The organism is Sinorhizobium sp. M4_45, from assembly GCF_002885915.1.
GTDB lineage: Bacteria > Pseudomonadota > Alphaproteobacteria > Rhizobiales > Rhizobiaceae > Sinorhizobium > Sinorhizobium meliloti_A.
The window spans coordinates 284,597-342,267 of record NZ_NWVE01000005.1; the positions used below are offsets into that span (position 1 = coordinate 284,597).

At 63.2% G+C, this 57,671-nt stretch carries 43 protein-coding genes (2 of these 43 running past the window's edge); 13 read left to right on the top strand and 30 right to left on the bottom strand.

Going from position 1 to position 57,671, the window contains the following annotated elements; translation table 11 throughout:
- The 12 genes from CN933_RS16535 to CN933_RS16595 form a co-directional block, all read right to left on the bottom strand.
- On the bottom strand, positions 1-1,101 hold the 5' portion of the coding sequence (locus CN933_RS16535) for a GMC family oxidoreductase (RefSeq protein ID WP_026169016.1). The gene continues 555 nt to the left of window position 1, outside the view; 1,101 of the gene's 1,656 nt are visible here — the first part of the coding sequence; it begins with the start codon at positions 1,099-1,101; the stop codon falls past the left edge of the window.
- 236 nt (positions 1,102-1,337) lie between these two features.
- Positions 1,338-2,111, bottom strand: coding sequence for a 3-ketoacyl-ACP reductase (locus tag CN933_RS16545; protein ID WP_018098734.1), 774 nt, complete (start codon positions 2,109-2,111; stop codon positions 1,338-1,340).
- A complete protein-coding gene (locus CN933_RS16550; protein ID WP_018098733.1) occupies positions 2,108-3,628 on the bottom strand; it encodes a GMC oxidoreductase in 1,521 nt (506 codons plus the stop codon). The genes CN933_RS16545 and CN933_RS16550 overlap by 4 nt, the downstream gene beginning before the upstream one ends.
- Complete coding sequence (locus CN933_RS16555) at positions 3,625-4,737, bottom strand: ABC transporter ATP-binding protein (RefSeq protein WP_018098732.1); 1,113 nt, start codon at positions 4,735-4,737, stop codon at positions 3,625-3,627. Before CN933_RS16555 ends, CN933_RS16550 begins: the two co-directional genes overlap by 4 nt.
- A 3-nt stretch (positions 4,738-4,740) precedes the next feature.
- The gene (locus tag CN933_RS16560) at positions 4,741-5,622 is read right to left on the bottom strand and encodes a carbohydrate ABC transporter permease (RefSeq protein WP_018098731.1); all 882 of its coding nucleotides are present in this window, start codon (positions 5,620-5,622) and stop codon (positions 4,741-4,743) included.
- Complete coding sequence (locus CN933_RS16565) at positions 5,622-6,500, bottom strand: carbohydrate ABC transporter permease (protein ID WP_018098730.1); 879 nt, start codon at positions 6,498-6,500, stop codon at positions 5,622-5,624. Before CN933_RS16565 ends, CN933_RS16560 begins: the two co-directional genes overlap by 1 nt.
- 162 nt (positions 6,501-6,662) lie before the next feature.
- Positions 6,663-7,907, bottom strand: a complete 1,245-nt coding sequence (locus CN933_RS16570; protein ID WP_018098729.1) for an ABC transporter substrate-binding protein — start codon at positions 7,905-7,907, stop codon at positions 6,663-6,665.
- 158 nt (positions 7,908-8,065) lie between these two features.
- Positions 8,066-9,574, bottom strand: coding sequence for an aldehyde dehydrogenase family protein (locus tag CN933_RS16575; protein ID WP_018098728.1), 1,509 nt, complete (start codon positions 9,572-9,574; stop codon positions 8,066-8,068).
- Positions 9,574-10,353 (bottom strand): enoyl-CoA hydratase/isomerase family protein, encoded by a 780-nt coding sequence (locus CN933_RS16580; RefSeq protein WP_102761828.1) that lies wholly within the window; start codon positions 10,351-10,353, stop codon positions 9,574-9,576. Before CN933_RS16580 ends, CN933_RS16575 begins: the two co-directional genes overlap by 1 nt.
- A complete protein-coding gene (locus tag CN933_RS16585) occupies positions 10,346-11,968 on the bottom strand; it encodes an acyl CoA:acetate/3-ketoacid CoA transferase (RefSeq protein WP_018098726.1) in 1,623 nt (540 codons plus the stop codon). Before CN933_RS16585 ends, CN933_RS16580 begins: the two co-directional genes overlap by 8 nt.
- On the bottom strand, positions 11,968-12,969 hold the full coding sequence (locus tag CN933_RS16590) for a 1,5-anhydro-D-fructose reductase (protein ID WP_018098725.1): 1,002 nt from the start codon (positions 12,967-12,969) through the stop codon (positions 11,968-11,970). Before CN933_RS16590 ends, CN933_RS16585 begins: the two co-directional genes overlap by 1 nt.
- Positions 12,966-14,009, bottom strand: a complete 1,044-nt coding sequence (locus CN933_RS16595; protein WP_018098724.1) for a LacI family DNA-binding transcriptional regulator — start codon at positions 14,007-14,009, stop codon at positions 12,966-12,968. Before CN933_RS16595 ends, CN933_RS16590 begins: the two co-directional genes overlap by 4 nt.
- A gap of 288 nt (positions 14,010-14,297) precedes the next feature.
- Here CN933_RS16595 and CN933_RS16600 point away from each other — a divergent pair, with 288 nt between their 5' ends.
- On the top strand, positions 14,298-15,467 hold the full coding sequence (locus CN933_RS16600) for a dihydrodipicolinate synthase family protein (RefSeq protein WP_018098723.1): 1,170 nt from the start codon (positions 14,298-14,300) through the stop codon (positions 15,465-15,467).
- 213 nt (positions 15,468-15,680) lie between these two features.
- Here the strand turns inward: CN933_RS16600 and CN933_RS16605 are convergent, their stop codons facing one another.
- The gene (locus CN933_RS16605; RefSeq protein ID WP_026169015.1) at positions 15,681-17,744 is read right to left on the bottom strand and encodes a M3 family metallopeptidase; all 2,064 of its coding nucleotides are present in this window, start codon (positions 17,742-17,744) and stop codon (positions 15,681-15,683) included.
- Between the two features lie 333 nt (positions 17,745-18,077).
- Between CN933_RS16605 and leuB the strand changes: the two genes are divergently transcribed.
- A complete protein-coding gene (gene leuB / locus CN933_RS16610) occupies positions 18,078-19,190 on the top strand; it encodes a 3-isopropylmalate dehydrogenase (protein WP_018098721.1) in 1,113 nt (370 codons plus the stop codon).
- A 130-nt stretch (positions 19,191-19,320) separates the two neighbouring features.
- A complete protein-coding gene (locus CN933_RS16615) occupies positions 19,321-20,028 on the top strand; it encodes a phosphatase PAP2 family protein (protein ID WP_018098720.1) in 708 nt (235 codons plus the stop codon).
- 97 nt (positions 20,029-20,125) lie between these two features.
- On the opposite strand, the gene CN933_RS16620 is transcribed toward CN933_RS16615, so the two are convergent.
- A complete protein-coding gene (locus CN933_RS16620; protein WP_018098719.1) occupies positions 20,126-22,015 on the bottom strand; it encodes an MFS transporter in 1,890 nt (629 codons plus the stop codon).
- 273 nt (positions 22,016-22,288) lie between these two features.
- Between CN933_RS16620 and CN933_RS16625 the strand changes: the two genes are divergently transcribed.
- From CN933_RS16625 to CN933_RS16635, 3 genes are all read left to right on the top strand, one after another.
- Positions 22,289-22,459 (top strand): hypothetical protein, encoded by a 171-nt coding sequence (locus CN933_RS16625; RefSeq protein ID WP_018098718.1) that lies wholly within the window; start codon positions 22,289-22,291, stop codon positions 22,457-22,459.
- A gap of 112 nt (positions 22,460-22,571) precedes the next feature.
- Positions 22,572-23,606, top strand: coding sequence for an aspartate-semialdehyde dehydrogenase (locus tag CN933_RS16630; protein ID WP_003531790.1), 1,035 nt, complete (start codon positions 22,572-22,574; stop codon positions 23,604-23,606).
- Positions 23,607-23,778: 172 nt separating this feature from the next.
- Positions 23,779-24,600 carry a lytic murein transglycosylase gene (locus tag CN933_RS16635; protein ID WP_018098717.1) on the top strand — a complete coding sequence of 274 codons (822 nt, stop codon included), beginning with the start codon at positions 23,779-23,781 and terminating at the stop codon, positions 24,598-24,600.
- A 96-nt stretch (positions 24,601-24,696) separates the two neighbouring features.
- Here CN933_RS16635 and CN933_RS16640 read toward each other — a convergent pair whose 3' ends face one another.
- Positions 24,697-25,380, bottom strand: a complete 684-nt coding sequence (locus CN933_RS16640) for a carbonic anhydrase (RefSeq protein WP_018098716.1) — start codon at positions 25,378-25,380, stop codon at positions 24,697-24,699.
- Between the two features lie 159 nt (positions 25,381-25,539).
- Entirely contained in the window at positions 25,540-26,421 is an 882-nt protein-coding gene (gene pdxY / locus CN933_RS16645) for a pyridoxal kinase PdxY (RefSeq protein ID WP_018098715.1), read from the bottom strand.
- Positions 26,422-26,704: 283 nt separating this feature from the next.
- Here pdxY and CN933_RS16650 point away from each other — a divergent pair, with 283 nt between their 5' ends.
- Complete coding sequence (locus tag CN933_RS16650) at positions 26,705-31,492, top strand: NAD-glutamate dehydrogenase (protein ID WP_018098714.1); 4,788 nt, start codon at positions 26,705-26,707, stop codon at positions 31,490-31,492.
- A gap of 125 nt (positions 31,493-31,617) precedes the next feature.
- Positions 31,618-33,009, top strand: a complete 1,392-nt coding sequence (locus CN933_RS16655; protein WP_080636749.1) for an MFS transporter — start codon at positions 31,618-31,620, stop codon at positions 33,007-33,009.
- Between the two features lie 335 nt (positions 33,010-33,344).
- Here the strand turns inward: CN933_RS16655 and purH are convergent, their stop codons facing one another.
- From purH to htpX, 4 genes are all read right to left on the bottom strand, one after another.
- Positions 33,345-34,955, bottom strand: coding sequence for a bifunctional phosphoribosylaminoimidazolecarboxamide formyltransferase/IMP cyclohydrolase (purH, locus tag CN933_RS16665; RefSeq protein WP_102761829.1), 1,611 nt, complete (start codon positions 34,953-34,955; stop codon positions 33,345-33,347).
- A 141-nt stretch (positions 34,956-35,096) separates the two neighbouring features.
- Positions 35,097-36,782, bottom strand: a complete 1,686-nt coding sequence (locus tag CN933_RS16670; protein ID WP_018098711.1) for a heparinase II/III family protein — start codon at positions 36,780-36,782, stop codon at positions 35,097-35,099.
- Positions 36,783-36,949: 167 nt separating this feature from the next.
- Positions 36,950-38,362 (bottom strand): RsmB/NOP family class I SAM-dependent RNA methyltransferase, encoded by a 1,413-nt coding sequence (locus CN933_RS16675; protein ID WP_026169014.1) that lies wholly within the window; start codon positions 38,360-38,362, stop codon positions 36,950-36,952.
- Complete coding sequence (htpX, locus tag CN933_RS16680) at positions 38,362-39,321, bottom strand: zinc metalloprotease HtpX (RefSeq protein ID WP_100672643.1); 960 nt, start codon at positions 39,319-39,321, stop codon at positions 38,362-38,364. Before htpX ends, CN933_RS16675 begins: the two co-directional genes overlap by 1 nt.
- 130 nt (positions 39,322-39,451) lie before the next feature.
- Between htpX and CN933_RS16685 the strand changes: the two genes are divergently transcribed.
- The gene (locus CN933_RS16685; RefSeq protein WP_018098708.1) at positions 39,452-39,706 is read left to right on the top strand and encodes a DUF1674 domain-containing protein; all 255 of its coding nucleotides are present in this window, start codon (positions 39,452-39,454) and stop codon (positions 39,704-39,706) included.
- A gap of 170 nt (positions 39,707-39,876) precedes the next feature.
- On the opposite strand, the gene acs is transcribed toward CN933_RS16685, so the two are convergent.
- Positions 39,877-41,826 carry an acetate--CoA ligase gene (gene acs, locus CN933_RS16690; protein WP_018098707.1) on the bottom strand — a complete coding sequence of 650 codons (1,950 nt, stop codon included), beginning with the start codon at positions 41,824-41,826 and terminating at the stop codon, positions 39,877-39,879.
- 276 nt (positions 41,827-42,102) lie between these two features.
- Here acs and CN933_RS16695 point away from each other — a divergent pair, with 276 nt between their 5' ends.
- Entirely contained in the window at positions 42,103-42,801 is a 699-nt protein-coding gene (locus CN933_RS16695) for a DUF1013 domain-containing protein (protein WP_018098706.1), read from the top strand.
- Between the two features lie 102 nt (positions 42,802-42,903).
- Here the strand turns inward: CN933_RS16695 and CN933_RS16700 are convergent, their stop codons facing one another.
- Together CN933_RS16700 and CN933_RS16705 are read right to left on the bottom strand one after the other, a co-directional pair.
- A complete protein-coding gene (locus CN933_RS16700; protein ID WP_018098705.1) occupies positions 42,904-44,811 on the bottom strand; it encodes a propionyl-CoA synthetase in 1,908 nt (635 codons plus the stop codon).
- 111 nt (positions 44,812-44,922) lie between these two features.
- Positions 44,923-45,582, bottom strand: coding sequence for a YggS family pyridoxal phosphate-dependent enzyme (locus CN933_RS16705; RefSeq protein WP_018098704.1), 660 nt, complete (start codon positions 45,580-45,582; stop codon positions 44,923-44,925).
- Between the two features lie 266 nt (positions 45,583-45,848).
- On the opposite strand from CN933_RS16705, the gene leuS reads away from it, so the two are divergent.
- The 3 genes from leuS to holA are packed head-to-tail and all read left to right on the top strand — an operon-like array spanning position 45,849 to position 50,055.
- Entirely contained in the window at positions 45,849-48,479 is a 2,631-nt protein-coding gene (gene leuS / locus CN933_RS16710) for a leucine--tRNA ligase (protein ID WP_018098703.1), read from the top strand.
- On the top strand, positions 48,466-49,011 hold the full coding sequence (locus CN933_RS16715; RefSeq protein WP_018098702.1) for an LPS assembly lipoprotein LptE: 546 nt from the start codon (positions 48,466-48,468) through the stop codon (positions 49,009-49,011). The genes leuS and CN933_RS16715 overlap by 14 nt, the downstream gene beginning before the upstream one ends.
- 12 nt (positions 49,012-49,023) lie before the next feature.
- Positions 49,024-50,055 (top strand): DNA polymerase III subunit delta, encoded by a 1,032-nt coding sequence (gene holA / locus CN933_RS16720; RefSeq protein WP_018098701.1) that lies wholly within the window; start codon positions 49,024-49,026, stop codon positions 50,053-50,055.
- A 9-nt stretch (positions 50,056-50,064) separates the two neighbouring features.
- On the opposite strand, the gene CN933_RS16725 is transcribed toward holA, so the two are convergent.
- From CN933_RS16725 to hemJ, 7 genes are all read right to left on the bottom strand, one after another.
- Positions 50,065-50,955 (bottom strand): ParB/RepB/Spo0J family partition protein, encoded by an 891-nt coding sequence (locus CN933_RS16725; protein WP_018098700.1) that lies wholly within the window; start codon positions 50,953-50,955, stop codon positions 50,065-50,067.
- Between the two features lie 32 nt (positions 50,956-50,987).
- Positions 50,988-51,782 (bottom strand): ParA family protein, encoded by a 795-nt coding sequence (locus CN933_RS16730; RefSeq protein ID WP_013844943.1) that lies wholly within the window; start codon positions 51,780-51,782, stop codon positions 50,988-50,990.
- A gap of 14 nt (positions 51,783-51,796) precedes the next feature.
- On the bottom strand, positions 51,797-52,438 hold the full coding sequence (gene rsmG, locus CN933_RS16735; RefSeq protein ID WP_018098699.1) for a 16S rRNA (guanine(527)-N(7))-methyltransferase RsmG: 642 nt from the start codon (positions 52,436-52,438) through the stop codon (positions 51,797-51,799).
- An 8-nt stretch (positions 52,439-52,446) separates the two neighbouring features.
- Positions 52,447-54,324 carry a tRNA uridine-5-carboxymethylaminomethyl(34) synthesis enzyme MnmG gene (gene mnmG, locus CN933_RS16740; protein WP_026169013.1) on the bottom strand — a complete coding sequence of 626 codons (1,878 nt, stop codon included), beginning with the start codon at positions 54,322-54,324 and terminating at the stop codon, positions 52,447-52,449.
- A gap of 112 nt (positions 54,325-54,436) precedes the next feature.
- On the bottom strand, positions 54,437-55,756 hold the full coding sequence (gene mnmE / locus CN933_RS16745; protein ID WP_102761830.1) for a tRNA uridine-5-carboxymethylaminomethyl(34) synthesis GTPase MnmE: 1,320 nt from the start codon (positions 55,754-55,756) through the stop codon (positions 54,437-54,439).
- 339 nt (positions 55,757-56,095) lie between these two features.
- Positions 56,096-57,361, bottom strand: coding sequence for a transcription termination factor Rho (rho, locus tag CN933_RS16750; RefSeq protein ID WP_010970587.1), 1,266 nt, complete (start codon positions 57,359-57,361; stop codon positions 56,096-56,098).
- A gap of 196 nt (positions 57,362-57,557) precedes the next feature.
- Positions 57,558-57,671: the 3' end of a protoporphyrinogen oxidase HemJ gene (hemJ, locus tag CN933_RS16755; RefSeq protein WP_018098696.1), read on the bottom strand. The gene runs 429 nt beyond the window's last position; only the last 114 of its 543 coding nucleotides appear in the window; its start codon lies beyond the right edge, outside the window; the stop codon is at positions 57,558-57,560.

The following is a 57,671-nucleotide window of genomic DNA, read 5'->3' on the forward strand; positions in this document are numbered from 1 at the left end:
GACGCCGGCCTCGATGCCCGAACCGAGGCCGAGATGGAACTGGATGTCCGGCGAGCGGGCATTCGGATCGGCATACCAGAAGCCGCCGGTCTCGAAGAGAGACGAGGCAACCGGGCCGGAGCGGAAGAGCACATATTGCAGTCCGGCCCAGAGCGTGCGGTGCAGCCTGGCGACGCCGTCGTAAGTGTGATCGCCGGTGCATTCGGAGATGACGAAGAGATCCAGATGATCCTGGAGATTGCCGCCCACACCGGCGAGATCGTGCCTGACCTCGACGCCGACGGATCGAAGGTGATCGGCCGGGCCGATGCCGGACTGCAACAGCAGCTTCGGCGATCCGATCGCACCCGACGAGACCAGCACCTCGCGATCGGCGCGGATGATCTCGACGCCCCTCTTCGTCGCGACTTCCACCCCGACGGCGCGCCTGCCCTCGAGCACGATGCGCGCGACGCGGGCACCGGTGCGCACCGTCAGATTCGGGCGATCCCTGATCGGCGAGAGATAGGCGAGCGAGGCGGAGGACCGGCGGCGGTTGCGCTGCGTCAGCTGATAGAAGCCGACGCCCGCCTGCTGTTTGCCATTGAAGTCGTGGTTGTAGGGAATGCCGAGTTCCTGCCCGGCGCGGATATAGGCGTCGCAGATCGGCAGCGCCGAAACCGGCATGGAAACGCCGAGCGGGCCACCATAGGAATGATAGTCGTCGGCGAAGCGCTGATTGTCCTCGGCGCGCTTGAAATAGGGAAGCACGCTGCGATAGTCCCAGCCGGCGCAGCCCTCCTCACTCGCCCAGAGGTCGTAATCGGCCGCATTGCCGCGGGTATAGAGCTGCGCATTGATGGAAGAACCGCCGCCGATCACCTTGGCCTGGGTATAGCGCAGCACCCTGCCCTTCATGTGCTTCTGCGGCACCGTGTGCCAGCCCCAACTGGCGACCCCCTTCGTCATCTTGGCGAAGCCGGCCGGCATGTGGAACAGCGGATTCCAGTCGCCGCCGCCGGCTTCGAGCAGCAGCACCCTGACGTCCGGATCCTCGCTCAGACGATTGGCAAGCACGCAGCCGGCCGGACCGGCCCCGGTGATGATGTAGTCGTAGGTCATTCACATGTCCTCAATGTCACGCGCTTCGGGCGCGGTATCAGCTGTCTCGCCATGCCCCTCATCCGCCTGCCGGCACCTTCTCCCCGCAGGCGGGGAGAAGGGACTCGCGGTGGCCGCATTCGCAACCATGACCGCCGGCGTTTCGGTGGCCACGTCCCCTCTCCCCGCACGCGGGGAGAGGGTTAGGGTGAGGGGCAAATCTCGACGACCGGGTGACGGGAACGCCCGCACACAATTCACAAGCGCCCGATCGACAATCCCCCATCCGCCTGGATCACCGAGCCCGTGGCGAAACCGAACTGCCCGCCGGCAAGCCCGGCGACGATATTGCCGATATCCTCGGGTTCGCCCCAGCGCCGCATCGGCACCAGGCCACTTGCGATCAGCCCGTCGTATTTGCCGGAAACCGCAGCCGTCATGTCCGAGCGGACGATGCCGGGACGGACTTCGAAGACCGCGATGCCGGTCTCGGCGAGCCTCAGCGCCAGGCCCTGGCTGAAGGCCGCAAGGCCTGCCTTGCTCATGCAATAGTCGAGCCGCTCGGGCGACGTCATCGCCGCCGAGACCGAGGTGATGTTGATGATTGAGCGCCGCGCTTGAATCTCGCTCGCGAGCATCGCCTTCAGCACGGCCTGCGTGAAAAACACCGTGCCGCGCAGATTGACGCCGACGATCGTGTCGAAATTCTCCGGCTTCAGATCGAGAAAATCGCCGCGCACGATGGAGGCGATGCCGGCATTGTTGACAAGGCAGTCGATCCGGCCGAATTCCGCGACGGCCGCGTCGACGGTCGTCTGATGGCTCGAAAGGTCGGCCAGATCGGCGCGCAGGAAGATCACCCGGGCGCCGAGCCCGTTGAGTTCGGCGATTACGGGAGCGACACCCTCCGCATCGCCAATGCCGGTGATGGCGATGTCGAAACCGGTCGCCGCGAGCGCCCGGGCGATCCCTAGCCCGATGCCGCGGCGGCCGCCGGTGACGATCGCGACGGGGCGTGCCTTATCGGTCATGGCCGCAGATCCTGTTTCACGATATGATCGGCGACACGCAGCGCCTGGGCGGCGACGGTCAGCGCCGGATTGACGGCGGCGGAGGTCGGCAGGAAGCCGGCATCGACGACGAAGAGATTCGGGTGATCGAAGGCGCGGCAATAAACGTCGAGCGGCGCCTGGCCGGGATCATTGCCGATCCGTACCGTGCCGCACTGATGCGAAGGCGTCCGTTTGTCGAAGGCCCGCGCGAGCACGACCGGGAAGCCGGCTTTCTTCAGCACCGCCTTCAGCTTGGCGACGAGATCGAGATGGGCCTGCCAGTTGGTGCGCACCCATTTCAGCACGACGCGCTCGCCGTCGACCATGACGCGGCTCTCCGGTGACGGCAGGTCCTCGCTCATGGCGTAGAAGTCGATGCCGCGGGCGGACATCCGGTTCAGCAGCCATTCCGGCATGGCCGGCATGTTCGCCTTCAGGATCGCGCCGGAAATGCGGCCGAGAAGCTGGATATTGCCGAGCGGCGGCCCGCCCGCACCGTCGGAGAGATAGAAGTCGTTGAGGCCGAAGGTCTTCTGATAGACCGAATCGTTGCGGTACCAGGGGCTGAGCGCTACGACGGCGCTCGAATTATGGTTCATGAAATTGCGGCCGACCTGATCGGACCGGTTGGCAAGCCCGGTCGGGTTGCTGTCGTCGGCAGAGCGCAGGAGCAGTACGGCCGACTGCACCGCGCCGGCGCAGAGAATGACGAGCTTCGGCGAAAGACGGTGCTCCGCCCCGTCCTTGGCGTAGAGCACGGTTTCGATCGCCTTTCCGCCCGGCCCGGTTGCGAGCCGCGTCACCCGCGAGCCGGTCTGCAGCCGCACATTCGGAAATTTAAGCGCCGCCGCCAGCGCCGCCGTTTCGGCATCCATCTTGCCGTCGGATGAGTTCGGATGCGCGTCCCACGGCGTCTTGCCCTTGGCGAGCCAGCGCTCGATATCGACGCCGAGCGGCAGCGAATAGGGATGGAGGCCGATCTCGGCCAGGCGCTCACGGACCATGGCGATCGCAGGCTCGTCCGGCACCGGGCCATGGGGATAGCCGCTCGAATGAGCGGGTTCCGTCGGGTCCTCGCCCAATTTGCCTCGTACTTGGTAAAGCTGCTCTGCCTTGGAATACCACGGCTCGAGCTCCTCATAGGAAAAGGGCCAGGCGGGGGAGACGCCGTCCCGGTGCTGCATTTCCTCGAAATCCTCACGGCGGTAGCGGGTCAGCACCGCGCCGTAGAACTTCGAATTGCCGCCGACATTGTAGTAGTTGCCGGGATTGAAGCCGGGGCCGCCCGCCTCGTACCAGGTCTCCTTCGGGCGGAAATGGCCGCGCTGGAAGATCGCCCGCTGGTCGCGATTGACCGGCAGGTCCTCGATATGTGAGCCCGCTTCGAGGATCAGGATCTCGGCGCCCGAGGCGGCGAGGCCTGCAGCGACGGTTGCGCCGCCGACCCCCGATCCGATGATGACGATATCCGGCTGGCTCTCCATCGTCTTCCTCATGCAATCCGCTTTTCGCTTTGCGGGTCGAAGAAGACGGCCTTGTCGAGATTGAAGGCCAGCCGTGACGTCTGTCCCGGCGCAATGCGCGCATCGGCCCTGAGCCTTGCGACGATTTCCTTGCCGCCGAGCCTCGTGACGGCAAAGGTATCGGAGCCGGCCGGCTCGACCACCTCGATCAGGCATTCGCCTTCGGCGACGAATTGAGCATTGCGATCCGCCCCGTCCGGATCGGTGAGCGCTTCCGGACGGATGCCGAAGACCACCTCCCTGCCGGCATAGGCGGAGAGCGCGCCGTTTTGCGGCACGGCTAGTCTCAGGGGTTCGGCATTCGGCCGCTCCAGCGTCACCGAGACTTGAGAGCCTGCGGTTTCTATCTGCGCTTTGAGCAGGTTCATCGCAGGCGATCCCATGAAATCGGCGACGAACATATTGGCGGGGTTGTTGTAGATCTCCGCCGGCGATCCGAATTGCTGCAGCACGCCGTCCTTCAGGACGGCGATCTTGGTCGCGAGCGTCATCGCCTCGATCTGGTCGTGCGTCACATAGACGATGGTCGTCTTCATGCGGTGATGCAGCCGCTTGATCTCGGTGCGCATGTCCACGCGCAGCTTCGCGTCGAGGTTCGAGAGCGGCTCGTCGAAGAGGAAGACCTGGGGATTGCGCACCAGCGCCCGGCCCATGGCGACGCGCTGGCGCTGGCCGCCGGAAAGCTGGCTCGGCTTGCGGTCGAGCAGATGGCCGATCTGCAGCATTTCGGCTACCTGCTTGATCGCCTTCTCGCGTTCCTCCTTCGGCACGCCGCGGATCTCCATGCCGAAGGCGATGTTCCCGGCCACCGTCATGTTCGGATAGAGCGCATAGGACTGGAATACCATGGCGATGTCGCGCTTCGACGGGTGCAGCCCCGAAACCGAGCGGCCGTTGATGGCGATGTCGCCCGAGGTGATCGGCTCCAGGCCGGCGATCGTGTTCAGAAGCGTCGACTTGCCGCAACCGGAGGGGCCCACGAGCACGAGGAAGCCGCCTTCTTCGATCTCCAGGTTGATGTCCTTCAAGATCTCGAGAGCGCCGTAGGATTTGCGCAGGTTGGTGATCTTCAGAAACGACATGGCTTATCCTTTCACGGCGCCGGACATCAGTCCGCGGACGAAATAGCGGCCGGACACGATGTAGACGATGAGCGTTGGCAGGGCGGCGAGGATCGCGCCCGCGAAGTGGACATTGTATTCCTTGACCCCCGTGGACGAGCTCACGAGATTGTTGAGAGCCACCGTCATCGGCGTCGAATACGGCCCGGAGAACGAGGCCCCGAACAGGAAGTCGTTCCAGATATTGGTGAACTGCCAGATGACCGAGACGACGATGATCGGCCCTGAGGACGGCAGCAATATCCGCCGGAAGATCTGGAAGAAGCTGGCGCCGTCGATCTGTGCCGCACGCACCAGCTCGGTCGGGAAGGCCTCGTAGTAGTTGCGGAAATAGAGCGTCGTGAAGCCGATACCGTAGACCACATGCACCAGGATCAGACCCCAGATCGAACCGGCGATGCCGAGAATGCCGAGAATGCGCGCCATCGGGATCAGCACGATCTGGAAGGGAATGAAGCACGAGAGAAGCAGCATGCCGAAGAAGATGTTCGCCCCGGGGAAGCGCCATTTCGTCAGCACGTAGCCGTTGAGCGCGCCGATGATCGTCGAAATCGCCACGGCCGGGACGACCATCAGGATCGAATTGATGAAGAAAGGCCGAAGGCCGGTGGGCTGCACGCCGATCTGGGCGGTCGACCAGGCCGAGAGCCACGGTTCGACGGTCCAGGTCCGAGGCAGGTTCAACATGCCGCCCTGCCGGATCTCATCCAGCGGCTTCAGGGAATTCACCAGCATCACATAGAGCGGCAGCAGCGAATAGAGTGCGAAGAGGATCAGCGCCGAATAGATCAGAGCGCGCGTCAGCCGGTTGTGCGAGATGACGTTTTCGGAATTGGGAGCGCCCATCAGCGTTTTCCTCCCCGGACTTCGGAATAGAGATAGGGAACGATGATCGAGAAGATCATCACCAGCATCACGATCGCCGACGAGGCCCCGATCGCCATCTGGTTTCGGGTGAAGGTGTAAGAATACATGAAGGTCGCCGGCAGCTCGGTCGCCTGCCCCGGCCCGCCGCCCGTCAATGCGATGATCAGATCGTAGGCCTTGATGGCAAGGTGGGCGAGTACGACAAAGGCCGAAAGGAAGACCGGCCGCATCAGGGGAATGATGATCCGCCGATAGATGGTTGGGGTCGTCGCCCCGTCGATCTGGGCGGCCTTGATGATCTCGTTGTCGACGCCGCGCAGGCCCGCCAGGAACATCGCCATGATGAAGCCGGTCGACTGCCAGACGGCCGCGATGACGACGCAGTAGATCGCGTAGTTGCGGTCCTTGATCCAGTTGAACGAGAAGCTTTCCCAGCCCCAGAGATGCATGGTGTTCTCAAGCCCGATACCGGGATCGAGGAACCACTTCCACGCGGTGCCGGTGACGATGAAGGAAAGCGCCATCGGATAGAGATAAATCGGACGAAGGAAACCTTCGGCGCGGATCTTCTGGTCGAGCAGGATCGCCAGCCCGAGACCCAGCACCGAGCAGACCACGATATAGAGAGTCGCGAAGATCGCCAGATTGCTGACCGCGCGCCACCAGTGCGGCAGGGCCCATAACCGGCTGTAATTGCTCAAACCCACGAAATTGTAGGACGGCAGCATCTTACTGTCCGTCATCGACAGGAAGCCCGTATAGGCTATGAAGCCGTAGACGAACACCAGAACTATGAGAAAGCTGGGGGCGAGCACGAGCTTTGGCAAAAGCTCCTGCAGCCGGTTGCGGCTATCCATGTTTGCTACCACCGTATGTTTCGTTCGGAGCTGCCCCTCATCCGCCTGCCGGCACCTTCTCCCCGCAGGCGGGGAGAAGGAAGATGCCGCAGCGCCTTCGTCCCCTCTCCCCGCTTGCGGGGAGAGGGGATAGGGTGAGGGGCAAACCTCTCCCCCTATGCGCTACTTCGCAGCCTCGACCGCCGCCACGAGTTCCGTCACCGCCTCTTCCGAGTCGAGTTCGCCGTTGAACTGGCGTGTGACCACGTCGTAGATCGCGTTCTTGACGGCAGCCGGATTGGCATGGCCGTGGGCCATGGAGCCGAAGAGCGTGCCGTTGGTATTTGCTTCCGCGAGGTCCTTGATGCCCTTCTTGCCGCAGGCGTCGAAGTCGGTATCCGGAACGTCGGTGCGGGCGGGAACGGAACCCTTGACGACGTTGAAGGCCGACTGGAAGGCCGGGCTCTCGATTGCCGAGGCCATCTGCAGCTGTGCCGGAACCTTGTCTTCCGAAACCTTGAACATCGCGAACTGGTCGGAATTGAAGGTGACCGAACCTTGCGTTCCGGGGAAGCGCATGCAGACAAAATCGGTGCCGGGCACCTTCTTCGCCTTCAGGAACTCGCCCTTCGCCCAGTCACCCATGAACTGCAGGCCGGCCTTGTTCTCGATGACCATCGCCGAGGCGAGGTTCCAGTCGCGGCCGGAGAAGTTGTCGTCCACATAGGAGCGCAGCTTCGTCATGCGGTCGAAGGCTTCCTTCATCTTGTCGCCGCCGAGCGCCGCCGGATCGAGATCGATGAAAGCCTGCTTGTAGAAGTCGTTGCCCAGCGAAAGAACGACGGCGTCGAAGATCGTCGCGTCCTGCCAGGGCTGGCCGCCATGGGCGACCGGCGTGATGCCCTGCTCTTTAAACTTGTCGAGCAGCGCGATCAGTTCTTCCCAGGTGGTCGGTTCCTTGCCGCCGGCCTTGTCGAGGGCGGCCTTGTTGATCCAGACCCAATTGGTCGAATGGACGTTGACCGGCGCGGCGATCCAGTGTCCGTCATATTTCGAGAACTGCTGCAGTGCCGCCGGAATGACCTTGTCCCAGCCCTCCTTGGAGGCGACCTCGTCCAGATTGCCGAGCGCGCCTTCCTTGGCCCAGTCGAGAATGTCGAAGCCGAGCATCTGCACGGCCGTCGGCGCGTTGCCCGCGGTGACGCGGGCACGAAGCACCGTCATCGCTTCGGTACCGCCGCCGCCGGCGACCGGCATGTCGGTCCAGCTGATGCCCTTGCTCTCCAGGTCCTTCTTGAGGACGTCGAGGGCAGCGGCTTCGCCGCCGGACGTCCACCAGTGCAGTACTTCCACATTCTCGGCTGCACGCGCAGCTGTCGCCGCCAACATCAGTGCTGCAACAGCAGTCGTCGTCATGAACTTGCGCATCGTTATCCTCCCGTTTGCAAGTTTCCTAAGCGGAACCTCCTCCGCTCTTTTCCGGTGCCGCCCGTTCCCGCGGACGGCTGGCCTGCGACTGACGTCACCCGGCCAATTCAAGACGTTACACCCTTTCGGCGATTACGAAACCTCGCCCCTTCCCTTCTTCAGCGCGGCATCCACCAGTTGCTGCGCTGGCCGATATGCATGTTGAGCGTCTTCGTCTCCGTATAGTCCTCGACCGCATGGCGACCGAGCTCGCGGCCGAGCCCGGATTGCCGGTAGCCGCCGAAAGGCAGCTCCGATGCGCCATCCATGAAGGTGTTCATCCACACCGTGCCGGCGCGTACGCGCCGCCCGATCGTCAGGCAGGTGTCGAAGTCGCGGCTCCAGACCCCGGCGGAAAGCCCGTAATCGATCGAATTGGCGATCCGGATCGCCTCTTCCGTCTTCTCGAAAGTCAGAACGGAGAGAACCGGCCCGAAGACTTCCTCCCGGGCCACGGCCATTTCGGGCCGAACGGCCGACAGAATGGTCGGGGCCATGAACTGTCCCATGCCGAGATCGAGCGTGGTGCCGCCATGGGCTATTCTCGCGCCTTCGTTCGACGCCGAAGAAACATAGCCGGCGATCTTTTGCAGATGCTGCGGCGTGATGATTGCGCCGACCTGCGTTTCAGGGTCGAGCGGATCTCCGACCTTGACCTTGGCCGAGAGGCTGGCGATGCGCGTCGTCACCTCCTCGGCGATATCGCGATGCAGGATCAGCCGCGAGCCGGCATTGCAGCATTCGCCGGCATTGAAATAGGCGCCGAAGACGGCCGCATCGATGAATTCGTCCAGGTTTGCGTCCGGAAAGACGATCTGCGGATTCTTGCCGCCGAGTTCCAGCGAGACCTTCTTCAATGTCTGCGCCGCATTGGCCATGGTCAGCCGGCCGATTCCGGTCGAGCCGGTAAAGGAGACCATGTCGACATGCGGGTGAGTGGTGAGCGGCGCGCCGGCCTCCGGCCCCGTGCCGACGATGATGTTCACGACGCCCTGGGGCACGCCGGCCGCTTCCAGAATTTCGCCGAGAACCAGCGTCGAGGCCGAGGTGAGTTCGGAGGGCTTCACCACCGTCGTGCAGCCGGCGGCAAGGGCGAAGGGAAGCTTCTGGCTGACGATCAGGAAAGGGAAGTTCCACGGCGTGATGATCGATACGACGCCGATCGGCTCGCGCAGCACGACGCCGAGCGTACCCTCCCCGAGCGTGTTGTAGCTTTCGCCCGAGAGTTCGCGGGCAAGTGCCGCCGCATAGCGCCAGATGTCGGCGGCGCCCGCCAATTCGCCCTTCGCCTGGCTGATCGGCTTGCCGGATTCGACCGCATCGAGAAAAGCGAGCTCATCCGCGCGCGCGGCAATCATGTCGGCGGCCCTGAGCAGGATCAGCGACCGTTCCGAGGCTGTCATGCGCGGCCACGGACCTTCGTCGAAGGCGCGCCGCGCGGCGGCGATCGCCCGTTCGGCATCCGCTTTCGCCGCCGCCTGATAGCGGCTGACGACGACGCCGTGACCCGGCGCCACGCGCTCGATCGAGCGGCCCTCGGCGCCATCCACCCACTGACCGTCGATCAGCATCCGGAATTCGCGGACCTCGTAATCGCCGAGCGCCTTCGGCCTCACCACCGCCGTCATCACCATTCTCCCTTGAAGCGAGCTTCACGCTTTTCACTGAAGGCGGCTACGCCTTCCTTGAGATCGCCGGTCTTGGCGACGAGGATCGATCCCAACGCTTCCACCGCCGCGCCCTTGTCTTCGCCGCTGGCCGAGGCGATCATCAGCTTCGATATTTCGAGCGCCGCCGGCCCGCGGCCGGCGACCCGCGCGGCGTAGTCGCGCGCCGCCTGCATGACCGCGCCGGTCTCGACCACTGCGTCGATAAGCCCCTCGGCCTTGGCTTCCGCCGCCGAGAACATCTCGCCGCCGAGCACCATGCGGCGAACGATCTGCGCGCCGAAGCGCGCGACCAGGCGCTGCGTACCCGACCAGCCCGGAACCATGCCGAGGCTCGTCTCCGGCAGGCCGATCTTCACCTGTTTTTCGGCCAGACGTATATCCGCCGCCGCCGCAAGCTCCAGACCGCCGCCAAGCGCATGGCCGTTGAGTGCCGCGATCACCGGCATGCGCAGCGTGGCGAGCCGTTCGAAAACGCGGTGGCCGAAACGCACCCAGTCATGGCCGAAGGCGGCTGGCTCCATGCCGCCCCAGGCCTTGATGTCGCCGCCGGCGGAAAAGGCCTTGCCCTCGCCGGTAAGGATCAGGACGCGCACGTCGCGCTTCGCCTCGGCCGTATCGCAGGCCGCGTCTAGCGCCTTCAGCATGCCGATGTCGAAGGCGTTGAGCTTTTCCGGGCGCGCGACCGTCATGATCGCTATGGGACCGTCGAAATCGATGCGGATGCGTTCGTCAGTCATCGTCGCCTCCCGTGAGACGGCGCGGTCCCTTGGCGGGCAGCGTCAGGCCGATCGGCCCCTCGCCGAACAGCGCCGGATCCATCGGCTTCAGCGCGTCGGAGACGATAAGCGGAAACTCCGACTGACCAAGGATATCCGTTTCGAGATCGACGCCCGGGGCGATTTCGGTGAGCACCACGCCTTCCGGGGTCAGTTTCATCACGCAGCGCTCGGTGACATAGGTGATGTCCTGCCCCTGCTCGACGGCCCGGCGGCCGGAGAAAGTGACGTGCTCGACCGTGTTGACGAGCTTCTTGAGCTTGCCTTCCTTCTCGATCACGAGCCGCCCGTCGCCGACCGCCAGCTTCGCACCCGCATTGAACATGCCGGAGAAGACGATCTTCTTCGCCCGCGCGGTTATGTCGACGAATCCGCCCGCCCCCGCCGTTACATGCGGGCGGAAGCTGAGCTTCGAGACGTTGACGGAGCCGGTGCGGTCGATCTCCAGGAAGGAGAGCAGAGAAGCATCGAAGCCTGCGCCCTGGAAATAGGTGAACTGGTATGGCGACGGCATGAAGGCGTCCGCATTCGAGGCGCAGCCGAAGGCGAAATCGAGGAGCGGCACGCCGCCGACGGCGCCCTGTTCTATGACCCAGGTCACTGCGCCGTGCAGACCCTCTTCGATGAGGATGCGCGGGACGTTCGCGGAAATGCCGAAACCGAGATTGACCGCACTGCCCGCTTCGAGCTCCTTGGCGACGCGGCGCGCGATCACTTTCTGGATATTGAATTCCGGCAGTCGGAAGCTGTCGAGCGGACGGAATATCTCGCCGGAAATGGCGGGGTCGTAGAGCGTCTGCGTCGTCTGCTTCTGTTCGGGGTCCACGACGACATAGTCGACCAGAACGCCCGGTACACGCACATCATGGGGCTTCAGCGAGCCTTCTTTGGCAATGCGTTTCACCTGGGCAATGACGATGCCGCCATTGTTGCGGGCGGCAAGCGCCTGGTCGAGGCCGCCTAGATAGGCGCCCTCGTGCTCATAGGTGAGATTGCCGCGTTCGTCGGCGGTCGTCGCGCGGATGATCGCCACCTGAGGCGCGATCGCCTTGAAATAAAGCCAGTCCTCTCCCTCGAAGGAGATCTTCTTCACCACCGGTTCGGCGGCGGCTGACGCATTCATGGCGCAGCCTTCGCGCGAGGGGTCTACGAAGGTGTCGAGCCCCACCTTGGTCATGACGCCCGGGCGCTTGGCCGCCGCCTCGCGATGCATATCGAAGAGAATGCCCGAGGGAATATTATAGGCGGCCACCTCGTTCGCGCCGATCATCTGCCAGATCAGCGGCGGTTCGGCGCTCGACGGGCCTGAGGGATAGGAGCCGCCGATGATCTTTTTCAGGAGGCCCTTCCTGGCGATATGATCCACACCCTTGATGCCGCTCATGTCGCCGGCGGCGATCGGATGCAGCGTCGTCAGATCGCGCGGGTGTCCGGTCGCCTCGAAGCGCTCGCCGATCGCCTTCAGCATCAGGTCCGGGCAGCCAAGCCCGCTGGAGGAGGAGACCGAAACGATTGCGCCGTCCGGAATCAAGCCGGCAGCTTCCGCAAGCGAAATATGTTTGCCCGTCATGCGCATCAAAGTCCCGTTTCGATCTCGACGGCACCGCCGGTAGCCGCCGCCTTTACCACCGCAAGCCCGGTGGCGAGCGACCAGACGCCATCCTCGCCGCTCGCCGACGGACGGCCATTGCCCCCGATCGCGGAATGGAATGCCTCGAGCGCCGTCTCGTAGAGATTGCGGTGGTCGAGCGGCAATTCGCTCTCTCCCTCTTCATTGCGCAGCACGACCGTGCCGACAGGCCGCTGCGTCATCACGTTGCGACCGATCAGCGATCCCGCGGTTCCGTGAACTTCGAGACCCGTCTCGGCAAATTTCGTGGTGAAGGCATCATGAAACTGGGCGATGACGCCGGAGCGGAAGCGGAGCACGCCCATGACTCCGTCCTCGAGTCCTTCCTTGCCCATGCCGGCGCTGTGGCTGATCGCGACGGCCTCGATCGGGTCGTCGTTCAGAACGAAGCGCAGCGTGTCGGCGTCGTGCACGGTGATATCGAGAATGACGCCGCCGCCCGCCTCCGGCCTGTCGAGCCGCCAGCCCTGGAGGTGCGGCGGCAGATAGACGGCATGGAAGACCCGTGCCGCGATCGGGCGGCCGATCCGGCCCGCGGCGATCGCTTCGCGCATGGCCCGATGGGTGGCGGCGTTGCGCAAGTGATGATTGGTGCCGAGCACGACGCCGGCCTCGCAGGCCTTGAGCACCATTTCACAGCCGTCATTGAGATTCATCGCCAGCGGCTTCTCGCAGAGAACGTGCTTGCCGGCGCGGATCGCCGCGAGCGCCTGATCGTGGTGAAGCTCGTTCGTCGTGGAGATGTAGACGGCGTCCACGTCGGGATCGCCGACGAGATCGTCGACGCTCGTGACAGCCTTTACGATCCCGTTCTCGGCGGCATAGGCCTCTCCTCGTTCCGCGCTCGAACTCATCACCGAGACGACGTCGCCGCCTGCGGCGCGGATGGCGCCGATCACCCATTCGCGCGCAATCGTGCTCGCGCCGATCAGTCCCCAGCGAATCATGACGAAATCTCCTTCACTCTGCGTCCGACGGCAGCACCGCAGCTCTGACGAATGGCGAGCCGGACCGGGCTGACGATCGCTTCCGGCTCGACACGGCCGCTATTGATCTGTTTCAAGAGCAATTCCGCCGCACGCTCGCCCATGCCATGCGGATCGACCGAGACCGTGGTCAGCGCCGGCACCGCGGTCTTGGCCTCGATCACGTCATCGAAACCGATCACCGCGAAATCCTCGCCGGGCTCCAGCCGGCGCGCACGCAGCCCGTCGCAGACGCCGAAGGCGACGGCATCGTTAAAGCAGAGGGCCGCGGTCGGCCGCTCCTTCAGCATCATCGCCTGCTCGATCGCCGTCACCCCGCCGGCGCGCGAGGGCGCCGAACCGATGACCAGGTCGTCTGAGACCTGGAGGCCGGCCTCCCGAAGGGCATCGCCATAGCCGCGCATGCGCGCTTCGAAGACCGCGGTATCGGCGAAGCCTCCGAGGAAGGCGACGCGGCGATGGCCACGCTCGACCAGATGGCGCACGGCGGCAACGGCGCCGGCATGATTGTCCGACGTCAACGAGGATACACCGGCGCCGGGAATGTCGCGCACGACGAGCACGACCGGAATGCCGGCGGCAACGAGCGGCGCGAGATCCGCGGCTTCCGTTCCGCGTGCCAGGGATATGATGAGCCCCGACACCCCGTGCTCGCGCATCGAGGCGATGACCTCGCGCTGGCGGTCGAGCTTTTCGCTCGTATTGGCGAGGAACTGCACGAAACCGGCGGCCTGCACGACCTCATCGACGCCGACCGCGAGCTCCGCAAAGAAGCTGTTCGTGAGATCGTTGACGACGATGCCGATGATCTTCGATCTCGCCTGGCGCAGATTGGCGGCGCTGCGATTGTACACGTAGCCGAGCTCACGGATGACTGCATTGACTTTCGCCCTCGTCGATTCGTTGACGAGCGGACTTGCCTGCAGGACGAGCGACACGGTCGACTTCGACACGCCGGCGGCGCGCGCGATGTCGACAACCGTCACCCGCTCCTTCCCCATGAACATCCTCCCCGAAATTTCGTCTCTCTCCTCCTTAATAATTGGAACGTTCCAATTTCGTCAAGAGGCTCCTGTTCACATTTTTGCCGGCGCCCCTGGCAACGCGTGGACCCGCAGTGCCCCCTTAAGTAGCTGTTATAAATAACCCGAGAGGATTACCTCATTTCAAAAAGACAAGGATTCCCCGAGGAAGCGCCGCTGTTGCGATGACGAAGTTTGATTTTCATCTTGAAATTTGGAACGGTCTAAATTATTCGATGCGATGAGTTAGAGGAGGACAAAAAGCCGATGACCAGCGTTTTTCTGCCGCGCCAGGACGGTTCGCTCGAAGAGTACCGGCCTCGGGGCGAACCGATCACCCGACCCGGAGCGGCCCCGACCTTCAACCGCATCGCCTACGCGGCCGCGCATGTCGTTTCCGATCCGCTTCGCGATAGCGATCCCTGGGGCAATCCGGCAATCGACTGGGAAGCGACGATGGCCTTCCGCCATCACCTGTGGGGCCTCGGCTTCCGGATCGCCGAGGCGATGGATACGGCGCAACGCGGCATGGGACTTACATGGGCGGCGGCGCAGGAACTGATCCGTCGCTCGCTCGCTGAAGCGCGAAGCGTCCCGGGCGCCGATCTCGCCTGCGGCGCCGGCACCGACCACCTTTCGCCGGCCGACGCGCGCTCGATTGACGATGTCATCGCGGCCTACGAGGAGCAGGTCGGCTTCGTCGAAGCCGAGGGCGGCCGCGCGATCATGATGGCGAGCCGGGCGCTCGCGCGCGTGGCGCGCTCCCCCGACGCCTACCGGCGTGTCTACGGCCGCATCCTGTCCCAGACCAGGGACAAGGTCGTACTCCACTGGCTGGGCGACATGTTCGACCCGCAGCTCAAAGGCTATTGGGGCTCGGAAAACTTCGGGCAGGCACTCGAAACCGTGCTGGCCATTATCGGCGAGAACAGCGCCAAGGTAGAGGGAATCAAGATTTCGCTGCTCGACAACGCCAAGGAATTGGCGCTGCGCAGCCGGCTACCCGAGGGCGTGCTCTGCTTCACCGGCGACGATTTCAACTATGCGGAACTGATCGAGGGCGACGGCAACACGTACAGCCACGCACTGCTCGGCATCTTCGACGCCGTCGCGCCGTCGGCCTCGAAGGCGCTCGCGGCCCTCGCCGAAGGCGATCTTGCGACCTTTCGCGGCGTCATAGAGCCGACCGTGCCGCTCTCGCGCAAGATCTTCGAGGCGCCGACGCAATATTACAAGGCCGGCGTCGTCTTCCTGGCCTGGCTGAACGGCCACCAACAGCATTTCACCCTGCCGGCCGGCCTGCAATCGGCTCGCGGATTGCTCCACTATGCCGATATCTTCCGCCTGGCGGATCAGGCCAATGTGCTCGACAAGCCGGAGCTGGCTACCGAGCGGATGCGCAATCTGCTGGCTGTGCTGGGGGTGGAGCAGGCATAGATCTCACCTGTCTTCATCGGGCCGGTTGTGCCCCCTCGTCGCCTTCGCGACCTTCTCCCCGCAAGCGGGGCGAAGGGGCGACGGCGCGCGCGGTCCCCCTCCACACCATAGGCGTAGCCGCAATGAGATCGCCCGTGCGGCTCACGTCCCCTCCCGCCGCTTGCGGGGAGAGGGTCGGGGGCAATCACCTCCTATTTTCTCAAAGACAAGAGCCTAAGCCGCCAGCCCCTTCTTCGCCAGCATCGCGTCCGGGCTAGGCAGCTTGCCGCGGAAGGCCTTGTAGGCGTCTTCCGGATCGACGGAGCCGCCGACCGAGTAGATATTGTCCTTCAGTCTGGCCGCCATCGCCGGGTCGAAGGGATCGCCGGTCTCCTCGAAGGCCGCGAATGCATCGGCGTCGAGCACCTCCGACCACATGTAGGAGTAGTAGCCGGCCGAATAGCCGTCGCCGGAGAAGACGTGAAGAAAATGCGGGCTGCGGTGGCGCATGACGATCGACTGCGGCAGGCCGATCTTCTCGAGCGTCGCCGCTTCGAGCGCCATCGGATCGCCGACCTGTTCCGCCGTGTGATAGGCCATGTCGACGAGCGCCGAGGCGGTAAACTCGACCGTCGCGAAACCGGAATTGAACGTCCGCGCCGCCAAGACCTTGTCGAGCAGCGCCTGCGGCATCGGCTCGCCGGTCCTGTAGTGCACCGCATATTTCCTGAGAATGTCCGGCACCGTCAGCCAATGCTCGTAAAGCTGCGAGGGCAGCTCCACGAAATCGCGCGCGACACCGGTACCCGAAACCGAGGGATAGGTGACATTGGAAAGCATGCCGTGCAGCGCATGGCCGAATTCATGGAAGAGCGTGCGCGCGTCGTCGATCGAGAGGAGCGCCGGCTTGCCCTCGGCGGGCTTGGCGAAGTTGCAGACATTGTACACGATCGGGATTTCGCCAATTGTGCCGTTCCCGAGCTTCAGCCTGTGCTGCGACTGAAAGGAGCTCATCCATGCGCCGGAGCGTTTCGAGGAGCGCGCGAAATAATCGCCGAGGAAAAGGGCCGTAAGTCTGCCTGAGGCGTCGCGTATCTCGAAGACGCGGACGTCCGGGTGATAGGCGGGAACGCCATTCTTCTCGGTTGCGGTGATGCCGAAGAGGCGACCGGCGACGGCGAAGCAGGCGTCGATGATCTTCTCCAGCTGCAGATAGGGCTTCAGTTCGCTTTCCGAAAAGCTGAATTTCCGGGCCCTGAATTTTTCCGCATAGTGTCGCCAGTCCCAAGGCATGACCTCGTGGTTGCGGCCCTCTTCGGCAATGAGCGTGGCGAGTTCCGCCTCCTCTTCCCGGGCCCGCGCCACCGCCTTTTCCCATACCTGCATCAGCAGGCCGTTCACGGCATCAGGCGTCTTCGCCATGGTATTGTCGAGCTTCAGCGCCGCATAATTCTCATAGCCGAGCAGTTTCGCCTTCTCCGCCCGGAGAGCCAGCGTTTCGGCGATGATGCCGCGATTGTCGGTCTCGCCGCCATTTTCGCCGCGCGCCGTCCAGGCCCTGAAAGCCTGTTCGCGCAGTTCCCGCCTTTCGGAGAAGGTCAGGAACGGCTCGATGATCGAACGCGACAGCGTGACCGCATATTTATCTTCCTCGCCGCGCTCGCGCGCAGCCGCCGCCATCGCATCTCTGAGGAAATCCGGAATCCCCGCCAGGTCCTCTTCGCTCGACAGGATGAGCGCCCAGCCCTTCTCGTCGGCGAGAACGTTCTGCCCGAACCTGGCGCCGAGGCCGGCGAGCTTCTCGTTGATCGCCGCGAGACGCTCCTGCTCGGGCTTGTCAAGCTTGGCGCCCGCCTTCACGAAGCTCTTCCAGTGCCGTTCCAGAACGCGCATGGCTTCGACACCGAGGCCGAGCTCTTCCCTTTTCTCCCAGAGTGCGTCGATGCGGCCGAAGAGTGCCGGGTTGGTGCCGATCTTCGAATAATGGCGCGACATTTTCGGTGCGATCTCGCGCTCCAGCGCCTGAATCACCTCGTTCGTATGGGCGCCCGCCTTGCTCCAGAAGAGAGCGGAGACGCGCGAAAGTTCATCGCCGGCGATTTCCAGCGCGGCGACGGTGTTGTCGAAGGTGGGCTCCTCCGGATTGTCGGCAATGGCCTCGATCTCCGCCTCGTGACGCGCCAATGCCGCATCGAAGGCAGGCGCGAAATCCTCGTCCATGATCGCCTCGAACCGGGGCAGGCCCTCGTGTCCGGTCCAGTTGACGAGGGCGGGATTGAGCGAAGCGCTGTCGGTCATCAGGATTCCTTTCGAATGCGGGAGCGCGGCGAAAACCGCAAAGCAGGTGCTTGAAGTGGTCGATCGGCGCCGGACCGTCAAGGTTTGCGCAGGGCGAAAAGGCCGGGCGCTGCGTGCCAGACCGCCTGCGGAAAGGCACCGAAAAGAAGCGTTTCCGACATGGTGAAATCCCCGGTTGAGTTCAGCCATTCGAGCGCCGGCGCGCGATTCCGTCAAGCGGAAACAGGGTAGCGGTGACACCGGAGCACGCACAATTCTTTCGCAGACGCAATTTCCCTTGATACGAAGTTGCGCTAAGAACCCGGCCGAGTTTTCACGCGAGAAGGACTATCCATGACTGTGCGCAATCTCTTCCTTCTGCCCGGCGACGGCATCGGCCCGGAAGCCATGGCGGAAGTCCGCAAGATCATCGCTTACATGAATGCCGAGCGAGATGCCGGCTTCGTGACGGACGAGGGGCTTGTGGGTGGCTCGGCCTATGACGCCCATGGCGCGGCGATCTCCGAAGGGGATATGGCGAAGGCGCTTGCCGCCGATGCGGTGCTCTTCGGCGCCGTCGGCGGACCGAAATGGGATGCGGTGCCCTATGAGGTGCGGCCGGAAGCCGGGCTCCTGCGCCTGCGCAGGGACCTCGAGCTTTTCGCCAACCTTCGCCCCGCCATCTGCTACCCGGCGCTTGCCAACGCATCGTCGCTGAAGCCCGAGCTGGTCGAGGGCCTCGACATCCTCATCGTGCGCGAGCTGACGGGCGGCGTCTATTTCGGCGAGCCCAAGGAGATCATCGATCTCGGCAACGGCCAGAAGCGCGGCATCGACACGCAGGTCTACGACACCTACGAGATCGAGCGCATCGCCGGGGTCGCCTTCGAGCTCGCCCGCACCCGCAACAATCGCGTCTGCTCGATGGAAAAGCGCAACGTGATGAAGTCGGGCGTGCTCTGGAACCAGGTCGTGACCGAGACGCACAAGGCGAAGTATTCCGACGTCCAGCTCGAGCACATGCTGGCGGATGCCGGCGGCATGCAGCTCGTGCGGCAGCCGAAGCAGTTCGACGTGATCGTCACCGACAACCTTTTCGGCGACATGCTGTCCGACGTCGCCGCCATGCTGACAGGCTCGCTCGGCATGCTGCCCTCCGCCTCGCTCGGCGCACCGGATGGCAAGACCGGCAAGCGCAAGGCGCTTTACGAGCCGGTGCACGGCTCGGCGCCGGACATCGCCGGCAAGGGTGTCGCCAATCCGATCGCCATGATCGCTTCCTTCGCCATGTGCCTGCGCTACTCCTTCAACCTCGTGAAGGAAGCCGACGGCCTGGAGAAGGCGATCGCCAACGTGCTCGATCAGGGCATCCGCACCGGCGACATCATGGCGGAAGGCTGCCGGAAAGTCGGTACGGCCGAGATGGGCGACGCGATCCTCGCCGAGTTCAAGAGCCTTTCGGCCTGACGACTGCGCATTCGCTCGCGCCCGAATAGTCGAAACCGCACCTCCGGCCTTGCCGGGGGTGCTTCGCGTTTACGGGGTCTTGATTTTGCCGGCCGAGCCTTCACATCCATAAGGCGAAGGAAGGAGCAAAATGAACCGAGCGCTTTCACTGACCGTCTGGATCTGGCTGATGACGGTCGTCCTCGTCGTCGCCTTCACCCCTTTCGACCCGCATCTTTCCGAATGGGCGCAAGGTCTGCCGAAGGAGATCGTCGGCTTCAACCGCGCCATCACCGATATCGGCACCTTCGCCTGGATGATCTACAGCTCGGCCCTGCTGCTGCTGATCGCCTTCGTCGTCCGCCGATCCTCCGCGCGCGACACCTTGCGGCAGAGGGCGCGCGCGGCGCGCAATCTGTCCGCCTATTTCCTGCTGACGATCGGCACGGCGAGCGCGCTGGTGCACGGCCTGAAATTCCTGATCGGCCGCGCCCGTCCCGAGCTCCTTGCAGATTACGGCCCCTACAGCCTCACGCCGTTTACCGGCGACACGCTGTTCGAAAGCTTCCCGTCGGGACATTCCACGGCGGCCGGCGCCTTCTTCGGCGCCTTCGCGATGGTGATGCCGCAGCTTCGGCCGCTGTTTCTGCTGCTGGCCCTGCTCGTCGGCATCTCGCGCGTCGTGGTCGGCGCGCATTATCCGAGCGATGTCGCCGCCGGCCTGCTGCTTGGGCTCTGGGTCGCGCTGATGATGGCTTTCCTCTTTGCCCGGCAGGGCTGGCTGTTCAAGCGCGGTGCGGCCGGCTGGCCTGTGCTGAGGCATGTGGAGCACAGGGCCGAGGAAAGGGGAGCCGAGTAGATCGAAAAAAGCCGGCGCGGAAGCCGCGCCGGAGTCAGGAGAGCTGTTGAGATGGCGGAATGGGAAACACGCTCCCATCCCGCTCCCGTAAGCCGGCTCACTCCATCGTGTGGATATCCCGGTCCTTCGTCTCGGGCAGGAACAGAAGACCGATCACCAGCGTGATGCCCGCGAAAACGATCGGGTACCAGAGGCCGTAGTAGATATCGCCCTTTGCCGCGCTCATCGCGAAGGCCGTTGCCGGGAGCAGCCCGCCGAACCAACCATTGCCGATATGGTAGGGCAGCGACATGCCGGTATAGCGGATGCGGGTCGGGAAGAGTTCGACGAGCAGCGCCGCAATCGGGCCGTAGACCATCGTCACATAGATGACGAGCACGGTCAGTACGGCAATGATCACCGTCCAGTTGACGCGGGCCGCGTCGGCCACCATCGTGAAGGCGCCGCCCTTGTCTATGCTGTAGACCGCCATTTCGGTGGCGCTGCCGACTTCTTCCTGGGTGAGCAGCTTGTCGGCGACGAGCTTGTCGGCCGGCACCATGGCCTTTTCCCCGGCGCGCACGGCAGCGGCGTCGAGGGCAAGTTCCGGATTGGCAGCGACGAAGGCGTCGAGCTTCGATTCCGGAACCTTGGCAACACCGCGCACCAGCGGATAGCCCGCGGCCTGCAGCGCCATGTTGATCTGCTTGCCGAAAGCCGCTTCCTCGGCCTTGGCCCTGTCGCCGGCCGCAATGGCGTCGAAGCTGGTGATCGTCGTTTCGCCGATCTTCACCGTCGCCGGCGTACCCGCAGCCGCCGTGGTCACGACGTCATAGGGAACCGAGTTCTTGGTCAGGAAGGCGGTGGCGATGTCGCAGGAGGTGGTGAACTTCGCCGTGCCCGTCGGGTTGAACTGGAACTTGCAGTCGCCCGGAGCCGCGGTGACGGTGGCGCGAACGTTCTGCTGCGCTTCCGCAAGCGCGGGGTTGCCGGCCCAGGTCATCGCCTTGAACAGCGGGAAGTAGGTGAGCATGGCAAGCAGGAGGCCCGCCATGATGATCGGCTTGCGGCCGATCTTGTCCGACAGCCAGCCGAAGAAGACGAAAAAGCCTGTGCCGAGAAGGAGCGAGGCGGCAACCATCAGGTTTGCCGACTGGCCGTCGATCTTCAGAATGCTCTGCAGGAAGAACAGCGCGTAGAACTGGCCGGAATACCAGACCACAGCCTGGCCGACGACCGCGCCGAAGAGCGCCAGAAGGGCGATCTTGGCGTTGCGCCACTGGCCGAAAGCTTCCGTCAGCGGCGCCTTCGAACCCTTGCCCTCTTCCTTCATTTTCTTGAAGGCAGGAGACTCGTTCATCTTCAGGCGGATCCAGACGGAGACGCCGAGCAGCACGAAAGAGAGCAGGAAGGGTATGCGCCAGCCCCACTCGGCAAAAGCTTCCTTGCCCAGCATGTACTGGACCAGAAGGATGACCACCAGCGAGAGGAAGAGACCAAGGGTCGCCGTCGTCTGGATCCACGAGGTGAAATAGCCGCGGCGGCCGTGCGGCGCATGCTCTGCCACATAGGTCGCGGCGCCTCCGTATTCACCGCCGAGCGCAAGACCCTGCAGGAGGCGGAGCACGATCAGGATGATCGGAGCCGCAATGCCGATCGAGGCGGCACCGGGCAGGACGCCGACGAGGAAGGTCGACAGGCCCATGATCAGAATGGTGACGAGGAATGTGTATTTGCGGCCGACGAGGTCGCCCAGGCGGCCGAAAACCAGCGCGCCGAACGGCCGGACAAGGAAGCCGGCGGCGAAGGCGAGAAGCGCAAAGATGTTGCGCGTGGTCTCGGGATACTGGCTGAAGAAGGTTGCACCGATATAAACGGCAAGCGAACCGTAAAGATAGAAATCATACCATTCGAAGACGGTACCGAGCGACGAGGCGAAGATGACCTTCTTCTCCTCGCCGGTCATCGGGCCGGCTTTTGTGCCGCCCGCTGTCACGACGTTTGCCATTTTGATATCCTCCACTCCAAAATCGGTCTATTGGAGCGCCCATTCCCCGGTCCGGACATTCCTCCCTGAACGTCGGGTCCCCTTTGACATCCGGGCGTGGTGCGCCTCGCAACAAGATGTCAGAAAAGTGGCACGTGAGGCAGGGATGCTTTGGGCTTATGACTTTCGTCTAATGCCGGGATCACCACGCTCGCGCCCCGCACATCATGAAGTCTTCCCTCGTGCGGCCGCCAGCGCTGCCTTCCGTGACGACCACTAGGGAGGCTCCGCGGCTTGACTCTTGCCGAAAAGCCGGTAAGAGCAGCGGCGAACGAGGAAACCGCCATGGGACCGAAGGGTTCGTCCATCGCTGCGCTGAATTTGCCGGCCCATACCGCCGGGCGGATCAGCCATTTCTCGCTCGCGCGCAAAACCACGGCCAAAACGACGACGAAAACCGTCTGACGTCTCTGGCCTCCGCTCTCTCCCCGGTAAGGCCGGGGACAGGAACTTCGCGGTCGCACCGCGCAGTTTCCCCCTCCACCAGACGAGGAGAGACAGAAAGAGAGCTTAGACCATGGGTTTCAAAATTGCTGTCGCAGGCGCCACCGGCAATGTCGGCCGGGAGATGCTGAACATTCTTTCCGAGCGCGGCTTTCCGGCCGACGAAGTGGTGGCGCTCGCCTCCTCGCGCTCGGTCGGCACCGAGGTCTCCTACGGCGACAAGACGCTGAAGGTGACGAACCTCGACACCTATGATTTCTCCGACACCGACATCTGCCTGATGTCGGCCGGCGGCGCCGTCTCGCAGAAATACTCGCCGAAGATCGGCCGGGAGGGTTGCGTCGTCATCGACAATTCCTCGGCTTGGCGCTACGACGCCGATGTTCCGCTGATCGTACCGGAAGTGAACGCGGACGCGATCGCGCAGTTCTCCAAGAAAAACATCATCGCCAATCCGAATTGCTCGACGGCGCAGCTCGTGGTGGCGCTGAAGCCGCTGCACGACCACGCCAAGATCAAGCGCATCGTCGTTTCCACCTATCAGTCGGTGTCCGGCGCCGGCAAGGACGGCATGGACGAGCTCTTCAACCAGACCCGCGCTGTCTTCGTCGCCGATCCGATCGAGAGCAAGAAGTTCACCAAGCGCATCGCCTTCAACGTCATTCCGCACATCGACGTCTTCATGGAGGACGGCTACACCAAGGAAGAGTGGAAGGTACTGGCCGAAACCAAGAAGATGCTCGACCCGAAGATCAAGGTGACCTGCACGGCCGTGCGCGTTCCGGTCTTCATCGGTCATTCGGAATCGGTCAACATCGAATTCGAAAACGAGATCACCGCCGACGAGGCGCGCGAGATCCTGCGTGAAGCGCCGGGCTGCCTGGTCGTCGACAAGCATGAGAACGGCGGCTATGTGACGCCTTACGAATGCGCCGGCGAGGACGCGACCTACATCTCGCGCATCCGCGAGGATGCGACGGTCGAAAACGGCCTCAACATGTGGATCGTCTCGGACAACCTGCGCAAGGGCGCGGCGCTCAACGCGGTGCAGATCGCAGAGCTGCTGATCAACCGCGGCCTGATCAAGCCGCGCAAGCAGGCGGCTTGATCGGCCTCGGCCGGGCAAAACGTTAAGCCCCGCCTGCCTCGTTACGGCGACAGGCGGGGTTCGCAGTTCGTCGGCGGGCAATGGATTCACGTGAAACCATCGTGCCGGCGGCGAGCGGATGACGAAGCGGCATTTCGAAGGCAACAAATTCGGGCAATCGACGGGGTAATCCATGCATAGGGTGAAGAGCGCAGCAGCGGGCCTGGCGGCCCTGATCTCAACCGTAATTCTTCCGGCGGACGCCTCTGCGGCGCAGTGCGGCAATGACGGCAGCGGCTTCTCCGCCTGGCTGTCGGAATTCAAGCGCGAAGCCGCCGGGAACGGCATCAGCCCTTCGGTGATCGACCAGGCACTCGCCAACGTCTCCTATAGCAGGGCGACGATCCGCGCCGATCGCGGCCAGAAGAGCTTCAAGCTGTCGCTCGACCAGTTCATGCAGAAGCGCGGCGGTCAGGTGATCATTTCGCGCGGCAAGAAGCTGCGGGCGCAGAACGCCAAGCTCTTCCAGAGCATCGAGCAGCGCTACGGCGTTCCCGCCGGCCCACTGATCGCCATCTGGGGCATGGAGACCGGCTTCGGCTCGTTCCTGGGCAAGGAACACACGCTTTCCGCCGTCTCGACGCTCGCCTATGATTGTCGCCGCTCCGACTATTTCACCAATCAGCTCTACGCCGCCCTCCAGCTCGTCGAGCGCGGCGACCTCAGCCCGGCCGCCCGCGGGGCGGCGCACGGCGAGATCGGGCAGACGCAATTCCTCCCGGTGAACGTGCTGAAATACGGCGTGGACGGGGACGGCAACGGCCATGTCGACATGGTCCGCTCCAAAGCGGATGCGCTTGCCTCAACCGCAAATTTCCTGCGCGGCCATGGTTGGCAGCCGGGTGGCGGCTATCAGCCGGGCGAGGTCAACTTCGCCGCCATCCAGGGCTGGAATGCCGCCAGCGTCTATCAGCAGGCGATCGCCATCATCGGCGCCGAAATCGACGGCAGGTGACAGTGCGTTTGCCCCTCAGCCCGCTGCCGCGACTTCTCTCCCGCTAGCGGGGGAGAAGGGACAGGCGGGCGGATGAGCGGCCTTGAACGGCGACCGTTACGTTCCCGGTCGGGAAAAATCGCCGGTCTTCGCGTCCATCACCCAGAGCTCGCCGGTCGAGATGTCGAACCATGCGCCGTGGAGACGAAGCTTTCCCTTCGACTCCAGAACGTTCACGCAGGGGAACGTCCTCAGATTGGCGATCGAATTGCGGATCGAGACCCGCTCGAGCGCACGCTGTCGTTCCGCCGGCGTCATCACGTCATTGCTCTGGATCTGCTCGGCGGCCGGCTTCAGGAGGTTCATCCAGCGGCCGATGAAATCGCCCGGGGAGAGGGGCTCGGCGTCCGGGTCGAGTGCCGCCTTGATGCCGCCGCAGCGCCCGTGGCCCATGACCACGATGTTGGTGACCCGCAGCGACTGGACCGCGAATTCGAGCGCGGCCGAGGTCGAATGATAATGTCCGTCCGGTTCATAGGGCGGCATCATGTTGGCGACGTTGCGCACGACGAAGAGTTCTCCCGGGCCGGCATCGAAGATCGTTTCGGGCGCGGCGCGGGAGTCGCAACAGGCGATGACCATCGTCCTCGGTTTCTGACCGCTCTCGGCGAGGGTTTTGTAGCGCTGCTGCTGTTCGGTGAAGCGCCCGCTCATGAAATTGCGGTAGCCGGTCAGAAGATGTTCCGGAAAGCCCTGTATATCCATCGGTAACCCCGTTTCATCCACTCGTTCCTGCTGCATCGTCCTGGTGCTCCTGTCTTTGATCGGGATTCAAGGAAACATGCGGGTAGCGTGTCTGAAAGACGCACCGGGAACCATGAAGCGTCGAACTGTTACAGCGTGCTCCCGCCATCCGAAAGGGCGAAATGCGTCTATGAGGCAATTCTTCCATATCTGGCGCTATTTCTTCCGCGCCTGGCTCGGATGCATGAGGCGGCGCATCTGCACCATTGCCATCGGCGTCGCCAGGCTCGATGCATCCTGTTCGAGCGTCAGCTCGTCGGAATCGCGCTTACGGCTTCTCGCAATGATCTCGTAGACGCTGGCGGTCGCCATCTGCAGCGCGCGTTCCTCCGGAAGCCCTTCCAGCAGGCGCGCCAGGAATACGGCCGAGAGCAGATCGCCGGTGCCGTTCGGAGGATTGTCGATCAGGCGGTGCTCGGCAAGCAGCGCATGGCGTCCGGACAGGTAAAGATTGCCCGTGCCGCCGCTCATCATCGGTATCGCCGATGTCACCAGCACGCGTGACGGCCCGAGGTCGACCGCCGCGTCGAGAATGGCCGCATTCGTCTCGAGCGAAGCACCTGCCAACCAGGAAAGCTCGAACCGGTTGGGCGTGGCCAGCGTCGCAAGCGGCAGCAGCAGGTCGCGGATGGCGCTGGCGATCTCCACCGGGACGTAGAGGCCGCCCGCATCGCCAAGAATCGGATCGCAGGCATAGAAGAGCGCGGGATTGCGCTGGCGCAGCGCCTTCACGAGGCCAGCAACGACCGCCGCCTGTTCGGGGGAACCCAGATAGCCGGACAGCACCGCGCGCACCTCACCGATCCAGGGCGCAGCGACGAGATCGTCGATGATCGAGCGGAAGTCCTCGTCCGGCATGGTCACCCGCGTCGACCGACCGTGTCCCGGATGCCAGGGAAGCACGACCGTCGGCAAGGCCCAGACCCGGTGGCCGAGCATTTCCAGCGCGAAGACGGCAGCCCGGTTGCCCACCGCGCCGCGCACCACATGACTCGAAATGACGATGACGGCACCGGGCGCGGCAGGCGTGTCGGACATTGGGAGACCCCGTTATTCGCTTTCGAAGTGTGATCGCCCGCCCCTCACGGACTGTCAACTGCCGCTCGTGCAGACCCACGTGACAGAAACTTCGGCGTTTTCGTTCGTTTTTGCGGTTTTTCGGGAAATTTTTGCAAAATTGGCTTCGATTTAAATGGATTTAGGTCGAATCTACGTGATTTTCTCCAAAATCCGGCTCGATTTTGCCGAAATCCATCATAAAAACGGTCGCCATTGGGCATGGTTCTGCTAGGTTCAACCATCATGAGTGGAGAGCGATTTCATGGGCGTGAAGCATAATCCGAAGCGGGACCGGCACATCGATGCGGCCCGGGCGGCAGGGTCCAGATTCGGGGCCGAGACACTGCCACCGGAAATCCTCTTCGGCGGAGCGAGCAACGACGACCTCGACCGTTACACGCCTGAGATGCTGGCGCTCACCGCTGCCCACGCACGCAGCGAACTCGCACGCTGGGACGGCGGCAAGCCGCAGGTCTCGGTGGAGACGGTGGCAGGGGTCGCACCGGGCGGTATCGAGGTTTCGATCATCGCGATCACCGAACGCAACATGCCCTTCCTTTACGATTCGGTGATGGGAGAGGTGACGAGCACCCACCGCGACATCCACCTGGCGATCCATCCAATTCTGGTGATGGAGCCCGGCAAACCCGTGAAGCTGTTCGATCCGGACGAGGAAAGCGCGCCCGAGCACCGCGTCAGCCACATTCAAATCCACTTGAGCAGGCTGACTCCGCTGGAGGCACGCTCATTGAGCAAGCGCATCTCGGATGTGCTGGAGCAGGTTCATCAAGCCGTACACGACTGGCCGGCAATGACCGCTCTGCTCGACCAGGCAATGCGGGAGCTCGAGGAATACAACGCTTCCCGCAAGAAGAGCGACCGCGACGAGGCGCTGGCGTTCCTTCGCTGGCTAAGGGATAGCAACTTCACCTTTCTCGGAATGCGGGAATATACCTATTCCGGCAAGGGCGAACGGGCGACGGTCGAGCGCGGCAAGGGCAGGGGCCTCGGCATCCTGTCCAATCCGGACGTGCGGGTCCTGCGCCAGGGCAAGGATGCGGTGCTGACCACCCCGGAAATCCTCGCCTTCCTCGAGGGGCCCGACTTCCTGATCGTCACCAAGGCCAATGTGAAGTCGGTCGTCCACCGGCGTGCCCACATGGACTATATCGGCATCAAGCGTTTCGACGCCTCCGGCAACGTCGTCGGCGAACTGCGCATCGTCGGTCTGTTCACCTCGACGGCCTACACGCGCCAGGCGTCGGAGATCCCGCTGCTCAGGCACAAGATCGAGAAGATCGTCGATCATTTCGGCTATGATCCGCAGAGCCATTCCGGCAAGACGCTGGCCAACACGCTGGAGGCCTATCCGCGCGACGATCTTTTCCAGATCGATATCGGGCTGCTCGCCGCCTTCTGCGAGCAGATCAACGAGCTCGGCGACCGGCCCCGGGTGCGGGTGCTGCCGCGCATCGACCACTTCGACCGCTTCGTCTCGGTCATCGTGTTCGTGCCGCGCGAACAATACGATTCCGACGTCCGCGAAAAGATCGGCGACTATCTGAAAACGGTCTATGACGGCCGGGTCTCGGCCTATTACCCGGCCTTTCCCGAAGGCGGGCTTGCACGCGTCCATTTCATCATCGGCCGCTCGGGCGGCAAGACGCCACGGGTTCCCCAGGCGAAGCTCGAAGAGGCGGTCCGCGCCATCGTCACCCGCTGGATCGATCGGTTCAATCTGCTCGCCCGCAAGGAGGGCACGGAGATATCGGTTGGTGAAGCCTATCAGGCGGCCTTCACGCCCGCGGAAGCCTATGCCGACCTCGGAGACATCGCCGCCTGCACGGCCGGCGACCCGATCCGCATCTCCTTCTACCACCGGCACCAGGAGCGGCCGGATACGCTGGAACTGAAGATCTTCCATGCCGACACGCCCGTTTCGCTGTCGCGCCGCGTGCCGCTTCTCGAAAATCTCGGCTTCCGTGTCATCAGCGAGCAGACCTACGACATCGGCGTGCACGTCCATGGGGACGAGCCCCGCGAGGTCGTCCTTCACGACATGGAGCTGATCCATCGCGACGGGCACACGCTCAATCTCGCCAGGATCGGCCCGGCCCTGGAGGAGGCCTTCCTGGCGGCCTGGAACGGCACGACGGAGGACGACAACTTCAACCGGCTGGTCCTGCTTGCCGGGCTCACCGCCCGCGAAATCACGGTGCTGCGCGCCTATGCGCGCTACCTGCGCCAGGCCGGCATCACCTATTCCCAAGGCTATATCGCCGATACTCTGAACAAGTATCCGACGATCGCCGCCGACATCTTCCGCCTCTTCTCCACGCGCATGGATCCGACGACGGAGGGGAAAGCGCGCACCAAGAAGTGCAACGCCTTGCTGTCGGGCATCGAGGAGGCTCTGTCGGCCGTGCCCAGCCTCGACGAAGACCGGATCCTGCGCCGCTACGTCAATGCGGTCCAGTCGACGCTCCGGACGAACTATTTCCAAAAGGACGCCGAAGGCAGGCCGCGCGCGGTTCTTGCCTTCAAGCTCGATCCGAAACAGCTCGAAGGCCTGCCGGAACCGCGGCCTTTCCGAGAGATTTTCGTCTACGGCACGGAAGTGGAAGGCGTCCATCTGCGCTTCGGCAAGGTGGCGCGCGGCGGCCTTCGCTGGTCCGACCGGGCGCAGGATTACCGGACCGAGGTGCTCGGCCTCGTCAAGGCGCAGCAGGTGAAGAACGCCGTCATCGTTCCGGTCGGCGCCAAAGGCGGCTTCTATCCGAAGCAGCTGCCCGTCGGCGGCAGCCGCGACGAGGTCTTCAAGGCGGGAACGGAGGCGTACAAGACCTATATCCGCACGCTGCTCTCCGTCACCGACAATATCGTCGGCCAGGACGTCGTTCCCCCGGAGGACACGCTGCGGCTCGACGGCGACGACCCCTATTTCGTCGTTGCCGCCGACAAGGGAACGGCAACCTTCTCCGACACGGCGAATGCGCTCGCCCAGGAAGCGGACTTCTGGCTGGACGACGCCTTCGCTTCAGGCGGCTCCGCCGGCTACGACCACAAGAAGATGGGAATCACCGCGCGCGGCGCGTGGGAGGCCGTCAAGCGGCACTTCCGCGAAATGGACGTCGACATCCAGACGACGCCCTTCACCGTCGCCGGCGTCGGCGACATGTCGGGCGACGTCTTCGGCAACGGCATGCTGCTTTCGGAAAAGATCCGGCTGATCGCCGCCTTCGACCACCGCGACATCTTCATCGATCCCGAGCCGGATATCGATCTCTCCTTTGCCGAGCGCAAGCGAATGTTCGCGCTTTCGCGCTCCAGCTGGCAGGATTATGACCGTAAGGCGCTCTCGCCCGGCGCGATGATCATTTCGCGTTCGGAAAAACTGGTGACACTCACCCCCGAAGCGATGGCGGCGATCGGCATCGACAAGCCGAAGGCGACGCCCTTCGAGATCATGAGCGCAATCCTGAAGAGCCCGGTCGACCTGCTCTGGTTCGGCGGCATCGGCACCTATGTGCGCGGCACCAACGAGACGGATGCCGAGGTTGGCGACCGTGCCAACGACGCGATCCGCGTCTCCGCCGAGGACGTGCGGGCGCGCGTGATCGGCGAGGGGGCCAATCTCGGCGTCACCCAGAAAGGCCGGATCGGCTTCTCGCTCAATGGCGGGCGTTGCAACTCCGATGCCATCGACAACTCGGCCGGCGTCAATTCCTCCGACGTCGAGGTCAACATCAAGATCGCGCTTGCCTCCGCCATGCGCGAAGGCCGCCTGACCCGGCCCAAGCGCAACACGCTTCTGGCATCGATGACGGACGAGGTGGGACATCTCGTGCTGCGCAACAACTACCAGCAGTCGCTGGCGATCTCGCTCACCGAGATGCAGGGCCTCGCCAACCGCACCCCGCTGGCGCGGCTGATGGCGCGGCTGGAGGCCGACGGCCACCTCAACCGCAAGGTCGAGACCCTGCCGACCGACCAGGCGATGAGCGAGCGCTACCAGGCGGGCCGGCCGCTCACGCGCCCGGAGATCGGCGTGCTGCTCTCCTATGCGAAACTGGTGCTCTTCGACGAGCTGCTCGTCAGCGAGCTTCCGGACGACCCCTATTTCACGGCGACCCTGGAGCGCTACTTCCCCGCAAAGATGCGCAAGGCCTATGCCGGCGACATTCACGGGCACCGGCTGCGCCGCGAAATCATCGCGACCGTACTCGCCAACGAAACGATAAACCGCGGCGGCCCCGCTTTCGTTTCGACGCTGACGGATGCCACCGGCTTCCTCTCCGCCGATGTCGTGAAGGCAGCGGTGCTGGCCCTGGATGGCTTCGATCTGCCGCGCATCTACGGCGAGATCGACGCGCTCGACAACAGGATCAGCGGCGTGATCCAGAACCGGCTCTATCACGAGGTGGGGCGTATCTTTGCGCTCGTCGCCGAACGGGCGCTGCGCACCCGCGCCTCCGAGGGCTCCGTGGCCGAAGCGGTTGCCCGGCTTCGCGACGGGCTGCAGAAGCTGCGCGGCACCATGCGGGCGGCGATATCCAGGGAGGGTGCCGAGGAAGCTCGCCTGAGGGCCGCCGGCTTCATCGAAAACGGCGTGCCGGCAAAGCTTGCCGAGGAAGTCGCCGAACTGTCGCTCATGACCCTGGTCCCTGAGATCATGCAGATCGCCACGGTAACCGGCGAGCCGCTGAGCCGCACCGCCCAGGCCTATTTCACCGTCACCGAAAGCCTGAGGATCAACCGCCTGCTGGCGGCCGCCGACCGCGTGCCCGCCACCGAGCAGTTCGAGTCGATGGCGCTCTCGCGGGCGGTCGGCGATATCGGCACCGCACGCCGCGATATCACCATCGCCGCCCTGGTCGAGCATAAGGGCGAGCGAAACCCCGTTCTCGCCTGGCAGGATCGCGATCGCCAACGCGTCGCCACTGTCGGCGACCAGCTGAGGCTCCTGACCGAAAAGGGCGAAACGACGCTCGCCAAGGTCACTGTCGCAGCCGGTCTCCTCAGCGATCTTGCACGCGGCTGGACGAAATGACACAGTCCCTCCGGCCATAACTCGGCCGGAGGAACCAATTCCGCTCCGGTCGAAGGTTGTTCTTCATTGCCCTGCCCGCCGCCCCCGAACGCGGCGCGCTTGCGCAAGTGCCGGGGAGGGATGAAGTGGATATCGCGGCTGGGCGAATGGAGGAGCGGCCTCGGACTTCCCGTCTCGGCATTGCCGGCTGGATGCTGTTCGACTGGGCCGCGCAACCCTTCTTCACCGTGATCACCACCTTCATCTTCGCGCCCTATTTCGTTTCCCGGCTAACGGCCGATCCCGCCCAAGGGCAGGCGGTCTGGGGCTATACGCTGACCATTGCGGGGATCGTGATCGCTCTGCTTTCGCCGGTCCTCGGCGCCATTGCCGATGCGGCCGGCCCGCGAAAGCCGTGGATCGCCTTTTTCGCCGCCGTGAAGATCATCTCGCTCGCCCTGCTCTGGAACGCGGCGCCGGGCTCGTCCCTGATCTATACGGCGGTCTTTCTTGCGCTGGCGACGGTGGCCGCCGAATTTTCCATCGTCTTCAACGATTCGATGATGACGCGGCTCGTGAGCGAAAAGGAAGTGGGGCGCATCTCCAACATCGCCTGGGGCCTCGGCTATCTCGGCGGCATGATCGTGCTGATCGCCGTGGTCGCGCTGATTGCCGGAAGCCCGCAGACCGGCAAGACGGCGATCGGACTCGAACCTCTGTTCGGGCTCGATCCGGCAAAGGGCGAAGACGCCCGCATCACCGGCCCCATTTCCGCCGCCTGGTACATGGTTTTCATCCTGCCGATGTTCCTCTTCACGCCGGACGCGACCAGGGCAACGATGTCGATGGCGAAAGCAACCGCTCGGGGCTTCGAGGAACTGAAGGGCACGCTTGCCGAACTCAAGGAGAGGGCCGGCATCTTGCGGTTCCTGATTGCCCGGATGATCTTCCAGGACGGCGTCAACGGACTGCTCGCGCTCGGCGGCACCTTCGCGGCCGGGATGTTCGGATGGCAAACGATGGAACTCGGGCTCTACGGCATCATCCTGAATGTCGTGGCGATTTTCGGCTGCCTTTATGCGAGCAGGCTCGATGCACGGCTCGGCTCCAAGACGATCGTCATCGCAAGCCTCGTCTCACTGACGATCGCCACGCTCGGCATCGTCTCCACGGGGCCCGGTTTCACGCTCTTCGGGCTTGTCCCGCTTGGCTCGACGGACTCGGGCGGCCTCTTCGGCACCGCCGCCGAAAAGGCCTATATTCTTTACGGCCTGCTCGTCGGCGTCGCCTTCGGGCCGGTCCAGGCCTCGTCCCGATCCTACCTCGCGCGCAGTGTTTCGCCCGACGAAGCCGGGCGCTATTTCGGTCTTTACGCCCTTTCCGGCCGCGCCACCTCGTTCCTGGCGCCCGCCTCGGTCGCGACGATCACGCTTATGACCGGTTCGGCCCGGATCGGCATGATGGCGCTGGTGGCCTTTTTCGCCGTCGGTCTCGTGATCCTCCTGCGGACTCCCTATCCGGCGCACCGGCCGCGATAGGAATGTCGAGCAGGAGGCCGGAGCGGGATGCGGTTTCCTCCGCATCCGGCGTCTTAACGGCTTGGAATCGATCGCGTTCATGTTTCAGGTCGAAACGGCCTAAGGAGGGTTGCAATCTCTCCTCATCCTCATCCCTGTGCTCGTCACAGGGATGAGAGCAGCGCCGCGTCTGCGGCGCGGGAAGCGTTCTTTCAGCCCAAGGACTTGGTCTGGCTGGATTCCTGTGACGGGCACAGGAATGAGGAAATCAAATAAGCCGCGGCGGTATCTTAGGGCCTTAGAGCACTTCCAGGTGTCACGGTTTTCCGCCCGGAAGTGCATTAGACAAAAGGCCTCTAGTGCCGGAAATGCCGCATGCCTGTGAAGACCATCGCGACATTGTGTTCGTCCGCCGCCGCGATCACTTCTTCGTCGCGCATCGAACCACCCGGCTGGATGACGGCGGTTGCGCCGGCCGCGATGGCTGACAGAAGACCGTCGGCGAAGGGGAGGAAGGCTTCCGAGGCGACGGCCGAACCGCGCGTCAGCGGCTCGGCGAGGCCGAGCGCCTTGGCTGCTTCTTCCGCCTTTATGGCAGCGATGCGCGCGGAATCGACGCGGCTCATCTGGCCGGCGCCAATGCCCGCCGTCTGGCCGTCCTTGGCATAGACGATGGCGTTGGACTTGACGTGCTTCGCCACCTTGAAGGCGAACTTCATGTCTTCGAGCTCCTGCGCCGTCGGCGCGCGCCTGGTGACCACCTTGAGCGTCAGGTCCTCTACCATACCGTTGTCGCGCGTCTGGACGAGCACACCGCCGGCGACCGTCTTCGCCGTCAGGCCGGGCGTGCGCGGATCCGGCAGGCCGCCGGTCGCAAGCAGCCGCAGGTTCGGTTTGCGGGCGATGACGGCTTTCGCCTCGTCGCTGACCGACGGCGCGATGATGACCTCGGTGAAGAGTTTGACAATCTCTTCCGCAGTCTCGGCGTCCAGTTCCTGGTTGAGCGCGATGATGCCGCCGAATGCCGAGGTCGAATCGCAGGCGAGCGCCCGGCGATAGGCTTCCGCGAGCGAGGACGCGGTCGCAACGCCGCAGGGATTGGCATGCTTGATGATGGCGCAAGCCGGTGCCTTTTCCGGCAGGAATTCCGCCACCAGTTCGAAGGCGGCATCGGTATCGTTGATGTTGTTGTAGGAGAGCTGCTTGCCCTGCAGCAGCGCCGCCGTAGCCACTCCCGGCCGTTTCTCGCCGGTCACGTAGAATCCGGCTTTCTGGTGCGGGTTTTCGCCGTAGCGCATCTCCTCCCTGAGCACGCCGCCGAGAACGCGGTGGCGCGGCATGGGCGTGTCGAGCACCTCGGCAAACCAGTTGGAGATCGCCGCATCATAGGCGGCCGTGCGGGCATAGGCCTTGGCCGCCATCTTCTGGCGGAAGGCGTAGCGCGTCGTCCCGTCTGCGATTTCCTCCAGCAGCGGCGAATAGTCCGCCGGGTCGGTGACGATCGTCACATAGGCATGGTTCTTGGCCGATGCCCGGATCATTGCGGGGCCGCCGATATCGATATTCTCGACCGTCGTCGGATAGTCGCCGCCTTTGGCGCGGACGTCTTCGAAGGGATAGAGATTGATGACGGCGAGATCGATCGCGGTGATGCCGTGCGCGCTCATGGCGTCCGCATGCTCCGCGTCGTCGCGGATCGCGAGAAGACCTCCATGGACGCCGGGGTGAAGCGTCTTGACGCGCCCGTCCATGATTTCCGGAAAGCCGGTCAGCTCCGAGACGTCGCTGACGGGAAGGCCGGCATCGGCAAGCGCCTTGTGCGTACCGCCGGTCGATACCAGCCGTATGCCCTTGTCGTTGAGGGCGCGGGCGAGTTCGACGATGCCCGTCTTGTCGGAGACCGAAAGGAGGGCGGTTTTGATCCGGACCTCGTCCGGGGCGGGGATTTTCTTGGAGGCGACAGCCATCGACCTTGCTCCTTTGGCAGCGCCGGACGCGTGGGCAAGAGGTTCCGGCGATTGGGATGGCTGCCCGTTAGCATAGCTTGTTGCCGGAAGGAACCTTCGGCGCCGCAACAACCGGAAAATAGGCCCGGCGCAGTTTCGACGTCATCCCTCCCGCGTGAAAGTCCACTGGATCTCCGGCTGCGAGGCGGCGGAGAAGGTCACGCTTATCTGCGACGAGGCGCGAACGCCGGAGGGATCGGCGAAGAAGATATCCTCCTCGATCGCGAGCGCACCGTCGCGGCAGGCGAAGAGCCATGTCTCTCCGTCGGGCGCCGTCAGATATATCTCGCTCTCGCTGTGCCGGCGCATGCCGATTGCCGGGTGGATGTGGAAACGGGCGACCGCGGCCGCGTCGTCGTCATTTGCCGGATCGCTGCCATCCTCCAGCAGCAGGCGGTCGCGGCCGCGGATCAACCGCCCGCCATTGAGAATTCCGATGTCGCGCTCGTGGATCAGGCCGAAGGGCGCAAGGTAGCCGTCGTGACTCGCTTTGACCTGCTCGATGCTTCCCGGCTCGTCCTTTCTCTCGACCGCGACGCGCGAGGGGCCGCTGATCATGATCGGGCCCAGAAACCGCGACTGCGAAAAGCGGCAGGAAGAGGTGTCGTCGACGGTGACGGTGGAATGCGCGGCGGTCGTGCGCGCCATCTGCCTGAATCGTTCGCCGGCGAATTTCGGCGCGCCGGAGTTGACGACGAAGCGATTCCTGCCGGAGGACATCTCGAAGGAGAGGCAGCCGGCATGGGCGGTTCGCGACAGGTCGACCGAAAGCGGACGCCCCGTGTCCATGATGATGACGGTATCGCCCATTGACAGGCGTTCGTAATGGGCGTGCGGCAACGACCGGAACGGCTCGCCGGACGTCTCGTCATATCTGAGCACCGAGGCGAGCTCATGGGCGAGAACCGATGTCGCGCCGTTGAAGAGGGCGAGCTCCCCGCTCTGGTGGCGGAAGAAGCGGAGCGCCGGATACATGCGGTCGATGCAGGGAATGAGCCTCGAGGGCACGTCGTGGCCGAGATTGACATAGGTCTGGCGCAGCGGCAGCAGATCGAGCAGCAGCTCGAGCCCGGCCCGGGGGTTTCGGGAGAAATGCGCCCCGTCAGGCAGAAGCTGCCGCTCCAGCTCCAGATCCAGATTGCGCGACGCCTTGCGGATAGCCGAAGCCGTAGCCGGCATCGAAACGGAGGCCATGGCGAGTGCCAGGCGAACCCTCAGGCGCGCCTCTCCGTCGGTCACGGTGTCGGCGACATTCCGGAGGTAGCGGACCTGAAGGGCAAGGCTTCTCAGGAAGCGGCGATAGAAACCGTGCTCGGCATTACGCAGCACCACCGGCGAATGGGACAGCCAGGCGATGACGCGCTGCGCAACCACATCCGCTTCCCACGAGATTTCGCCGATGCTTCGGCCATGGCAGCCGATCCAGTCGTCCATGATCTGGCGCAGCCTGATAGAGCCTGCTTCGTCCTGAATCGCCCGCATGTGCCGCAGCCAGCCGAAGGAATGAAGGCGAACCGCGAACTCGTGCGACGGCAGGTCGATTTCGAAAGGCGACTCGCCTTCGGTATCCAGAACGCGGCCGGCGAGCGGAAAGCGACCCGCGAGAATCTCTTCGGCGGCGAAGGGATCGATGGCCCGAAGATCCGTGGGTGCGACGATCAGACGGGCGGGCGTGGAGCCCGCAACGCGCAGCGCCGCCGTCTTCCCGCGCGAAAGCAGGCGCGCCAATCGGCGTTGGCCTTCGCGCAAATACAAATATAGGAGCCTGGTTTTACTGGAAAACGGCATCGGCGCCCGTGGGTTTCCTCTTCAACCGGAGCCGATTCGAGGATCATGCAGAAGATCGGAATCGTGCGGGAAAGATCATTAAATATTTATCAACCCTGTCGCCATTGATAGGCGGGCCGTCCGAGGGCGTCAATTGTCACAGCAAAACAGTCTGTTGATGAGCGCCCTCAGGCTCCCGCACGGCGCAGCACGGCGGCATAAAAGCCATCGAGGCCACCGGCGAAGGGCGGTTCCAGTGGAAGCATCGCAGGTGTCGTGCGGAACTCTCCAAGCGCGGTGATCGCCTTTTCGAGCCCCGGCCAATCGGCTGCGTCGATCGGCACCCGTTCGCATCCGCCGTCGGCGACGACGCGGGCGACGACCTCCTCGCCCTCCAGAGGGTCGAGCGAGCAATTGGAAAAGACGATGAGGCCGCCGGGCTTTACCAGGGTAAGCGCATGCCGCAGCAGCCGTTCCTGCAGCCTGGCAAGCTTCTCGACGTCCGGCGGGCCTTTCGTCCAGAGCACGTCGGGATGCCGCCGGGTGGTGCCCGTCGAGGAGCAGGGGGCGTCGAGAAGGGCCGCGTCAAAGAGCTCTTCCGGCCGGAACTCGGCCATGTCGCTCTCCTTGGTCCGGGCCTCGAAGCCCAGCCGCTCGAGGTTCGCCTTGAGCCGCCGCAACCGGCTTGACGACTGATCGAGCGCGGTCACCTCCGCCCCCGCGAGGACGAGCTGCGCCGTCTTGCCGCCGGGCGCAGCACAGAGATCGACCACCTTTTTCCCGTGGACATCGCCGAAAAGGCGGGCCGGAATGGAAGCGGCCGCGTCCTGGACCCACCAGGCGCCTTCCGAAAAGCCTGAAAGCGACGGGATCGAACCGGAGAAGTCCTGAAGACGAACGGAGCCGGTCGGCAACACGGTGCCAGCGAGCCGTTCCGCCCAGGACGCCGCATCGGATTTCACGGTCACGTCGATGGCGGCGGGTACGAGCTGCGCCTCGGAGATGCGCTCGGCCTGGTCGGGACCGTAACAGGCGACGAGCCTGTCGAAGAACCAGCCGGGCATCGCCGGCACTTGCTGCAGCTTTTCGAGAATTTCGTCCTTTTCACGCGAAAGCCGCCGCAATACGGCGTTGACGAGGCTTGCGAAACGGCGGTTGCGCGGGTCGGACTGGGCCTGTTCCACTGCGAGATCGACTGCCGAATGATTCGGAACGTCGAGATAGAGAATTTGCGCGGCGGCAACGGTCAGCACGTGTTCGAGAGCCCGCGCACCCTCGGGCAGAGGCGTTTGCAGAAGCGAGTCGATGGCCGCGCGAATGCGCGGCAGATGGCGGAGTGCCGAGTTGAGAATGGCGCGCACCAGCGCGCGATCTGCTTCGCTCAACTCGCGATAGGCCGGGTTCCCGCGCTCCGGATCGAGCATTCCGTCGAGCGGCGTCTTGCGGTCCACCACCGCCGCCAGGATCTTGGCAGCCGCCTGGCGGCTCTTCAGGCCCGGTTTGGCCGCGGCATCCGCGCCGGGCCGGGCTCCTCCCGCTCTTGAGCGATTGTGCTCGCGGGATCGTTTCGGACGTGAATCGTTCTTGCGGTTTTCGGGCATCAGGACCAAGGGCCTTTCGGCGGTTCGGAACCACCGCGACCCCAGCCGGTTCTCGGGACAGAGCGCGATTTGCGCCCTGCATTATCAGGGCGGACCGGCGCCGTCGAGCCCGTGGACGTCTCGCGGGCCATTCTCTCCAGAGCCGCCACCCGGTTCTCCGTGTTCGGATGGGTCGAGAACAGATTGTCCATCCGCTCGCCCGAGAGGGGATTGATGATGAACATATGCGCCGTCGCCGGATTGCGCTCGGCGTCATTGTTATGGATGACCTGCGCGGCACCGGCGATCTTGCGAAGCGCCGAGGAAAGCCAGAGTGGATTGCCGCAGATCTCCGCCCCGCGGCGGTCGGCGGAATATTCGCGTGTACGGCTGATCGCCATCTGTACAAGCATGGCCGCGAGCGGGGCGACGATCATCGCGATCAGCACGCCGATGAAGCCGAGCGGATTGTTGTTCTCGCGGTTGCCACCGAAGAAGAAGGCGAAATTGCCAAGCATGGAAATCGCACCGGCGAGCGTCGCCGTCAGCGTCATCGTCAAAGTGTCGCGATACTGGATATGAGCGAGCTCATGCGCCATCACCCCGGCAACCTCTTCGTAGGAAAGCGAATGCAGCAGTCCCGTCGAAGCGGCGACCGCAGCGTTCTCGGGATTGCGGCCGGTGGCGAAGGCATTCGGCTGGGGGCTGTCGATGACGTAGACGCGCGGCATCGGCAGGCCGGCATTCTTCGCCAGATCGCGGACGATGCCGTAATATTCCGGCGCGCTGCGCTCGTCCACCTCCTGCGCCCGGTACATCCGCAGGACCATCCGGTCGGAATTCCAGTAGGAGAAGAAGTTCATGCCCGCGGCGATGACGAGGGCGATCATCATGCCACCGCGGCCGCCGATGACATAGCCGACGGCCATGAAGAGGACGGTCATGAAGGCAAGCAGCATTGCCGTGCGCATGAGGTTCATGAATGAGCTCCAACCATATCGGTGTCCTTTCCGCGCCTCCTGGAAAGCCGCTTGCAGCCGCTTCGTTCCATTCGGTACGCGCAAAGGTTTCACGTGAATCAAGCTTTTCCGTTCACACGGAAGTGCCTATATGATGGGTATAGACGGCCAGCTCTTCAATATCGTTACGGAAACCGCGATCTGTATGCAGAACGACAACGACAATTCTCCCGACCGACCCAAACGTCCGCTTTCCCCGGCAGCGCTGCGTGCTCTGAAGGAGGCCGAAGAGAGGCGACGTGCCGAAGCGCCGAAGGATATGCCGGCGGAACTAGGCGGGCGCGGCGGCCTCGACCCGGCTCGCTTCGGCGATTGGGAGATCAAGGGCCGCGCGATCGATTTCTGAGGCAGGTCGTTTCAATTTCGTTTCGGTAGCGAATCGAGCGCTGCGTTCGCGGCTGGTAGAGGGCGGGGTTGAGCCCCTCATCCTAACCTTCTCCCCGCAATGCACCTTCGCCCCGCTTGCGGGGAGAAGGTGCGGCAGCGGGATCAGTGGCTCTCGCCACCCAGCTCACATCACGCGCGGTTCTGACGATTGGCGATCAGGTCGTCGACGACACCTGGATCGGCGAGCGTCGACGTGTCGCCGAGCGAACCGAAATCGTCCTCGGCGATCTTGCGGAGGATCCGGCGCATGATCTTGCCCGAGCGTGTTTTCGGCAGGCCGGGCGCGAACTGAATCTTGTCCGGCGTCGCGATCGGCCCGATCTCCGAACGCACGTGCTTGACGAGCGCCTGGCGCAGTTCGTCGTCTCCGACCTCGCCGGCCATCAGCGAAACGTAGCAGTAGATGCCCTGACCCTTGATCGGATGCGGATAGCCGACGACCGCCGCCTCGGAAACGAGGTTGTGCGAGACGAGCGCCGATTCCACTTCCGCGGTTCCCAGCCGGTGGCCGGAGACGTTCAGCACGTCGTCGACACGGCCGGTGATCCAATAGTAGCCGTCCTCGTCGCGGCGGCAGCCGTCGCCCGTGAAATACTTGCCCTTGTAGGTGGAGAAGTAGGTCTGGATGAAGCGTTCGTGGTCGCCATAGACCGTCCGCATCTGCCCGGGCCAGCTGTCGGTGATGCAGAGGTTGCCGTCGGCCGCGCCCTCTACGACCTTGCCGTCGCTGTCTACGATCTGCGGCTGGACGCCGAAGAAGGGCCGCGTCGCCGAACCGGGTTTGAGATCGGTGGCCCCCGGCAGCGGCGTGATCAGTATGCCGCCGGTTTCAGTCTGCCACCAGGTATCGACGATAGGGCAACGCTCGTCGCCGACAACGTGATAGTACCACTCCCAGGCTTCCGGATTGATCGGTTCGCCGACCGTTCCGAGCAGGCGCAGCGAAGAGCGTGAGGAGCGCTTGACGAAATCGTCGCCCGCTCCCATCAGCGAGCGGATCGCGGTCGGCGCGGTGTAGAAGATGTTGACCTTGTGCTTGTCGACCACTTCCCAGAATCGTCCCGCGTCGGGGAAGTTCGGCACGCCCTCGAACATCAACGTCGTCGCCGCATTGGCGAGCGGCCCGTAGACGATGTAGGAGTGGCCGGTGACCCAGCCGACATCGGCCGTGCACCAGTAGATGTCGCCGTCCCGGTAGTCGAACACGTATTGATGTGTCATCGAAGCGTAGACGAGATAGCCGCCGGTCGTGTGCAGCACGCCCTTCGGCTTGCCGGTAGAGCCGGACGTATAGAGGATGAAGAGCGGGTCCTCCGCGTTCATCTTTTCCGGCGGGCAATGCGGCTCCACCGTCGCGGTCTCCTGATGATACCAGAGATCGCGGCCCGGAGCCCAGCCGACTTTGCCGCCGGTGCGGCGCACGACCAGGACCTTGCTGACCATTACGTGCTGCCTGGCAGCGATATCGACCGCCGTATCGGTATTCTCCTTGAGCGGAATCGGCTTGCCGCCGCGCAGGCCCTCGTCGCAGGTGATCACGAAGGTGGACTCGCAATCGACGATTCGGCCGGCCAGCGCCTCGGGCGAAAAGCCGCCGAAAACGACCGAATGGATCGCGCCTACGCGCGCGCAGGCGAGCATCGCATAGGCCGCTTCGGGGATCATCGGCATGTAGATGGTGACCCGGTCGCCCTTCTTGACGCCGTGCTTCTTCATGACGTTGGAAAGCCGGCAGACCTTGTCGTACAGCTCGTTATAGGTGATGTTCTTGTCGAGATAGGGATTGTCTCCCTCCCAGATGATCGCCGTCTTTTCGCCGTGCGTCTTCAGATGGCGGTCGATGCAATTGTAGGACACATTGGTCAGTCCGTCTTCGAACCACTTGATCGAGACATCGCCCTCGAAGGAGGTATTCTTGACCTTGGTATAGGGCTCGAACCATTCGATCCGCTTGCCGTGCTCGCCCCAAAACTTCTCCGGATCGGCAACGCTCTCGCGATACCATTCGAGATAGGTCGCATTGTCGAGCAGCGTGCGGTTCCTGGCCGCTTCGAGGACCGGGTAGGTCTTGACGTCCATAATTTTCCTCCCTGCGCATTTCTGGTCAGATCATGGGCGGATGCCGGCGGAAAACTGCGCACAGAGTTCCTCATTCCGCCCTGGATCGGCTCCCACCGGTCCTTTGCGACAATTCATAAGCAGGTCGCTTCCGGTCCGCAATTAGACAAAAGCACATTTGAAAGTGAAGAATTGCAATTTCGAGACAAGAACGGTATAGAACCCCCAATTCCCGGAAATGAGTGGTAGACTCCACGGCCCGCGACACCGGCGCGGACGGACAAAAGGACTATATCCATGGCTCAGCAACTGCTTATGCCCAAGGCAACAGCCGTCTGGCTGGTTGACAACACCGCACTCTCGTTCGACCAGATCGCGCAGTTCTGCAAGCTGCACCCGCTCGAGGTCAAGGCGATTGCCGACGGTGAATCGGCGCAGGGTATCAAGGGCCTCGATCCGATCGCTACCGGCCAGCTTTCGCGCGACGAGATCGCACGCGCCGAAGGAAATCCGAATCACAAGCTCAAGCTTTCGGAGCCGAAGGTCCGCGTCCCGGACTCCAAGCGCAAGGGCCCGCGCTACACGCCGGTCTCCAAGCGTCAGGACCGCCCGAACGCCATTCTGTGGCTGGTCCGCAACCATCCGGAGCTGAAGGACGCACAGATCTCGCGTCTTGTCGGCACGACGAAGGCGACGATCGAGCAGATTCGCGAGCGCACCCACTGGAACTCCGCCAACCTGACGCCGATGGACCCGGTGACTCTCGGCCTCTGCTCGCAGATCGACCTGGACCTGGAGGTCGAGCGCGCCTCCAAGGGGCGCCCGCTTCCTTCCGCAGCCGAGACTGGCGCGACGCTCGAATCCGCGCAGGAGACCGAGAAGCTCGACTACGGCCACGATCGCGAAGAGGAGAAGGAAATCGACGCCGATGCCGTCTTCGCCAAGCTGAAGTCGCTGAAGTCGGACCGCAAGGACGACGAGGAAGACGACTACTGATCGCTTCGCCATCTGCGAGATGAGAAAACCCGGATCGCAACATCCGGGTTTTTTATTGACCGTCGCTGACGGAAAACAGTTACACGCTTTCCTGGAAGTGCTCTAAGCGCCAATCCCCTTTGACCGCAACAGTTCGGTAATCTCGTCGAGGATCGCCGGATCGTCGATCGTCGCCGGCATCGTCCAGGGCTGGCGGTCGATGATCTTCTGGATCGTAGAGCGCAGGATCTTGCCGGATCGCGTCTTTGGCAGCCGCTTGACGCAGACCGCCGTCCTGAAGGCGGCGACCGGCCCGATGCGCTCGCGCACGAGACCGATGACCTCCTTCTCGATTTCTTCTGTTTCACGGGAAACATTGGCGTTGATGACCAGGAAGCCCGCCGGCACCTGCCCCTTGAGGGGATCGGCGATGCCGATCACGGCGCATTCGGCGACATCCGGATGGCTGGCGCAAACCTCTTCCATGGCCCCCGTCGACAGCCGGTGTCCCGCAACGTTGATGATGTCGTCGGTCCGCGCCATGATGAAGATATAGCCGTCCTCGTCGAGATAGCCGGCATCCGCCGTTTTGTAGAAGCCGGGATATTCCTCGAGATAGGCCGCATGGAAGCGGTGATCGGCATTCCAAAGCGTCGGCAGGCAGCCGGGCGGCAAAGGCAGCTTGATCACGACATTGCCGAGCGTGCCGGTTTCCACCGGGTGCCCCGCGTCGTCGACGACCTGCACGTCGTAGCCGGGGAGGGGAACGGCCGGGGAACCGTATTTTACCGGCAGGAGGCCGAGACCCAATGGATTGCCGGCGACGGGCCATCCTGTTTCCGTCTGCCACCAGTGATCGATGACCGGAACCTTCAGCGCCCGTTCCGCCCAGCGGATCGTGTCCGGGTCGGCCCGCTCGCCCGCAAGATAGAGCGCCCGGAACCGCGACAGGTCGTAACGGCCTGCATAGACAGCTTCCGGATCCTCTTTCCGGATCGCTCGCAGCGCCGTCGGCGCAGTGAACATGACGGCGACGCCGTGTTCGGAAATCACGCGCCAATAGGTTCCGGGGTCGGGCGTCCCGACCGGTTTTCCTTCGAAGAGGATCGACGTGCAGCCGGTAAGGAGCGGCCCGTAGACGATGTAGGAATGACCGACCACCCAACCGATGTCGGAAGCCGCCCAGAACACGTCGCCGGCATTGACGCCGAAGAAGTTCTCCATCGACCATTTGAGCGCGACCATATGGCCGCCATTGTCCCGCACGACGCCTTTCGGCTGGCCGGTCGTCCCGGACGTATAGAGGACATAAAGCGGATCGGTGGAGGCGACCGGCGTGCAAGAGGCTTCCTCACCGGCGTCTCTGGCCTGCGCAAGCGCCTCGGCGAAATCGATGTCGCGGCCGCGAACCATCGAGGCGGCGAGCATATCGCGCTGATAGATCAGGCAATGGGCCGGCTTGTGGCCGGCCGTTTCGATCGCCTGATCGAGCAGAGGCTTGTAGGCGACGGTCCGACCGGGCTCCAGCCCGCAGCTTGCCGAGACGACGAGCTTCGCCTGGCAATCATCGATGCGCATGGCAAGTTCGTTGGCGGCAAAGCCGCCGAAAACGACAGAATGCACCGCGCCGATCCGCGCTGCCGCGAGCATGGCGATCGCCGCCTGCGGAATCATCGGCATGTAGATGATGATGCGATCGCCCTTGTCGACGCCCAGCTTGCGGTAGATTGCAGCCATCGCCTTCACATCGGCGAGCAGGTCCGCATAGGAGATCCTCTCGATCCGGCCGGTGACGGGGCTGTCATAGATAAAGGCCGGCTGCTCGCCTCGGCCGGCCTCGACATGCCGGTCGAGGCAGTTGTGGCAGGTATTGGTGACGCCGTCCGGAAACCAGTGGCCATAGGTGCCGCCGGCAGGCTCGAAAATGCGCGCAGGCCGCTCGAACCAGTCAATCGCCGATGCGGCATCTGCCCAGAAGCCGTGCGGATCGGCCTTCCACGCGGCATACACTTCGGAATAGCGGCTCGCCATATCCGTTTCCTCCCACTCGCTCTCCGGACGAGAAGCCCGGTTCCTCCACTTCGCAAGATAGGCGAACCGAGGTAAACGGGAACCCCGACGAAAGGGTAATGGAATTGGAACTCAGCGTGCTCCGAAAATGGCGGAGCCTACCCGCACGCCGGTGGCGCCGAAGGCGATTGCCGTTTCGAAATCGCCCGACATGCCCATGGAGAGCCTGGAAAGGCCGCACTGATCGGCAAGCTTGGCGAGCAGGGCGAAGTGCGGTCCCGGATTTTCGTCCAGCGGGGGAATGCACATCAGTCCTTCGATGTTCAGAGCCAACTCGTCACGGCAGAGCCTGACGAAGGCGGCCGCGTCTTCCGGCGCGATGCCAGCTTTCTGCGGCTCGAGACCCGTGTTCACCTGAACATAGAGGCGGACATTGCGCCCCTGGCGCTGCATTTCGGCGGCGACCGCGCGCGCGATCTTCTCCCTGTCGATCGTCTCGATGACGTCGAAGAGCGCAACGGCGTCTGCAGCCTTGTTGGATTGCAGCGGACCGATCAGGTGCAGCTCGATGTCCGGGGTCTCACGCTTGAGCGCGGGCCATTTGGCTTGCGCCTCCTGCACGCGGTTCTCGCCGAAGACGCGCTGGCCAGCCTCGATGACCGGCCGGATCGTCTCGGCGTCGAAGGTTTTCGACACGGCCACCAGACTGACGGCATTTTCCGAACGCTTCGCCGACTTCTCGCTTGCGTGAATCCGGCTCAGCACTTCGTTCAGCCGTTCCTCGACTTCCATTCCACGCTCCCGTTCAAGATCGTCTAAACATCTTCGCTTGTGGCTTATTGAAACTTGCAACGCTTGCCAAGTCCAGCGCAAGCCGGAGCGGGCGGGTTCGCTTTGGCCGCGGCGTTATCCTTCCCGTGCTTGAAATGCCAAATCGAAGGGATCACCCGGCGAATCCTTCAAAACTTGACGCTTGGGGCGTTTCGTGGTGAAGGTCACGCCAGCTATCACGCGCGGGCGCTCGCGCCCGGCAGAATTTCCGGAACATCGACAAAGACATGGCTACCGAACGATATAATCCGCGCGATGCCGAACCGCGCTGGCAGCACCAATGGGAAGCGGGCAAGGTCTTCGAGACCAAGAACGACGATCCGCGCGACAAATATTACGTCCTGGAGATGTTCCCCTATCCGTCCGGGCGGATCCACATGGGTCACGTGCGCAATTACACGATGGGCGACGTGGTCGCCCGCTACAAGCGCGCCCGCGGCTTCAACGTGCTGCACCCGATGGGCTGGGACGCCTTCGGCATGCCGGCGGAAAACGCTGCCATGGAGCGCGGCGTTCATCCGGCGAGCTGGACCTACCAGAACATCGCCTCGATGAAGGCGCAGCTCAAGGTCATGGGGCTTTCGCTCGACTGGAGCCGGGAGTTTGCGACCTGCGATCCCGAATATTACCAGCGCCAGCAGCATCTTTTCCTCGATTTCCTGGAAAAAGGCCTGGTCTACCGAAAGCAATCGAAGGTCAACTGGGACCCGGTCGACAATACCGTGCTCGCCAACGAGCAGGTGATCGAAGGCCGCGGCTGGCGCTCCGGCGCGCTCGTTGAACAGCGCGAGCTGACGCAATGGTTCTTCCGCATCACCGACTTCAGCCAGGATCTGCTCGACGCGCTCGACACGCTCGACGAGTGGCCCGAAAAAGTGCGGCTGATGCAGAAAAACTGGATCGGCCGTTCGGAAGGGCTGTCGGTGCGGTGGGAGCTCGATCCGGCGACAGTCCCCGGCGAGGAGAAGGAAGTCACCGTCTATACGACGCGGCCCGACACGCTGTTCGGCGCCTCCTTCCTGGCGATCTCCGCCGATCATCCGCTCGCCAGGGATGCCGCAGCCAAGAACGCCGAGATCGAAGCATTCTGCGAGGAATGCCGGCGCGCGGGCACGTCGCTCGCCGCATTGGAGACGGCAGAGAAAAAGGGCATCGACACCGGCATCCGCGCGCGGCACCCCTTCGATCCGAACTGGGAGCTGCCGGTCTACGTCGCCAATTTCGTGCTGATGGACTACGGCACCGGCGCCATCTTCGGCTGCCCTTCGGGCGACCAGCGCGACCTGGACTTCGCCCGCAAATACGATCTGCCGGTCGTTCCGGTGGTGATGCCGAAGGATGCCGATCCGCAGACCTTCACGATCGGCGACGAGGCCTATGACGGCGACGGCGTGATGATCAATTCGCGCTTCCTCGACGGGCTCTCGGCGCAAGAGGCGTTCGAGACCGTCGCCTCCAGACTCGAAAACGATCTGCTGAACGGCACGCCGCGCGGCGAGCGCAAAGTCAATTTCCGCCTGCGCGACTGGGGCATTTCCCGCCAGCGCTACTGGGGTTGCCCGATCCCGGTCATCCATTGCGACGACTGCGGCGTCGTTCCGGTGCCGAAGGCAGACCTGCCCGTGACGCTGCCGCCGGACGTGACCTTCGACAAGCCCGGCAATCCGCTCGACCGTCACCCGACCTGGCGTCACGTCGCCTGCCCCCAGTGCGGCAAGGACGCGCGCCGGGAAACCGACACGATGGATACCTTCGTCGATTCCTCCTGGTACTTCACCCGCTTCACGGCGCCCTGGGAGGACAACCCGACGGATCCGAAAGCGGCCAATCACTGGCTGCCGGTCGACCAGTATATCGGCGGCATCGAGCATGCGATCCTGCATCTGCTCTATTCGCGCTTCTTCACCCGCGCGATGAAGGCGACCGGCCACGTGGCGCTGGACGAGCCTTTCAAGGGGCTGTTCACCCAGGGCATGGTCGTCCACGAGACCTATAGCCGCGGCGAAGGCGCGCAGCGGGAATGGATCACGCCCGCCGAAATCCGCGTCGAGGAAACAGACGGACAGCGGCGCGCGGTCCACATCGAGACCGGCGAGGAAATCGCCATCGGATCGATCGAGAAGATGTCGAAGTCGAAGAAGAACGTCGTCGACCCGGATGACATCATCGGCTCCTACGGCGCCGACACTGCACGTTTCTTCGTGCTCTCCGATTCGCCGCCGGATCGCGACGTTATCTGGTCCGAAGCAGGCGTCGAAGGCGCCCATCGCTTCGTGCAGCGCGTCTGGCGTCTTCTGACCGAGGCCGCGGAGAAGCTGCGTGCCGTCGATGCCGCACCGGCAAGCGGAGGCGAGGGGCTGGCCGTGTCCCAGGCCGCGCATCGCACTCTCAAGGCGGTAGAGGCCGACTATGACAAGCTCGCCTTCAACAAGGCGGTCGCTCGCATTTACGAACTGGTGAACGCCATGGCCGCCCCGCTGACGCAGGTCGCGAGCGGCAAGGCGGACAACGCTCTGACTGCTGCGGTAAAGGACGCCGCCACGATCCTGATCAACCTGATCGCGCCGATGATGCCGCATCTTGCGGAAGAATGCTGGCGCGAGATCGGCGGCAAAGGTCTGATCGCCGAGAAGGCCTGGCCGAAATTCGATGCTGCGCTCATCGTCGAGAACGAGATCACGCTGCCGGTCCAGGTCAACGGGAAAAAGCGCGCCGATTTGACAATCGCGCGCGACGCAGATCAGAGTGCGATCGAAAGCGCCGTGCTCGCTCTCGACGCCGTAAAAGCCGCGCTCAACGGCGGCAGCCCGAAGAAGATCATCGTCGTGCCTCAGAGGATCGTCAATGTCGTTGTCTGATATAGCTGGCTTCCGTCTTCGGTCCTTGGGCTTCGTAGCCGGCGCATTGTCGCTCGCGGCACTTGGCGGCTGCCAGGTCAGGCCCCTTTATTCCGACGGTCCTACCGGTTCGACCTCTGTCGCGCTTGCCGCGATCGAGATTTCGGAAGCCAACGATCGCGTCGAGCAGGAAGTCCGAAATGCCCTCGTCTTCCTGACGTCGCGTGGTCAGGGCGAACCGGTCAATCCGCAATATCATCTGGCGCTCAGCGTCTCGCACCGGACGATGGGCGTGCTCTATGAGAGCACGGATCTCGACAATGACGACGACGACGCCGGAGCCGGCCGCATCGTCGTGAAAGCGGACTACAACCTGACCAAGACCGCCACCGGCGAGACCGTGAAGTCAGGGAACCGGACGGCCGTCGCTTTGGTCGACTTCCCCCAGCAGGAATTCGCGAAGATACGCGCCGTGCGCGATGGCGAGAATCGCGCCGCCAAGGAACTGGCGGAGATCATCGGGGCCGACCTCGCAGCCGCTCTCGGCCGCTGATCCGTTCGTCAGATGAGCGAGGTCAAGTCGCACGAATTCGATAATTTCCTGCAGCGATCTGCGGCGATCTACCGGCTTTTCCTGCTCTACGGTCCCGATCGCGGCCTCGTCTCGGAACGCGCGTCCGAGCTCGCCGGCAGCTTCGGCCTTCCTCTCGATGATCCTTTCGCCGTCGTCAAGCTTGATGCCGGGTCATTGCAGGGCGCGGGAAGCGTGCTTGACGAAGTCAATGCCATCGGCCTCTTTGGCGGCGATAAGCTGGTCTGGGTGCGCGGTGCATCCGCTGAGAAGGCGCTCACCGAAGCGCTGCAGATTCTCGCGACCGACCCGCCCGCCGGCGCCCGGCTCATCATAGAAGCGGGCGACCTCAAGAAGGGGGCGGCGCTCAGGAAAGTGGGCGAAACTTCCCGCTCCGTCGCTTCGATCGCCTGCTACAGCGACGATATCAGGGGCCTGCAAGCACTTGTCGACAAGGAACTTTCGGAAGCGGGCCTGCGCATAGGTCCCGCCGCGCGCGAACGCCTGGTGGAGGCGCTCGGGGGCGACCGTATGGCTTCGCGCAACGAGCTCCGGAAACTCGCCCTCTATTGCCGCGGCAAGGATTTGGTCGACGAGGACGACGTTCTCGGCATCGTCGGCGACGCCAGCGCCATTTCGGTCGATGATGCGGTCGATGCGGTATTGAAGGGCGACGCCGACGCGCTGCTGCATGCAATGAAGAAGATCACAACATCCAAGACGCCGCCTTTCCTGGTGCTTCAGGCCTGTCTGAGGCAATTCCAGCAGCTCGACGTGATGCGTGCCGAAATGGATGCGGGCCGCCAGTCCGCGGGTCAGGTCGTCGCAAGCCTTGGCCGCGGCCTCCACTTCCGCCGCAAGCCGGTTGTCGAAGCGGCGCTGAAACACTGGACCGCTCCGGCGATCCGGCGCGAATTGGGCCGCCTGCAGGCGACCATCTATCAAAGCCGCAACCGCCAGAGCCTCGAGGAGAGCCTGGTGATCCAGAATCTCCTGGCGATCACGATCCAGTCTGCGCGGCGTTGAGGTTATGCGTCAACGCCGCTCGAGCAGCCGGCAAATCTCTTCCAACTGGTCGAGCGTCTTATATGTAATCTTGAGGTGCCCGCCACTGGCCTTGTGGTTGACACTCACTTCCAGGCCGAGGCTATCGGACAGGGTGCGCTCCAGCGCCAGCGTATCGGCGTCCTTCTCCTCGCGCTGGCGGCCCTTTGCGTAGTTGGGATCGTTCTGCGACTTGATGTCATTCTGCGCCAGCCGTTCGGCCTCGCGGACCGAAAGACCTTTCGAGACGACCGCACGCGCCAAGGCCACTGGGTCCGATGTGGGTATAAGGGCGCGGGCATGGCCCGCGGAAAGGCTGCCATCGGAAAGCATGTCGCGCACGGGCTCCGGCAGCTTCAGAAGGCGAAGGCTGTTCGCAACATGGCTCCGGCTCTTGCCGATGATGTCGCCGAGATCGTTCTGCGTGTAGCCGTGTTCCGCGATCAGTTGCTCGTAGCCCAGGGCTTCTTCGAGGGGATTGAGGTCGGAGCGCTGAACGTTCTCGACAATGGCGATCTCGAGCGCTGTCCTGTCGTCGACATCGCGCACGATGACCGGTATTTCGGTGAAGCCCGCAAGTTGCGCCGCGCGCCAGCGCCTTTCACCGGCAATGATCTCATAGCGGTCGTGACCGACGGTGCGCACGACGACCGGCTGAACGATGCCGTGCTGGCGGATCGAGCTTGCAAGGTCCTGCAGCTCAGCCTCGTCGAACTGCCGGCGGGGGTTGCGAGGGTTGCGGGAAACGAACTCGATCGGGATCCGCCGATCGGCGCTGATGGCGGCGGCCGGAGCCGCGCCGGCGTTCAGCGGCTGGTCCATTTCGCCGATCAACGCGGCAAGGCCGCGACCCAGACGCCTCTTGGAGCTGTCATCGTTCATCTGACACCTGATTAGTTACGCTACCGAAACGATTAAGCGGCCTTCCGCTGCCTCTCGCGCTGAATGACTTCCGAAGCCAGTTGGAGATAGGCCTGACTTCCGGCGCATTTGAGATCATAAAGAATGGCCGGCTTGCCATAGGAAGGGGCCTCGGACACCCGCACATTGCGGGGAATGAGGGTATGATAAACTTTATCTCCCAAATGCAAGCGAACGTCGCTGACAACTTGCTGGGCGAGATTGTTCCGGGAATCGAACATGGTCAGCACGATGCCCTGAATATCGAGGCCCGGATTCACCGTCTGCCGCACCTGATCGACCGTCTCCAGCAGCTGGCTCAAGCCTTCTAGCGCAAAAAACTCACACTGCAATGGTACGAGAACCGAATGCGCGGCTGCCATTGCGTTCATCGTCAAAAGATTGAACGATGGCGGGCAGTCGACCAGCACATAGGAATAGGCAAGAGCGTCCACCGAAGCCAAAGCCTTACGCAGCCTGAAAACTCGATCCGATTCCTTGGAAATCTCCATCTCGACGCCGAGCAGATCCATGGTCGAAGGCACGATGGCCAGATTTGGCACCGCCGTATCCTGGGCAATCTGGCCGATCGAATGGGTCCCCATCATCAGCTCGTAGGAAGACAGATGCCGGGCACGACGCTGGATACCCAGCCCGGTGCTCGCATTGCCTTGCGGATCGAGATCGACGATCAGCACCCTTTCACCGATGGCGGCCAGCGCCGTAGCAAGATTGATGGCCGTCGTCGTTTTGCCGACGCCGCCCTTCTGATTGGCAATAGTGATGATCCGATTCTTTGGGCCAAACATGTTTCGCTCGCCTATCACTTCGTCCGACGTGAAAGATTTGCAATCTCGAGCACAACCGAATCCGGCTCGACGACACTTGCATGTTTTAACAGATCGAATTGAAAGCGGCTAACGGCTTTGTCGACTTCCTGCTGATAATCCCGCCCTTTGTGAAAGAATGCCACCGTTTTGGAGCCTTCCATGAGCATCCATGGCGCACAAAGATCGAGCAGTTGGCTCAGATCGGCGAGCGCACGCGCCGAAATCGCGTCGCAATTCGGGATTTCAGCGGGTGCCGCTTCGATTCGAATCGGATGAACGGAACCCCTGGCACCGGTTTCCCTGAGCGCGACGCGTAAAAAGGCAGCCTTCTTGTTATTGCTCTCGACCAGGTGAACCCATCCGTTCTCTGCCTCGGAAAGACAAATGGCCGTAATGACCCCAGGAAATCCTCCGCCGCTTCCGAGATCGACCCAGGTCTTCGGGGCAGGGGAGAGTTGATAAAGCTGGATGCTATCTAGGATATGGCGCTGCCATAGATCCCCCAGCGTCGAGGGGGCGACGAGATTGATCGATCGCGCCCATTTCTGGAAGAGGGAGGCAAAATGCTCGAGCTTTTCGACCGTTTCACGTGAAACACGCAATCCGTTCAGTGCCGGAACTAGACTCGCTTGCATTGTATACCCTATCCACCCACACGTTGTGCCTGGCGATCCTGCCTTCGTAGCCAGGACAGAATGAGAGATATCGCCGCGGGCGTCACGCCATCGACCTTCATAGCCTGGGCGAGGTTCCGCGGCTTGTGTTGTGCCAACTTTTGCTTCAGCTCGTTCGAAAGCCCGGGAAGCACGTCGTAATCGAAATCATCCGGTATGATCGTATTCTCGTCACGCCTTACACCGGCAATGTCAGTGGCCTGGCGATCCATATAGACAGCATAGGCCGCATCGATCTCCAGCGCCTCGACCACCCCGGCCGGAATGTTTTGAAGTTCGGACCAAACCGGTTTCAAAGCAGCGATCGACTGATCCGGATAAGAGAGGATATCGAAAGCGGTACGACGCTGGCCGTCCTGATTGAGCTTCAGGCCGAAACGCTTGCCCTCGCTTGGCGTAACCGAAAGTGACTGCAGGAGCCTGCGTCCCGTCTCGAAGGAATGCTTCCATGCCTCGAAGCGTTGACGGCGCGCGTCGCCGACACATCCGAGCGCAATGCCCGCTGGCGTCAGCCGCATATCGGCATTATCTGCGCGCAACGACAGCCTGTATTCCGCCCGCGAGGTAAACATGCGATAGGGTTCGCTTATTCCCCGCGAGGTCAGGTCATCGATCATCACGCCGATATAGGAGTCCGTGCGGCTGAAGACATAGGGAGCTCGTCCGCTCGCGCGAAGCGCGGCATTCAAACCGGCAACGAGGCCCTGAGCTCCGGCTTCTTCATATCCCGTCGTGCCGTTTATCTGACCCGCAAGATACAGTCCGGGCATTTTGCGCACGCCCAGGGAAAGTTCCAGCTCCCGCGGATCGACATGATCGTACTCGATCGCGTAACCCGGCTGGAGAATCTTGACCTGCTCCAGACCGGGAATCGTACGAATGAAGGCGTCCTGCACATCCTCGGGAAGGGAGGTCGAAATCCCGTTCGGATAGACGGTGTCATCGTCTAGTCCCTCCGGCTCCAGAAAGATCTGGTGTCCATCTCTCTCGCCGAAGCGGACGATCTTGTCCTCGATAGAGGGGCAGTAGCGTGGGCCAACGCCTCCGATCTGTCCCGAATACATCGCGGACTGGTGGATGTTATCGGCGATAATCTTATGCGTCGCATCCGTGGTCCGCGTCACGCCGCAATCAATCTGGCGATTGATGATCGCATCGGTCATGAAGGAGAACGGGACCGGATTTTCGTCCGGGCCTTGACGCCCGACGCGGTCCCACTCGACCGTGCGTCCGTCCAGGCGCGCCGGCGTGCCGGTCTTCAATCGACCAAGCTGCAGGCCGAAGCGCCGCAGTGTCTCAGAGAGACCCAAGGACGGTTCCTCGCCCGCGCGACCGGCCGGTATCTTGCGCTGGCCGATATGAATGAGGCCCTTTAGAAACGTGCCGGTCGTGAGAACGACGGCTGATGCGCGAAAGACTCGGCCGTCCTTCATAATCACGCCACGAACCACACCGTCTTCGGTCAACAGGTCGAAGGCATCCCCTTCGATCACCGAGAGGTGCTCGATCCCGTCGATCTCCCGCTGCATCGCCTCGCGATACAGCTTGCGGTCTGCCTGGGTGCGGGGACCGCGCACTGCAGGCCCCTTACGCCGGTTGAGAAGCCGGAACTGAATACCCGCGGCATCGGCCACACGTCCCATGAGGCCGTCGAGCGCATCGATCTCCCGAACGAGGTGGCCCTTGCCCAACCCGCCGATCGCGGGGTTGCAGGACATTACCCCGATCGTATTCCTTTTATGTGTGATGAGAACTGTACGGGCGCCGAGCCGCGCGGAAGCAGAGGCAGCCTCGCAGCCTGCGTGGCCTCCACCGATCACAATGACATCATAGTCCATCTCAGACATGCTCCAGCCTAGCTTTGCTCAGCTTCCGCCTTGATTGTCAGTTCATGCCGTCGAGTCAAGGGCGTTTCACGTGAAACGCCCGAGGCGACTCGCCTGCGTTGTATCCGTCGCGTTATTTTCCGATACAGAACTCGGAGAATATCACGTCCAAAAGGTTCTCCACATCGACCCGCCCGGTAATCTTACCCAGGGCATCTCCTGCTTGCCGAAGCTGCTCAGCACGCAGTTCGAGTTCGGAAAAACTCAGGCTCCGCTCCAGCGCCGAACTGGCCTGTCGCAGACAATCGACGTGGCGCTTCCGGGACGGCATCGCTAGGGCTGTCTTACCGGCCAGATCGGGGAGATGCGACTGCAGTGCCGTCAATAGATCGGCCATGCCCTCACCGGTCCTCGTGGAAAGAAAAATGTCCGCATCCGATGGAGCCCAACTTGGTGAGGGGCGGTCGACCTTGGTTGCGACCCGAATGACGGGGACCTTTTCCGGAAGAGCCTCATCAAGCCGGAATGATCCCGGTTTTTCCGATAGCAGAAGGACAAGATCGGCATCGGCGATAACCTGCCGGGCTCTCCGAATACCCTCCCGCTCCACAAGCTCATCCGTTTCACGAAGTCCCGCCGTATCGAAGAGTTTAACTGAGAATCCGGCTAAGGAAAGGTCTACGGACAGAACGTCGCGTGTAGTTCCCGCGACCTCCGTCACGATCGCGATGTCCCTTCGGGCCAGTGCATTCAGCAAGCTCGACTTGCCTGCGTTCGGCTCACCGGCAATGACGATCTTGAGCCCGTCCCGGATGATTTCGGCCAGGCCGGCGCGCGCGATATGTTCATCGATTTCCTGGCGGAGCCTGCCGATATCCTCCCAGATCGCGGCGCTGACGGAACCCGGCACATCGTCTTCATCCGCAAAGTCGAGCTCTGCCTCGATCATTGCCCGCGAATGGGTCAGCCGTCGGGCCCAACCGGCATAGAGTGCGGATTGTCCGCCGCCCGAATGCTCTATGGCGAGACGACGCTGCATTTCCGTCTCTGCAGCAATCAGGTCGGCCAGCCCCTCCACCTCCACCAAGTCCAGTTTGCCGTTCTGAAACGCCCGCCTTGCGAACTCTCCGGCCTCCGCATGCCGTAGCCCCTCAGTTGCGGCGAGCTCCTCGAGGATGGCGCTTACCACGGCTCGTCCGCCGTGAACCTGCAATTCGCAGCAATCTTCACCGGTGAAAGACGCCGGCGCCGGGAAATAGAGCACCAGGCCGCTGTCCAGCGTCTCACCGTTTCGAGTCCGAATCGTTCTGAGCGCCGCGATGCGTGGCGCAGGCAGAGCTCCGCAAAGTCGCACCAGCGCATCAGCGGTCGCCGGACCGCTCACACGTATAATGGCAACGCCTGCAGGCAGCGAGCCGCTCGAAAGAGCGTAGATCGTATCGGTGGATGGCATCGGCTTACCGGTTTACGCAACGACGAGCAGGTTTGGCGCCGGCCATACCCGCCATTTCGGCATATTGAACATTGGGGATCGGGCAGAGCCTCGGAAGCGCAATTGGTGCGACACTCGTCCGGCTATTGCGAAGCCGCCTTATGCACCGAGCCGCGCTCGAAATCAAGTGTCGCTCTGTTTGGGCGCATATCCACCCCGGCGTTTCACGTGAATCACTCCCGTCCCGGGATCACGGTCGATGGGGGAAAATGGCGGCAGAAGGAAGTGCTCCATCCCGGATACGCGAGAGGCCGGCGCTGGGCGGCGCCGGCCTCTCGGCTGAGAAAGAGAGTCTCGATCTTACGTATTCATCGAGTCGAAGAAGTCGCCGTTGGTCTTCGTCTGCTTCAGTTTATCGATGAGGAACTCGATCGCGTCGGTGGTGCCCATCGGCGCGAGAATGCGGCGCAGCACGAAGATCTTCTGCAGGTCCTGACGCGGGACAAGGAGGTCCTCCTTACGCGTGCCGGACTTCAGAATGTCCATGGCCGGGAAGATGCGCTTGTCGGCGACCTTGCGGTCGAGGACGATTTCCGAGTTGCCGGTGCCCTTGAACTCTTCGAAGATGACTTCGTCCATACGGCTACCGGTGTCGATCAGAGCCGTTGCGATGATCGTCAGCGATCCGCCTTCTTCGATGTTGCGGGCCGCGCCGAAGAAGCGCTTCGGACGCTGCAGAGCGTTTGCGTCGACACCGCCGGTCAGTACCTTGCCCGATGAGGGAACGACCGTGTTGTAGGCGCGGCCGAGACGGGTGACGGAGTCGAGCAGGATCACCACATCGCGACCGTGTTCCACGAGGCGCTTGGCCTTTTCGATCACCATCTCGGCGACCTGGACGTGGCGCGTCGCCGGCTCGTCGAAGGTCGAGGACACTACCTCGCCCTTGACCGAGCGCTGCATGTCCGTGACTTCCTCCGGCCGCTCGTCGATCAGGAGGACGATCAGGTAGCATTCCGGATGGTTCGCCGTGATCGAATGCGCGATGTTCTGGAGAAGCACCGTCTTACCGGTGCGCGGCGGCGCGACGATCAGGCCACGCTGGCCCTTGCCGAGCGGCGCGACCAGATCGATGACGCGCGCCGAGAGATCCTTGGACGTCGGGACCTCGAGTTCCATCTTGAAGCGCTCGTTCGGATAGAGCGGCGTCAGGTTGTCGAAGTGAACCTTGTGGCGGATTTTCTCCGGATCGTCGAAGTTGATCGTGTTGACCTTCAGAAGCGCGAAATAGCGTTCGCCTTCCTTCGGCCCGCGGATCGGGCCCTCGACCGTGTCGCCGGTCTTCAATGAGAAGCGGCGGATCTGCGACGGCGAAATGTAGATATCGTCGGGACCGGGGAGATAGTTCGCATTCGCCGAGCGCAGAAATCCGAATCCGTCCTGCAGGACCTCGACGACGCCCTCGCCGATGATCTCGATCTCCTGCTGAGCCAGCATTTTGAGGATCGCGAACATCAGCTCCTGCTTGCGCATCGTGCTGGCATTCTCCACCTCGAGCTCTTCGGCAAAGGCCAGGAGGTCGGTCGGCGTCTTGTTCTTAAGTTCTTGAAGCTTCATTTCAGCCATGAAGGGTCCGTGCTTGATAGGGGATTGGGAGCCGGCGCGATTTGTCAGGGAGCTGCGAGGGGGGAAGAGGCAGGCTCTAAAACTTCGTCACAGGCCACAGGAAGAAGGAGATGAGGGAAAATAGCGATTCACGTGAAGCGCCGCAAGGGGTCGCGGCAAATTAGCAGCAACTATTGCAACTGCGAATCGATTGAATTCAAAATGGTTTCACCACGACGAGGATGACGATGGCGATCATAAGCAGGGTTGGCGCCTCGTTCATCAGCCGCCAATAGCGCGCGTCGCGGCGATTCTCGTCCCGCTGGAAGGC

Bases quoted from the DNA above. Each gene is read 5' to 3' on its own strand.
- acs (WP_018098707.1), bottom strand. From the start codon at position 41,826: ATGGACGTCAAGACCTACCCGGTCCTCGAAGCGGCCAGGAACCGCACG.
- CN933_RS16560 (WP_018098731.1), bottom strand. From the start codon at position 5,622: ATGGGCGCTCCCAATTCCGAAAACGTCATCTCGCACAACCGGCTGACG.
- CN933_RS16580 (WP_102761828.1), bottom strand. From the start codon at position 10,353: ATGACTGACGAACGCATCCGCATCGATTTCGACGGTCCCATAGCGATC.
- CN933_RS16600 (WP_018098723.1), top strand. From the start codon at position 14,298: ATGACCAGCGTTTTTCTGCCGCGCCAGGACGGTTCGCTCGAAGAGTAC.
- CN933_RS16725 (WP_018098700.1), bottom strand. From the start codon at position 50,955: ATGAACGATGACAGCTCCAAGAGGCGTCTGGGTCGCGGCCTTGCCGCG.
- rsmG (WP_018098699.1), bottom strand. From the start codon at position 52,438: ATGCAAGCGAGTCTAGTTCCGGCACTGAACGGATTGCGTGTTTCACGT.
- CN933_RS16640 (WP_018098716.1), bottom strand. From the start codon at position 25,380: ATGCAGCAGGAACGAGTGGATGAAACGGGGTTACCGATGGATATACAG.
- purH (WP_102761829.1), bottom strand. From the start codon at position 34,955: ATGGCTGTCGCCTCCAAGAAAATCCCCGCCCCGGACGAGGTCCGGATC.
- CN933_RS16635 (WP_018098717.1), top strand. From the start codon at position 23,779: ATGCATAGGGTGAAGAGCGCAGCAGCGGGCCTGGCGGCCCTGATCTCA.
- pdxY (WP_018098715.1), bottom strand. From the start codon at position 26,421: ATGTCCGACACGCCTGCCGCGCCCGGTGCCGTCATCGTCATTTCGAGT.
- CN933_RS16615 (WP_018098720.1), top strand. From the start codon at position 19,321: ATGAACCGAGCGCTTTCACTGACCGTCTGGATCTGGCTGATGACGGTC.
- CN933_RS16650 (WP_018098714.1), top strand. From the start codon at position 26,705: ATGGGCGTGAAGCATAATCCGAAGCGGGACCGGCACATCGATGCGGCC.
- CN933_RS16700 (WP_018098705.1), bottom strand. From the start codon at position 44,811: ATGGCGAGCCGCTATTCCGAAGTGTATGCCGCGTGGAAGGCCGATCCG.
- CN933_RS16685 (WP_018098708.1), top strand. From the start codon at position 39,452: ATGATGGGTATAGACGGCCAGCTCTTCAATATCGTTACGGAAACCGCG.
- leuS (WP_018098703.1), top strand. From the start codon at position 45,849: ATGGCTACCGAACGATATAATCCGCGCGATGCCGAACCGCGCTGGCAG.
- CN933_RS16630 (WP_003531790.1), top strand. From the start codon at position 22,572: ATGGGTTTCAAAATTGCTGTCGCAGGCGCCACCGGCAATGTCGGCCGG.
- CN933_RS16550 (WP_018098733.1), bottom strand. From the start codon at position 3,628: ATGAGGAAGACGATGGAGAGCCAGCCGGATATCGTCATCATCGGATCG.
- rho (WP_010970587.1), bottom strand. From the start codon at position 57,361: ATGGCTGAAATGAAGCTTCAAGAACTTAAGAACAAGACGCCGACCGAC.
- CN933_RS16595 (WP_018098724.1), bottom strand. From the start codon at position 14,009: ATGGGGAAGGAGCGGGTGACGGTTGTCGACATCGCGCGCGCCGCCGGC.
- CN933_RS16670 (WP_018098711.1), bottom strand. From the start codon at position 36,782: ATGCCGTTTTCCAGTAAAACCAGGCTCCTATATTTGTATTTGCGCGAA.
- CN933_RS16605 (WP_026169015.1), bottom strand. From the start codon at position 17,744: ATGACCGACAGCGCTTCGCTCAATCCCGCCCTCGTCAACTGGACCGGA.
- CN933_RS16705 (WP_018098704.1), bottom strand. From the start codon at position 45,582: ATGGAAGTCGAGGAACGGCTGAACGAAGTGCTGAGCCGGATTCACGCA.
- CN933_RS16585 (WP_018098726.1), bottom strand. From the start codon at position 11,968: ATGCGCATGACGGGCAAACATATTTCGCTTGCGGAAGCTGCCGGCTTG.
- CN933_RS16555 (WP_018098732.1), bottom strand. From the start codon at position 4,737: ATGTCGTTTCTGAAGATCACCAACCTGCGCAAATCCTACGGCGCTCTC.
- CN933_RS16570 (WP_018098729.1), bottom strand. From the start codon at position 7,907: ATGCGCAAGTTCATGACGACGACTGCTGTTGCAGCACTGATGTTGGCG.
- mnmG (WP_026169013.1), bottom strand. From the start codon at position 54,324: ATGTCTGAGATGGACTATGATGTCATTGTGATCGGTGGAGGCCACGCA.
- CN933_RS16715 (WP_018098702.1), top strand. From the start codon at position 48,466: ATGTCGTTGTCTGATATAGCTGGCTTCCGTCTTCGGTCCTTGGGCTTC.
- CN933_RS16620 (WP_018098719.1), bottom strand. From the start codon at position 22,015: ATGGCAAACGTCGTGACAGCGGGCGGCACAAAAGCCGGCCCGATGACC.
- CN933_RS16675 (WP_026169014.1), bottom strand. From the start codon at position 38,362: ATGCCCGAAAACCGCAAGAACGATTCACGTCCGAAACGATCCCGCGAG.
- holA (WP_018098701.1), top strand. From the start codon at position 49,024: ATGAGCGAGGTCAAGTCGCACGAATTCGATAATTTCCTGCAGCGATCT.
- leuB (WP_018098721.1), top strand. From the start codon at position 18,078: ATGACTGTGCGCAATCTCTTCCTTCTGCCCGGCGACGGCATCGGCCCG.
- CN933_RS16590 (WP_018098725.1), bottom strand. From the start codon at position 12,969: ATGATTCGCTGGGGACTGATCGGCGCGAGCACGATTGCGCGCGAATGG.
- mnmE (WP_102761830.1), bottom strand. From the start codon at position 55,756: ATGCCATCCACCGATACGATCTACGCTCTTTCGAGCGGCTCGCTGCCT.
- CN933_RS16730 (WP_013844943.1), bottom strand. From the start codon at position 51,782: ATGTTTGGCCCAAAGAATCGGATCATCACTATTGCCAATCAGAAGGGC.
- CN933_RS16545 (WP_018098734.1), bottom strand. From the start codon at position 2,111: ATGACCGATAAGGCACGCCCCGTCGCGATCGTCACCGGCGGCCGCCGC.
- CN933_RS16575 (WP_018098728.1), bottom strand. From the start codon at position 9,574: ATGACGGCGGTGGTGAGGCCGAAGGCGCTCGGCGATTACGAGGTCCGC.
- CN933_RS16695 (WP_018098706.1), top strand. From the start codon at position 42,103: ATGGCTCAGCAACTGCTTATGCCCAAGGCAACAGCCGTCTGGCTGGTT.
- CN933_RS16565 (WP_018098730.1), bottom strand. From the start codon at position 6,500: ATGGATAGCCGCAACCGGCTGCAGGAGCTTTTGCCAAAGCTCGTGCTC.
- htpX (WP_100672643.1), bottom strand. From the start codon at position 39,321: ATGAACCTCATGCGCACGGCAATGCTGCTTGCCTTCATGACCGTCCTC.